The 54,342-nt window shown below is 71.3% G+C and carries 54 protein-coding genes, 1 other RNA gene and 1 pseudogene (2 of these 56 running past the window's edge); 25 read left to right on the top strand and 31 right to left on the bottom strand.

The genetic code is table 11. The features are described 5' to 3' along the window. On the bottom strand, window positions 1-445 hold the beginning of the coding sequence (gene flgE / locus H7965_RS00555) for a flagellar hook protein FlgE (protein WP_186768567.1). 857 nt of this gene lie to the left of the window's left edge; 445 of the gene's 1,302 nt are visible here — the first part of the coding sequence; the start codon lies at window positions 443-445; its stop codon lies off the left edge, out of view. Between the two features lie 240 nt (window positions 446-685). Here flgE and H7965_RS00550 point away from each other — a divergent pair, with 240 nt between their 5' ends. Together H7965_RS00550 and H7965_RS00545 are read left to right on the top strand one after the other, a co-directional pair. Next, entirely contained in the window at window positions 686-2,224 is a 1,539-nt protein-coding gene (locus H7965_RS00550) for a flagellar hook-length control protein FliK (protein ID WP_186768566.1), read from the top strand. A gap of 14 nt (window positions 2,225-2,238) precedes the next feature. Beyond that, window positions 2,239-2,901 (top strand): flagellar hook assembly protein FlgD, encoded by a 663-nt coding sequence (locus H7965_RS00545; RefSeq protein WP_186768565.1) that lies wholly within the window; start codon window positions 2,239-2,241, stop codon window positions 2,899-2,901. Window positions 2,902-3,017: 116 nt separating this feature from the next. Here H7965_RS00545 and H7965_RS00540 read toward each other — a convergent pair whose 3' ends face one another. Genes H7965_RS00540 through rfaD form a run of 5 tightly spaced genes read right to left on the bottom strand, consistent with a single transcriptional unit; the run spans window position 3,018 to window position 7,533 of the window. After that, on the bottom strand, window positions 3,018-3,911 hold the full coding sequence (locus H7965_RS00540) for a hypothetical protein (RefSeq protein ID WP_186768564.1): 894 nt from the start codon (window positions 3,909-3,911) through the stop codon (window positions 3,018-3,020). 59 nt (window positions 3,912-3,970) lie between these two features. Continuing rightward, entirely contained in the window at window positions 3,971-4,756 is a 786-nt protein-coding gene (gene pgeF, locus H7965_RS00535) for a peptidoglycan editing factor PgeF (RefSeq protein WP_186768563.1), read from the bottom strand. Next, window positions 4,753-5,721, bottom strand: coding sequence for a class I SAM-dependent methyltransferase (locus H7965_RS00530; protein WP_186768562.1), 969 nt, complete (start codon window positions 5,719-5,721; stop codon window positions 4,753-4,755). The genes pgeF and H7965_RS00530 overlap by 4 nt, the downstream gene beginning before the upstream one ends. A gap of 25 nt (window positions 5,722-5,746) precedes the next feature. Continuing rightward, the gene (gene lgt, locus H7965_RS00525) at window positions 5,747-6,556 is read right to left on the bottom strand and encodes a prolipoprotein diacylglyceryl transferase (protein WP_186768561.1); all 810 of its coding nucleotides are present in this window, start codon (window positions 6,554-6,556) and stop codon (window positions 5,747-5,749) included. After that, window positions 6,556-7,533 (bottom strand): ADP-glyceromanno-heptose 6-epimerase, encoded by a 978-nt coding sequence (rfaD, locus tag H7965_RS00520; protein ID WP_186768560.1) that lies wholly within the window; start codon window positions 7,531-7,533, stop codon window positions 6,556-6,558. Before rfaD ends, lgt begins: the two co-directional genes overlap by 1 nt. Before the next feature lie 157 nt (window positions 7,534-7,690). Here rfaD and H7965_RS00515 point away from each other — a divergent pair, with 157 nt between their 5' ends. Then, entirely contained in the window at window positions 7,691-8,089 is a 399-nt protein-coding gene (locus H7965_RS00515; RefSeq protein ID WP_186768559.1) for an accessory factor UbiK family protein, read from the top strand. Window positions 8,090-8,238: 149 nt separating this feature from the next. Beyond that, window positions 8,239-8,742: a type III secretion system chaperone family protein gene (locus H7965_RS00510; protein ID WP_186768558.1), complete on the top strand. Its 504-nt coding sequence runs from the start codon at window positions 8,239-8,241 to the stop codon at window positions 8,740-8,742. A gap of 99 nt (window positions 8,743-8,841) precedes the next feature. On the opposite strand, the gene H7965_RS00505 is transcribed toward H7965_RS00510, so the two are convergent. Beyond that, window positions 8,842-9,228, bottom strand: coding sequence for a cupin domain-containing protein (locus H7965_RS00505; protein ID WP_186768557.1), 387 nt, complete (start codon window positions 9,226-9,228; stop codon window positions 8,842-8,844). Between the two features lie 120 nt (window positions 9,229-9,348). Here H7965_RS00505 and proC point away from each other — a divergent pair, with 120 nt between their 5' ends. From proC to H7965_RS00490, 3 genes are all read left to right on the top strand, one after another. After that, the gene (proC, locus tag H7965_RS00500) at window positions 9,349-10,164 is read left to right on the top strand and encodes a pyrroline-5-carboxylate reductase (RefSeq protein ID WP_186768556.1); all 816 of its coding nucleotides are present in this window, start codon (window positions 9,349-9,351) and stop codon (window positions 10,162-10,164) included. A gap of 245 nt (window positions 10,165-10,409) precedes the next feature. After that, window positions 10,410-10,991 (top strand): ubiquinone biosynthesis protein COQ9, encoded by a 582-nt coding sequence (locus H7965_RS00495; protein ID WP_186768555.1) that lies wholly within the window; start codon window positions 10,410-10,412, stop codon window positions 10,989-10,991. A 123-nt stretch (window positions 10,992-11,114) separates the two neighbouring features. Further along, entirely contained in the window at window positions 11,115-11,543 is a 429-nt protein-coding gene (locus tag H7965_RS00490; RefSeq protein ID WP_229682425.1) for a phasin family protein, read from the top strand. A 78-nt stretch (window positions 11,544-11,621) separates the two neighbouring features. Here the strand turns inward: H7965_RS00490 and H7965_RS00485 are convergent, their stop codons facing one another. The 3 genes from H7965_RS00485 to H7965_RS00475 are packed head-to-tail and all read right to left on the bottom strand — an operon-like array spanning window position 11,622 to window position 13,479. After that, window positions 11,622-12,026: a hypothetical protein gene (locus tag H7965_RS00485; protein ID WP_186768554.1), complete on the bottom strand. Its 405-nt coding sequence runs from the start codon at window positions 12,024-12,026 to the stop codon at window positions 11,622-11,624. Then, window positions 12,023-12,388 carry a rod-binding protein gene (locus H7965_RS00480; protein WP_229682424.1) on the bottom strand — a complete coding sequence of 122 codons (366 nt, stop codon included), beginning with the start codon at window positions 12,386-12,388 and terminating at the stop codon, window positions 12,023-12,025. Before H7965_RS00480 ends, H7965_RS00485 begins: the two co-directional genes overlap by 4 nt. Next, window positions 12,388-13,479, bottom strand: a complete 1,092-nt coding sequence (locus H7965_RS00475) for a flagellar basal body P-ring protein FlgI (protein WP_186768783.1) — start codon at window positions 13,477-13,479, stop codon at window positions 12,388-12,390. The genes H7965_RS00480 and H7965_RS00475 overlap by 1 nt, the downstream gene beginning before the upstream one ends. Window positions 13,480-13,683: 204 nt before the next feature. Between H7965_RS00475 and H7965_RS00470 the strand changes: the two genes are divergently transcribed. Together H7965_RS00470 and dksA are read left to right on the top strand one after the other, a co-directional pair. Further along, window positions 13,684-14,127: a flagellar assembly protein FliX gene (locus H7965_RS00470; RefSeq protein ID WP_186768553.1), complete on the top strand. Its 444-nt coding sequence runs from the start codon at window positions 13,684-13,686 to the stop codon at window positions 14,125-14,127. 133 nt (window positions 14,128-14,260) lie between these two features. Further along, window positions 14,261-14,677: an RNA polymerase-binding protein DksA gene (gene dksA, locus H7965_RS00465; protein WP_390624544.1), complete on the top strand. Its 417-nt coding sequence runs from the start codon at window positions 14,261-14,263 to the stop codon at window positions 14,675-14,677. A 123-nt stretch (window positions 14,678-14,800) separates the two neighbouring features. On the opposite strand, the gene grxD is transcribed toward dksA, so the two are convergent. The 10 genes from grxD to purB all read right to left on the bottom strand — a co-directional run bounded on the left by grxD (window position 14,801) and on the right by purB (window position 22,617). Next, complete coding sequence (grxD, locus tag H7965_RS00460; protein ID WP_186768552.1) at window positions 14,801-15,139, bottom strand: Grx4 family monothiol glutaredoxin; 339 nt, start codon at window positions 15,137-15,139, stop codon at window positions 14,801-14,803. A gap of 101 nt (window positions 15,140-15,240) precedes the next feature. Beyond that, complete coding sequence (locus H7965_RS00455; protein WP_186768551.1) at window positions 15,241-15,474, bottom strand: BolA family protein; 234 nt, start codon at window positions 15,472-15,474, stop codon at window positions 15,241-15,243. An 18-nt stretch (window positions 15,475-15,492) separates the two neighbouring features. Next, the gene (gene purL, locus H7965_RS00450) at window positions 15,493-17,706 is read right to left on the bottom strand and encodes a phosphoribosylformylglycinamidine synthase subunit PurL (RefSeq protein WP_186768550.1); all 2,214 of its coding nucleotides are present in this window, start codon (window positions 17,704-17,706) and stop codon (window positions 15,493-15,495) included. Between the two features lie 7 nt (window positions 17,707-17,713). Beyond that, window positions 17,714-18,412, bottom strand: a complete 699-nt coding sequence (gene purQ / locus H7965_RS00445) for a phosphoribosylformylglycinamidine synthase subunit PurQ (protein WP_186768549.1) — start codon at window positions 18,410-18,412, stop codon at window positions 17,714-17,716. A 46-nt stretch (window positions 18,413-18,458) separates the two neighbouring features. Continuing rightward, on the bottom strand, window positions 18,459-18,695 hold the full coding sequence (locus H7965_RS00440) for a hypothetical protein (protein ID WP_186768548.1): 237 nt from the start codon (window positions 18,693-18,695) through the stop codon (window positions 18,459-18,461). A 3-nt stretch (window positions 18,696-18,698) separates the two neighbouring features. Then, on the bottom strand, window positions 18,699-18,938 hold the full coding sequence (purS, locus tag H7965_RS00435; RefSeq protein WP_186768547.1) for a phosphoribosylformylglycinamidine synthase subunit PurS: 240 nt from the start codon (window positions 18,936-18,938) through the stop codon (window positions 18,699-18,701). Window positions 18,939-18,993: 55 nt separating this feature from the next. Continuing rightward, the gene (gene purC / locus H7965_RS00430) at window positions 18,994-19,758 is read right to left on the bottom strand and encodes a phosphoribosylaminoimidazolesuccinocarboxamide synthase (RefSeq protein WP_186768546.1); all 765 of its coding nucleotides are present in this window, start codon (window positions 19,756-19,758) and stop codon (window positions 18,994-18,996) included. A gap of 148 nt (window positions 19,759-19,906) precedes the next feature. After that, window positions 19,907-20,650: an NRDE family protein gene (locus H7965_RS00425; RefSeq protein WP_186768545.1), complete on the bottom strand. Its 744-nt coding sequence runs from the start codon at window positions 20,648-20,650 to the stop codon at window positions 19,907-19,909. Between the two features lie 170 nt (window positions 20,651-20,820). Beyond that, entirely contained in the window at window positions 20,821-21,105 is a 285-nt protein-coding gene (locus tag H7965_RS00420) for a hypothetical protein (protein WP_186768544.1), read from the bottom strand. 174 nt (window positions 21,106-21,279) lie between these two features. After that, entirely contained in the window at window positions 21,280-22,617 is a 1,338-nt protein-coding gene (gene purB, locus H7965_RS00415; RefSeq protein ID WP_186768543.1) for an adenylosuccinate lyase, read from the bottom strand. Window positions 22,618-22,810: 193 nt separating this feature from the next. On the opposite strand from purB, the pseudogene H7965_RS00410 reads away from it, so the two are divergent. The 3 genes and pseudogenes from H7965_RS00410 to H7965_RS00400 form a co-directional block, all read left to right on the top strand. After that, window positions 22,811-23,440, top strand: a pseudogene (locus tag H7965_RS00410) (TerC family protein); the annotation flags it as partial. Between the two features lie 535 nt (window positions 23,441-23,975). After that, a complete protein-coding gene (locus H7965_RS00405; protein ID WP_186768541.1) occupies window positions 23,976-24,554 on the top strand; it encodes a hypothetical protein in 579 nt (192 codons plus the stop codon). 46 nt (window positions 24,555-24,600) lie between these two features. Continuing rightward, window positions 24,601-25,500 carry a methyltransferase domain-containing protein gene (locus tag H7965_RS00400; RefSeq protein WP_186768540.1) on the top strand — a complete coding sequence of 300 codons (900 nt, stop codon included), beginning with the start codon at window positions 24,601-24,603 and terminating at the stop codon, window positions 25,498-25,500. Between the two features lie 36 nt (window positions 25,501-25,536). Here the strand turns inward: H7965_RS00400 and H7965_RS00395 are convergent, their stop codons facing one another. Both H7965_RS00395 and H7965_RS00390 read right to left on the bottom strand, forming a co-directional pair. After that, complete coding sequence (locus tag H7965_RS00395) at window positions 25,537-26,721, bottom strand: DUF2336 domain-containing protein (protein ID WP_186768539.1); 1,185 nt, start codon at window positions 26,719-26,721, stop codon at window positions 25,537-25,539. Further along, entirely contained in the window at window positions 26,718-28,130 is a 1,413-nt protein-coding gene (locus H7965_RS00390) for a sensor domain-containing diguanylate cyclase (RefSeq protein ID WP_186768538.1), read from the bottom strand. The genes H7965_RS00395 and H7965_RS00390 overlap by 4 nt, the downstream gene beginning before the upstream one ends. A 142-nt stretch (window positions 28,131-28,272) precedes the next feature. Here H7965_RS00390 and dapD point away from each other — a divergent pair, with 142 nt between their 5' ends. The 3 genes from dapD to H7965_RS00375 all read left to right on the top strand — a co-directional run bounded on the left by dapD (window position 28,273) and on the right by H7965_RS00375 (window position 30,964). Then, window positions 28,273-29,109 carry a 2,3,4,5-tetrahydropyridine-2,6-dicarboxylate N-succinyltransferase gene (dapD, locus tag H7965_RS00385; protein ID WP_186768537.1) on the top strand — a complete coding sequence of 279 codons (837 nt, stop codon included), beginning with the start codon at window positions 28,273-28,275 and terminating at the stop codon, window positions 29,107-29,109. 104 nt (window positions 29,110-29,213) lie between these two features. After that, complete coding sequence (dapE, locus tag H7965_RS00380) at window positions 29,214-30,359, top strand: succinyl-diaminopimelate desuccinylase (protein WP_186768536.1); 1,146 nt, start codon at window positions 29,214-29,216, stop codon at window positions 30,357-30,359. A gap of 47 nt (window positions 30,360-30,406) precedes the next feature. After that, window positions 30,407-30,964, top strand: coding sequence for a hypothetical protein (locus H7965_RS00375; RefSeq protein WP_186768535.1), 558 nt, complete (start codon window positions 30,407-30,409; stop codon window positions 30,962-30,964). 247 nt (window positions 30,965-31,211) lie between these two features. Here H7965_RS00375 and H7965_RS00370 read toward each other — a convergent pair whose 3' ends face one another. From H7965_RS00370 to ssrA, 5 genes are all read right to left on the bottom strand, one after another. Next, a complete protein-coding gene (locus tag H7965_RS00370) occupies window positions 31,212-31,610 on the bottom strand; it encodes a VOC family protein (RefSeq protein ID WP_186768534.1) in 399 nt (132 codons plus the stop codon). A 5-nt stretch (window positions 31,611-31,615) separates the two neighbouring features. Next, window positions 31,616-32,008 carry a RidA family protein gene (locus tag H7965_RS00365; RefSeq protein WP_186768533.1) on the bottom strand — a complete coding sequence of 131 codons (393 nt, stop codon included), beginning with the start codon at window positions 32,006-32,008 and terminating at the stop codon, window positions 31,616-31,618. A gap of 139 nt (window positions 32,009-32,147) precedes the next feature. Then, window positions 32,148-33,749, bottom strand: a complete 1,602-nt coding sequence (locus H7965_RS00360) for a fumarate hydratase (RefSeq protein ID WP_186768781.1) — start codon at window positions 33,747-33,749, stop codon at window positions 32,148-32,150. A 417-nt stretch (window positions 33,750-34,166) separates the two neighbouring features. Then, window positions 34,167-34,658 (bottom strand): SspB family protein, encoded by a 492-nt coding sequence (locus tag H7965_RS00355; protein ID WP_186768532.1) that lies wholly within the window; start codon window positions 34,656-34,658, stop codon window positions 34,167-34,169. Between the two features lie 88 nt (window positions 34,659-34,746). Then, window positions 34,747-35,058, bottom strand: a transfer-messenger RNA (tmRNA) gene (gene ssrA / locus H7965_RS00350). A gap of 74 nt (window positions 35,059-35,132) precedes the next feature. Here ssrA and H7965_RS00345 point away from each other — a divergent pair. Both H7965_RS00345 and H7965_RS00340 read left to right on the top strand, forming a co-directional pair. Next, a complete protein-coding gene (locus H7965_RS00345) occupies window positions 35,133-35,414 on the top strand; it encodes a hypothetical protein (protein WP_186768797.1) in 282 nt (93 codons plus the stop codon). Between the two features lie 9 nt (window positions 35,415-35,423). Then, complete coding sequence (locus H7965_RS00340) at window positions 35,424-35,648, top strand: toxin-antitoxin system YwqK family antitoxin (RefSeq protein WP_186768531.1); 225 nt, start codon at window positions 35,424-35,426, stop codon at window positions 35,646-35,648. A gap of 117 nt (window positions 35,649-35,765) precedes the next feature. On the opposite strand, the gene H7965_RS00335 is transcribed toward H7965_RS00340, so the two are convergent. Next, window positions 35,766-36,932 (bottom strand): M20 aminoacylase family protein, encoded by a 1,167-nt coding sequence (locus H7965_RS00335; protein ID WP_186768530.1) that lies wholly within the window; start codon window positions 36,930-36,932, stop codon window positions 35,766-35,768. 303 nt (window positions 36,933-37,235) lie between these two features. Continuing rightward, entirely contained in the window at window positions 37,236-38,858 is a 1,623-nt protein-coding gene (locus H7965_RS00330; RefSeq protein WP_186768529.1) for a flavin-containing monooxygenase, read from the bottom strand. 477 nt (window positions 38,859-39,335) lie between these two features. Here H7965_RS00330 and H7965_RS00325 point away from each other — a divergent pair, with 477 nt between their 5' ends. Continuing rightward, entirely contained in the window at window positions 39,336-40,232 is an 897-nt protein-coding gene (locus H7965_RS00325) for a DMT family transporter (RefSeq protein WP_229682423.1), read from the top strand. Window positions 40,233-40,591: 359 nt separating this feature from the next. Further along, entirely contained in the window at window positions 40,592-42,028 is a 1,437-nt protein-coding gene (locus H7965_RS00320; protein ID WP_186768528.1) for an NAD-dependent succinate-semialdehyde dehydrogenase, read from the top strand. A gap of 255 nt (window positions 42,029-42,283) precedes the next feature. Here the strand turns inward: H7965_RS00320 and H7965_RS00315 are convergent, their stop codons facing one another. Both H7965_RS00315 and H7965_RS00310 read right to left on the bottom strand, forming a co-directional pair. Beyond that, window positions 42,284-42,832 (bottom strand): hypothetical protein, encoded by a 549-nt coding sequence (locus H7965_RS00315; RefSeq protein WP_186768527.1) that lies wholly within the window; start codon window positions 42,830-42,832, stop codon window positions 42,284-42,286. Between the two features lie 31 nt (window positions 42,833-42,863). Next, on the bottom strand, window positions 42,864-44,072 hold the full coding sequence (locus tag H7965_RS00310; protein ID WP_186768526.1) for a hypothetical protein: 1,209 nt from the start codon (window positions 44,070-44,072) through the stop codon (window positions 42,864-42,866). A 4-nt stretch (window positions 44,073-44,076) separates the two neighbouring features. Between H7965_RS00310 and tagH the strand changes: the two genes are divergently transcribed. The 6 genes from tagH to H7965_RS00280 form a co-directional block, all read left to right on the top strand. Next, window positions 44,077-45,657 carry a type VI secretion system-associated FHA domain protein TagH gene (gene tagH / locus H7965_RS00305; RefSeq protein ID WP_186768525.1) on the top strand — a complete coding sequence of 527 codons (1,581 nt, stop codon included), beginning with the start codon at window positions 44,077-44,079 and terminating at the stop codon, window positions 45,655-45,657. A 161-nt stretch (window positions 45,658-45,818) separates the two neighbouring features. Further along, a complete protein-coding gene (gene tssJ / locus H7965_RS00300; RefSeq protein WP_186768524.1) occupies window positions 45,819-46,289 on the top strand; it encodes a type VI secretion system lipoprotein TssJ in 471 nt (156 codons plus the stop codon). Between the two features lie 63 nt (window positions 46,290-46,352). Next, window positions 46,353-47,690, top strand: a complete 1,338-nt coding sequence (tssK, locus tag H7965_RS00295; RefSeq protein WP_186768523.1) for a type VI secretion system baseplate subunit TssK — start codon at window positions 46,353-46,355, stop codon at window positions 47,688-47,690. A 6-nt stretch (window positions 47,691-47,696) separates the two neighbouring features. Beyond that, window positions 47,697-49,058, top strand: a complete 1,362-nt coding sequence (gene icmH, locus H7965_RS00290) for a type IVB secretion system protein IcmH/DotU (protein ID WP_186768522.1) — start codon at window positions 47,697-47,699, stop codon at window positions 49,056-49,058. Then, window positions 49,055-52,660, top strand: a complete 3,606-nt coding sequence (tssM, locus tag H7965_RS00285; RefSeq protein ID WP_186768521.1) for a type VI secretion system membrane subunit TssM — start codon at window positions 49,055-49,057, stop codon at window positions 52,658-52,660. Before icmH ends, tssM begins: the two co-directional genes overlap by 4 nt. 131 nt (window positions 52,661-52,791) lie before the next feature. After that, a protein-coding gene (locus H7965_RS00280) for a type VI secretion system Vgr family protein (RefSeq protein ID WP_186768520.1) crosses the window boundary here: on the top strand, window positions 52,792-54,342 show its 5' portion. 408 nt of this gene lie beyond the right edge of the window; only the first 1,551 of its 1,959 coding nucleotides appear in the window; its start codon is at window positions 52,792-52,794; the stop codon falls past the right edge of the window.

Raw genomic sequence — 54,342 nt, 5'->3', positions numbered from 1 at the left:
TCGTGCGGTCAGGGTTGCCGGCGGCGTCGGACGGCCAGCCCTTCAGGTAGTACCCGGAGCCGTTCACCAGATAGCCATCCTGGTCGAGGCGGAAGTCGCCGGCGCGGGTGAAGAATTGCCGGTCGTCGAAGACCGGCTGGTCGTTCACCGTGCCGCGCGCCTGGGCCACGGCGAAGAAGCCCTGGCCGCCGATGGCGAGCGCCAGCGGCACCTCCGATTGCTCGATCGTGCCCTGGGAGGTGTTGGTATAGGCCGGCCGGGCGATCACCGCGCCGGGCAGGTGGACCGAGGCGGTGGATTGCGTGAGGTAGGACACGAAATTCGTATCGACGCGCTTGAAGCCGACGGTCTGGCTGTTCGACACATTGTCGGAGATATGGCCGAGCGCGCGGCTCTGCGCGGTGAGGCCGCTGATGGCGGCGGTGAGCGAGCCGAACAGGGACATGGGCGAGGCTCCGGCTGGGGCGGCTGGCAGGGCAGGGGTGGCCGGGGCGGCACTGCAGGCGGCGTGCCAACGGCCTGGCGCGATTGCCGGGGTGGGATGGGCCGGTGCTGCCGCCTAGGCGGCAGGCTTTGCCGGGCGCTGCGCCGGGCTTGCCGGGTCGGGGACGGAATCCGCTGGCCCGCCGCTCGCACCAACTGGTGACGCCGGCGCCGCCTGCCGGCCACCGAAGATCGGATCCCGATGGACGCCGCCCTGCTGCCGCTGCCCCAGGCCACCGGACGCCCGCCGAATGCCCAGGCGCGCGCCGGAGGCGGGGATTTCGCCGCCACGCTGCGTCAGGCGGGGCAAGGACCGAAGGCGATCGGCGCCGACCCTTCGCCCGGCGCCGGGGCCGCCGAGCCAGCCGATGGCGCGGCCGAAGCCGCGGCGATGGCATTGGCCCGGCCCGCCCCGCCGGCCACGGCCGGGCACGCCGCAACGGCCGTGCCGGCGGCCGGGTTGCCATCCGGTCCTGAAGCCCTGCTTGGGCCGGCCGCCGCTGCCGGGACCGGCAGCCCGCCGGTGGGCGAGCCCAGGCCGGCGGAGGCCGCGCCGACGGAGCCTGACCCGCTGGCCGAGGACGTGCCGGCGGAGACGCCGTCTGACCCCGCCACGCCGCCAGCGCAGTGGGTACCCTCGCCTCAGATCCCGGCCCCGCCGCCGGTCGCGGCAACGGACGAGCCGGCAAGTGGCGACCAGGACGGGGCATCCGGCGCGATGCCGGGCGTGGCTGCACCGGGGGCCGGTCCGCCGCCGCTGACAGCGTCGGCAGCGACGGCGCAGGGACAGCCGGGGCCGCCGGCGCCGGTGTCCCTGCTAGGATCGTCCCCCGTGGTGGCGCCGCGGATGGCGCCCGATGCCAGCCCGGGGTCAGCCGCCCGCACCGTCCTGGTTGCCGGGTTCGATGGCGACACGCCGGGCTTGGCCTCGGCCGCGCCATCGCTCGCCACCGCCGCAGCCGTACCGCCGGGGGGCAATGTGACGCCGCCCATCGCCGGCGTGGGGCCCGGCGACTCCACCACGGCGGCAGCCACCGCCGCGCCGCGGCCAGGCACCGACCGGGACGCCACCTTCGCCGATCCCATCCCTGAAGGAGAGACGGCCACTGCGGTGGCAGCCAGCCTACCCGCCCCGCCGGACGGGACGTCGCCTCAGCCACCGCAGCGGGCGGCGGAGCAGCCGGTCACCATGGCCCCGGCCACCGCGCTCCGCGCCGAGCCCGGACCGATCGCCGGCGCCATCCCTCATCCCACCCCCGACCTTGCTCCACCGCTCGACCCGGTCCTGGCCGAGGCACCCGCTGCCTCCACCCGGCCGCCACCCCCGCCCGCGCGCCAGGCCGCGCCCGTCGCCATCGCCCTGGCCATGACGCCCGGCCGGCCGGCGCGGCTGACCGTGGCGCTGGAGCCGGAGACGCTCGGCCGGGTCGAGGTGCGCATCGAGCGTGACGCCGCCGGCGATATCGCCGCGGTGCGGGTGCTGGCGGAGCGGCCGGAGACCCTCGCGCTGCTGCAGCGCGACGCCCGCGAGTTCGACCGCAGCCTGGCCCAGGCGGGGGTGCAGGTGCCGGCGGGCGGCATGAGCTTCGGCCTGTCCACCGGCGCGGGTGGCGGCCAGGGCCAGGGCGCCGGGCCCGGCGACCGGCGCCCCGGTGGCCAAGGCCCGGCCGGCTCCGCCCCCCTGCCGCCGGAGCCGGCGCCGCGGCGCCCCGGCCGATCGCTTCTCGACATCGCCGTTTGAACGGAGCGTCCCCCATGTCCGGCACCATCGGATCCCCGACCAGCGCCAGCGCCACCGGCAGCAGGGCCGCGGGCGCGACCCTCGGCAAGGATTTCAGCACCTTCCTGACCATGCTGACGGCGCAGCTCAAGAACCAGGACCCGACCAAGGCGATGGACACCACGGAGATGACGAACCAGCTCGTCGCCTTCTCCCAGGTCGAGCAGCAGATCAGCATGAACGCCAATCTGGAGAAGCTGATCGGATTGCAGCAGGCCTCGCAGGTGACCGCCGCGCAAGGGCTACTCGGCAAGACCGTGGAGGTTGCCAGCGAACGGCTCGCGCTGCAGGGCGGCGCGGCCATGCTGGTGCTGCCGCCGGCCGGGGCGGCGCGCACCGCGACGGTGACGGTGCTGGATGGCAGCGGCCGCACCCTGCGCTCGGAGGTGGTCACCCTCGGCACCGGCAGCACGGAATGGAGCTGGGACGGCCGCAATGCCGCCGGCGTGCAGCAGGCCGATGGCGCCTACCGCTTCGCCGTCGCCGGGCGCGATGCGGCGGGCAACCCACAGGCGGTGGAGGCGACCGTCCGCGCCCGCATCACCGCCGCCGAGCGGCAGGGCAGCAGCGGCGACCTGCAATTGGTGATGGGCGGGCTGTCGGTCGGCTTCGATACGGTCCGGCGGATCGTGCCTTAGAGCAGTTCCACGCAGACCGGAAACAGCCCGCGTGGAAAAACCACTGTGCATTCAAATGCTTCTGGAGCACCACCGGTCAACCGGAACCTGGTCCAGGGCCATCCCCCGGCAGGCCGTCACTGGGTCGCCGGCTGGGTGGTCGCCGGTGCCGCCTGGGCGTTCGCCACCACGGTGCGCACGCCGTTGGCGGCTTCCTCGGCCACCACATAGGCGATGTCGCCCCAGAGCCGGGCCAGCCGCCCGTTCGGCACCTCGTTGATCTGCACCACCCGGCCGAGCTCATGCCCGTCGCGGCGGCTGACGATCCACTGGATCTCCACCCGCTGCTGCCCCGGCGTGCCGGTGGCCACGACGACATCGCCCTCGACGGCATATTGCGCGCCATCGGCGGCATCCTGCACCACGAAGCCCTGGCCACCGAGGAAATCCCGCATCCGCGCGGCCAGCGCCGCATTGCCGTCGCCCGGCGCGCCGCGCACCCCGGCCATGCGCAGCCGCGGCGGCCCGGCGGCCAGGGATTGCGGGTCGGTCGCCTTCCGCGCCGCCTCCACCTGCAGCAGCAGCCGGGTCAGCGCCGGGGCGGCCTCGGCGGCGACCCGGGCGAAGGTCTCCGGCGCCGCCTCGGCCCAGTCACGCAGCGTCACCGGCGCGGCATCGGCGCTGGCCTGGGAGGCGCGGTCGGCATCCAGCAGGCGGAAGCGCGGCTGCACCATCGCGCCCTGCCGCTCCGCCGTCACCTCCACCAGCCAGTCGAGCGGCAGCGGGGTGGCGGTGGCGACGGCCGGCAGCTCCTGCGCCTGAAGCGCGGTGGTAACCGCCTCGGCCAGGGCGGTGGCGGCGGTGTCGGGCAACAGCGCCTGCTGCGGCGGCGGCACCGCCAGCCGCACCGCGAGCGGCACCGCCAGCCGCTGCGCCTGTTCGCCCGGCCGGCCGCGGTAGGGCTGTGGCAGGTCGCCGCAGCCAGACAGGGCGACGAGCAGGCCGCCCAGGAGAAGCCTACAATATCGCACAGGCCACCATCATGGTGATCAGCGTCAGGATCATGAACTGCACCATGTAGGGCATGAGGTCAGGCCGGGATGGCAATGGCCGAGAGCTGGTGCCCGATCGGCCCACCCCTCGCCAGGGTCCGCCGCCGATGGCTGAAGAACCTCTCTTCATTCGCCAGGGTGTCGGTGTCGGCCGTCTCTACCACCGCCAGGCCAAGCCGGGCCAGCCGGGCGGCGCAATAGCCGGCCAGATCGAATTGCCAGCGCTCCTCCCGCCGGCCCGGGCCGAAGTGGCGCGCGTCGGTGGCGTCGCGGGCCAGCACCTCCTCCCGCAGGTCGGGGCCGACCTCGTAGCTCGCCTGGCCGATGCAGGGGCCGATGGCGGCATGGATGCGGCCGGGCGCGGCGCCGAGGGCCGCCATGGCGGCGACGGTCGCCTCCAGTACCCCGGCCACCGCGCCGCGCCAGCCGGCATGGGCGGCGCCGATCACCCCGGCTTCGGCATCGGCGAAGAGCACCGGGGCGCAATCGGCGGTGACGATGCCGAGGGCGATGCCGGCGCGCCGGGTCACCAGCGCATCGGCGCGCGGGCCCTGGCCTTCGGCCCAGCCGGCCGCGTCCACCACCGCCACCGCCGGGCCATGCACCTGGGTCAGACCATGCAGCGCCGGGCGGTCCAGCCCGAAGGCGGCCATCGCCCGGCGGCGGTTCTCCCGTACCCGCCCGATGTCGTCCTGGCCGGAGAGCGAGCAATTCAGCGCCGCCCATGGCCCGTCCGAGACCCCGCCGCGGCGGGTGAAGAAGCCATGCGCGAGGCCGGTGAGGCGGGCCAGCGCCGGCGTCGTCAGGTATTCGGCATCACTCATGCAGGCTCGAATCCTTGGGGCACCGGCAGCCCCGGATGGCACAGGCAGAGCGCCTTGAACAGCCGCCCCATCGCCTCCGGCGCCACCAGCCGCTCGGCGCCCGAGAGGATCTGCCGCGCCAGTTGCGGCGCCCGCCGGGCCTGCAGCGCGGCGAGGCTCATGATCCCGAGCCTTTGCAGGAACAGCCCCATCGGCAGCGGCCCGTGCACCGCCGCACCCGCCTCCCGCGCCGCGGCGGCGAGCGGGGCGAAGAGCACATGGGCGGTCAGGTCCACCGTGCCCGCCGGCGCCAGCACCTCCGCCCGTCCATGCACGGCCATGGCCTGGAGGCTTTCGCCGAGCACCGCCTCGGCCGGGCCGTAGTCGAGCAGCAGGGCGGCGCCGCCCTGGTCGCGGCAGCGCCGTGCCAGGGCGCGGACCAGCGTGAGGCCGGCGGCGGAATGCTCCGCCACCGTGCCTTCCGGGGTGTCCGGCGGCAGGGCGGGGGCGTCCTCGGCGGGGCGTTCGACGAAGGCGCCCTCGGCGACGTAGCGCTCGGTCCAGCCGGTGCCGCGCCGGATGAACTGGCGGATCGGCATGGCATCGAGGAATTCATTGGCCAGCACCAGCGCCGGGCCGTCCGGCAGGCTCGCCAGCCCGTCATGCCATTGCGCATCCGGGATGCGCGCCGCCTGGGCCGCCCGCAGCCGGGGCGAGGCTTCGACCAGATGCACCCGGAGGGCGGCGCGGAAGCCGGGTGCCACCTCGGCCACCGCGCGCAGCGCATCGGCCATCAAGGTGCCGCGGCCAGGGCCGAGTTCGACCAGCAGCACCGGATCGGGCCTTCCCATCGCCTCCCAGGTCACCGCCGCCCAGAGGCCGAGGCATTCGCCGAAGGCCTGGGAGATCTCCGGCGCGGTGGTGAAGTCGCCGCCGGCGCCGAAGGGCTCCCGCGCCGCGTAATAGGCGGCGACCGCGCGGGCCATGTAGTGGTCGAGGCGTTCCAGCGGGCTAGGCCCCCAGCCTTTGCGGTGCCGGCCGCGCCCGGAGCATGAGCCACACCCCCGCCAGCAGCATCGGCAGGGAGAGCAGCTGCCCCATGGTGAGCCCGGCCAGCAGGAAGCCGAGATAGGCATCCGGCTGGCGGAAGATCTCGCCGACCGAGCGCGCCACGGCATAGCCCGCCAGGAAGGCGCCGGTGACGAAGCCGCGCCGCGCCCGGATTGCCGGGGTGCGGACCAGAAGCTGGAGCAGCAGGAACAGCAGCAGCCCCTCCATCCCGGCCTGGTAGAGCTGGCTCGGGTGGCGCGGCTCCGGCCCGCCGGTCGGGAAGACCATGGCCCAGGGCACGTCGGTGACCCGGCCCCACAGCTCGCCGTTGACGAAATTCGCCAGCCGCCCGAGGAACAACCCGATCGGCACCACCGAGACCACCCGGTCGGCGAAGGCCAGCGGGTCCAGCTTCTGCTGCCGGCAGAACAGCAGCAGCGCGATGACCACCCCGAGCGCGCCGCCGTGGAAGGACATCCCCCCGGTCCAGACCGCGAGGATTTCCGCCGGATGCGCCAGATAGTGGTCCGGCCGGTAGAACAGCACATAGCCGAGCCTTCCGCCGAGGATGATGCCAAGCGTCACCCAGGTGACCGAATCATCCACCTGCTCGGGCGTCGCCGCCCGCGGCGGCAGCGCCACCAGCCGCTTGGCCAGCCACCAGCCGAGCACGATGCCGAGGATATAGGCCAGCGCGTACCAGCGGATGGCGAGCGGACCGATCTCGACCAGCACCGGATCGATCATCGGGAAGGGAATGGCGAAGAGCATCAGCGAGCGGCGTCCAGGGCTTGGTACTGGGCGATGGTGCGACGCACCCCTTCCTCCAGCGGCGTCATCTGGCCAGCGAAGCCGGCGGTGCGCAGCGTCTCCAGCGGGGCCTCCGTGAAGTACTGGTACTTGCCCTTCAGGTCGTCCGGCATGTCGATGAAGCGGATCTCCTCCGCCCGGCCGAGCGCGGCGAACATCGCCCGCACCAGGTCGAGGAAGCTGCGGGCGCGGCCGGAGCCGAGGTTGAACAGCCCGGAAACCTGCGGGTTGTCCAGCAGCCAGAGCATCACGGCGACGCAATCATCGACATGGACGAAGTCCCGCTGCTGCTCGCCGTCGGCGATGCCGGGACGGTCGGAGCGGAACAGCGTCGCCGCCTCGCCCTGCATCACCTGGCGGTATTTGTGGAACAGCACGCTGGCCATCCGGCCCTTGTGCGCCTCATGCGCGCCATAGACGTTGAAGAAGCGCAGGCCTGCCCATTGCGGCGGCGCCGCCGCGCCGCGTTCGAGCAGCTGTGCGACGCGCCGGTCAAAGGCGAGCTTCGACCAGCCATAGAGGTTCAGCGGCCGGAGCCGCGCCAGGGCCTCCGGCGAGGCATCGTCCGAGAAGCCTTGCGACCCGTCGCCATAGGTGGCGGCGGAGGAGGCGTAGACGAAGGGCACCTCGCGCTCGGCGCAGGCGTTCCATAGCCAGAGCGGCAGGGTGAGATTGGTCGCGGCCACGAGATCGCCATCGGTCTCGGTGGTGGCGCTGATCGCCCCCATATGCAGCACGGCGGTGATCGGCGGGGCGGCGGACCAGAAATCCTCCAGCTCCTCCGGCGGCAGCAGGCCGGCGATGGTGGGGGCAGCGAGGTTGCGCCACTTCTCGCCATGGCCGAGGCGGTCGACGACCATCACCTCGGCGCCACGGGAGGCAAGGGCGGCAACGAGGTGGGAGCCGATGAAACCGGCCCCGCCGGTGACGAGATACATCGGCCTGATCCTTCGCCCGGGCAGCGCGCGGCGTTGCGCCGGGCCGGCGCGGGGTATAGGGCGCCGCGGTGCGGCAGAGAAGGGCGAGGCTTGGCACGCGGTCGGGGACCGGAACGAGGAACCCGAATCGGCAGCGGCTGAATGCAGGAGGCAGCAGATGAATGAGACCGGTGGCGGCCGCAAGCGTGGCGGCTTCTTCGACGATCTGGCTGGGGTGGCCGGCGGCGCCTTTTCCGCCCTCGCCGGCGCACGCACGGAGGTGGAGCAGGCGGTCCGCTCGCAAATCGACGCCGCGGTGCAGCGGCTGGAGCTGGTGAAGCGCGAGGACCTCGACGCCGCCATGGAGCTCGCCCGCCGGGCGCGCGAGGCGGAGGAGGCGCTTGAGGCCCGGGTCGAGGCGCTTGAGGCCCGGCTCCGGTCGCTTGAGGAACGGCTGGCCGGGAGCGTTCCGCAGCCGGTGATGATGGCGGAGGGCGCGCCGATTCCCTCCTCCTCGGCCACCGCGGAGCCGCCGGCGGGGCCCGCGCCACCGCCGCAGGCGCCGCTGGTCGGCTGACTTCCGCCGCCACGGGCCGGGTCCGCAACTGGCACCCTTGCTACTGCGTTTCGCAACTGCGTAATCTATTGGTGGTGGATGATTCGGGCCGGGTCACGCAAGACTCGGTAGCCGGTCAGCCACTGCATACGGGAAGAGGAGGTGCCGCGATGTCAGGCTTGATGGCCCTTGACCGCGAGAAGGCGACCAACCCCCTCGATGTCCTCGAACAGATCGTCGCCGCCAATGAGTGGGCCTTCGAGCGCCGCTCCGATGGTGAGATGGCGGCCGAGGCACCGGGCAAATGGTGCGATTACGGACTGTATTTCTCCTGGTCGCCGGAGATCAGCGCCATGCATTTCTCCTGCGCCTTCGACCTGAAGGTGCCGCCGGAAGGCCGGACCAAGCTGTTCGAGCTGCTGGCGATGGCGAATGAGAGGCTCTGGCTTGGGCATTTCGGCCTGGAGTCGGAGGATGGGGTGCCGGTGTTCCGCCACTCCGTCCTGCTGCGGGGCGCCCCTGGCGCCAGCGCCGAGAGCCTGGAGGACATGGTCGATATCGCGATCACCGAATGCGAGCGCTTCTTCCCGGCCTTCCAATTCGTCCTCTGGGGCGGCAAGGGGCCGGCGGATGCCTTGCAGGCAGCGATGCTGGATTGCGTGGGCGAAGCCTGAACGGCCGCACCCGTGAAACCACGAATGGCCGGGTCAGGCCCGGCCATGACATGAGTGGGGCAAGGTGCCCTGAACCTGCCAGGGTTCAGGCCGCGGATCCTATCGCAGCGCTCCACCTGCGGGCGGCTCGCCTTCCAGGAAGACGGTGCTGGCGAAGGCGCCGGTACGGGCGAAGAAGGTGAAGGTGCGGGCCGGCTCCGACCCCACCGCGACGAATCCATGCGGCGTGCCGGCGGGGATGGCGATGGTGTGGTCCGGCCCCACCATCTGCCGCGCCTCGCCGATCCGCAGCTCCAGCATTCCGGCGGTGACGATCAGCACCTCATCGAGGTCGGTGTGGATATGCAGCGGCGCGCCGGCGCCGGGCTGGATCTCCGCCCGGCTGGTCGCCGTCGCCACCCCCTGCGCCGGCCCCGCCAGGGGAAAGACGCGGTAGCCGGGGCGCCAGGGAATCTCCGGCGCCGCGGCATTGTCGATGACGGGCATGCGTTTCCTCTCCGAACGGCGCCGATGCAGCCTGCCGCATCGGCGGCGCCGCGCCAACCGCTGGACGTGGCGCCCACGGCCTGACAGCTTCGCTCCCCTGATTCGCCGAGGAGGGATACCATGGCCACCGATACGCTGCCGCCGCTGCTGCTGGTCGGCTGCGGCAAGATGGGCGGGGCGATGCTGTCCGGCTGGCTGGAACGCGGCCTGACCGAGGCCGTGGTGGTCGAGCCCAACGCCGCCGCCGCCGCGGGCTTCGCCGGCCGGGTGAAGGTGGTGCCGGACGCTGCCGCCATCCCCGCCGGCTTCCGCCCCTCCGCCGTGGTGCTGGCGATCAAGCCGCAGGAGGCCGCCGTCGCCCTGCCGGGCTTCGCCCGCTTCGCCACGCCGGAGACCGTCTTCGTCTCGATCATGGCCGGGCGGAACGTCGCCGGCATGCGGGCGGCGCTGGGCGAGGGGGCGGCGATCATCCGCGCCATGCCCAACACCCCGGCGGCTGTGCGGCAGGGCTTCACCGTGGGCTTCCCCGGCCCTGGCGTGACCGCGGCGCAGCAGGCGCTGGCCGACCGGCTGCTCTCGGCCATCGGCGAGACCGCCTGGGTCGAGGATGAGTCGCTGATCGACCCGGTCACCGCCGTCTCCGGCGGCGGCCCCGCCTATGTCTTCCTGCTGGCCGAGGTGATGGAGGTGGCGGCCATCGCCGAAGGCGTTCCGACCGAGCTGGCGCGCCGCATGGCGCGGGCCACGGTGGCGGGCTCCGGCGCGCTGCTCGCCGCCAGCAGCGAGGATGCGGCGACGCTGCGCAAGGCCGTGACCTCGCCGAAGGGCACCACCGAACGGGCCCTGGCCGTGCTGATGGCACCCGAGGCCTGGCCGCGGCTGATGAACCAGGCCATCGCCGCGGCAACGGCGCGGTCGCGGGAATTGGCGGGGTGAGGGCGGGGGGCGCTGGCCCTTCCGTCATGCACGGGCTCGATCCGCGCATCCGGTTTCGATGCGGAAAATGCCTGCTTGGTTAGGTCAGGCTCCGCCCTGAGCCCCCAGGTCGGCCACCCGCCTTTTGGACTCACGCCGGGGTCTGGGGGGACGCCGGTCTCCCCAGCGGGGGGCTGGCCCCCAATCCACACTTTCCCGCCGTTCACCCTTCCCGCCCGCGTGTCCCGGCGGCACACTCGACGCCCATGAGCGAGCCCCAGGATATCGACACCCGCCTCGTCGCCGCCCTCTGGCAGGTCGTGGCAACCCATGGATGGCCGGGCGTGACCATGGCGCGGATCGTCGCCGCCTCCGGCGTTCCGGCGGCGGAACTGCGCCGGCGCTGCCCTGGCCCGCTTGCGCTGCTGCGGCTGCACACCCGGGTGACCGACCAGCTGGTGCTGGCCGGCACCATCCCCGGCCAGCCGGGCAGCCCGCGCGACCGCGTCTTCGACGCCATCATGCGCCGCGTCGATGTCCTGCAGCCGCACCGCGCCGGCATCACCCGCCTGCTGGAGGATCTGCGGCGCGACCCGCTGCTGGCGCTGCTGCTGCTGGCCGAGATGCCACGCGCCATGGCCTGGATGCTGGAGGCAGCCGAGATCAGCACCGCCGGCCTGCCCGGCCTGGCCCGGGCGAAGGGGCTGACCGCGGTCTGGCTGGCCACCCTTCGCGCCTGGGCGCGGGATGAGTCACCCGACCTCGGCGCCACCATGGCGGCGCTCGACCGCGCGCTGGACCAGGCGGAGCGGGTGGCACGCGGCCTGCGTCTCGATGCCGGCGCCTGACCAGGGCAGGGACGCCGTTATAAGCTCTTGTTAAAAGAACGGCTTCGCCCCCTCGGGCGTTTCCGTCACAGGGCGATCCGCGCTACGCGAGGAGAAGCCTGACCAACAGGCGGAGGGACACCGATGGCAGACAACATGAACCGGCCGGCGAATGACCTCATGCGGATGCTGGCGGACTTCCGTCTGCCCGCGATGCCGGACATGGATGCGCTGGCGGCGGCGCAGCGCCGCAACCTGGAGGCGCTCTCGGCCGCCAACCGGGTGGCGTTGGAGGGCGCCCAGGCAGTCGCCCGCCGGCACATGGAGATCCTCCAATCGGCGATGTCCGAGATGACCGAGGCGATGAGCAGCCTCGCCACCCAGGAATCTCCGCAGGCCAAGGCCGCCCGCCAGGCGGAGCTGCTGAAGGCGACCTATGAGAAGGCGGTGAACAACATGCGCGAGGTCGCCGACCTCATCCAGAAATCGAACACCGAGGCGCTGTCCCTGCTGAACGCGCGCTTCACCGAGGCGATGGGCGAGGTCAAGCAGCTGATGAACAAGCAGGGCTGACCTCAGGCCGCGTAGCTGTCGCATCTGTTGGGCGCGCGTGGCCGTCGCGCCCTTCAGGCGCGCGGAGCCGTCGCGCCCTCAGGCGCGCGTAGCCACCGCAATGGCAGGCGCGCTGCGCGGCGCCGTTGGCCGGCCCATGGCGCCGTAGCCCGGCGCCACGGCCTTCGGCAGCGCCGCCCCGGCGATGGTCTCTATCACCCGCGCCTGGATCGCGATGGCGCGTTCCAGCAGCGCCCGGTTCTCGGCCCCCAGGCGTTGCAGCCGCGCCGCCATCTCCTCGGCGCTCCGCCGCGACGGGCCATCGGCCTGACCGCCGAGCCGCGTCGCCGCCGCGCAGGCCGCGGCAAAGGCATCCGAGGCCTGCAGCTTGGCCGAGGCCAGCCCGGCGGCGCGCGGCATGTCGAGCGCGGCCAGCGCCTCGTTCTCGGCGCGCAGCGCCTCGGCCAGGCGTTGGCCGGCATGGATCAGGGCATCGATCATCATGGCCTCGGGGTCTCCTCGGGGGTGGGGGTCTCGCCCTGCCGGCGCAGCATCTCGCGCAGGATCGCGTCGCCAAGGCCGAGCCCCTGGCCGCCGCGGGTCGCGGCCCGGGCGATGGCGTCCACCAGCATCGGCTGCCAGCTCGCCTCCGCCGCGCCGCCGCCAAGCGGGCCACGGCTGGGGTCGGCGGTGGCGAAGGCGGGTTTCAGCAGGGCGGCGAAGGCCTGGGCCTCGAAGGCGCGGGCCGCCTCGCGCAGCCGGGGCGGTGCCGCGGCGCGGCGGGCCATGGCCACCGTGTCATCCATCAGCGCGGCTCCACCTCGGCCTGCCGCGAAGCCCGGCGCATCGCGCTGCAGGCCGTCCATCACCGCAACTCCATCTCGGCCTGCAGCGCCCCGGCCGCCTTGATGGCCTGCAGGATGCTGATCAGGTCGCGCGGGCCGACGCCGAGCGAGTTCAGCCCGCGCACCAGCTCCTGCAGGCTGACCCCGCCGTTCAGCACGCCGACGCGGCGCTCCGCCTGGTCGTCCACCTCGATGCCGGTGCGCGGCACCACCACCGTCTCGCCGGCCGCGAGCGGGTTGGGCTGGCTCACCTGCGGTGTCTCGGTGACGCGGATGGTCAGGTTTCCCTGGGCGATCGCCACGGTGGAGACCCGCACGTTCGCGCCCATGACGATGGTGCCGGAGGCTTCCTCGATCACCACCCGGGCCATCATGTCCGGCTCCACCCGCAGCTGCTCGATCCCTGCGAGGAAGGAGATCGCATCCCGCCCCACCAGGTTCAGCGCCACGGTGCGCGGATCGGTGGCGGTGGCGGTGCCGGCGGCGCCGCGGTTGATGGCGACGGCGATCCGCCGGGCGGTGGTCAGGTCCGGATTGCGCAACGCCAGCCGCAGCGTATTGCGACCGGAGAAGGCGAAGGGCACCTCGCGCTCGACGATGCCGCCATTGGCGATGCGGGCGCTGGTCGGCACGCCGCGCTGGATGCTGGCGGCGGCGCCACGGGCCGCGATCGCGCCAGTGGCGACGGCGCCCTGGGCCACCGCATAGACCTCGCCATCGGCGCCGAGCAGCGGGGTGACCAGCAGGGTGCCGCCCTGCAGGTTGGTGGCGTCGCCCAGCGCCGAGACCGCGATGTCGATCCGGCTGCCCGGCCGGGCAAAGGCCGGCAGGTTGGCGGTGACCATCACCGCGGCGATGTTGCGGGTGTCCAGCCGCACCTCATTGTCGCGGGTGTTGACGCCGAGGCGTTCCAGCATGCCGACCAGCGATTGCCGGGTGAAGATCGCGGTCCGCAGCCGGTCACCGGTGCCGGCCAGTCCGACCACCAGCCCGTAGCCGACCAGCTGGTTGTCGCGGACCCCCTCGATGTCGGCGATATCCTTGATCCGGACCGATTGCGCCGCCGCCCCGGGGCCACCGAACAAGGCGAGCAGCCCGGCAAGGGCGGCCATCGCCAGGGAGCTCTTCGCGCTTGCGAAAGCATTTTCGGCCAAGCTCGTCTCCGATCCGCTGACGGCGGTCCCGGCGCGTGTCGCCCTGCCGCCCGGTAGGCCGGGACAGCAACGGCCGTGCCAGGGTTTGGGCGGGGCCAGGGCGGCAGGGTCTGCCGGGCGGCGGCGCGGATTGCCGGGCCGGCGGGGCAGAGGAGGCAGGAAATGCGTGGTGTCGGCAGGGCGGGCGGCGGTGCGCCAGCGGGCGGGGCAGTGGGCGGGGCAGTGGGCGGGGTGCGAGGGGGGCGGACCGGCGGGGGCTTCAGCCTGCCGGCCGCGGGCAGCGGCGCAGGCGCCGGGGTAGCCGCGGTGGCGCCGGCCGGCCCGCTCGGGCTCGGCCTGCTCGCCCTGCAGGAGGGTGGGGAGGCAGCCCGACGGGATGCCGCGGCACGGCAACGGGCCGAGTCGCTGCTGGAGGAACTGGCCGGGCTGCAGCTCGATCTGCTCGCCGGTGGCGTCGACCCGGCGCGGCTGGAGCGGCTGGCGGCGCTCACGCCGGGGGATGCGGGGGCCGACCCCGAGCTACAGGTAGTGGTGCAGGGGGTGGTTCTGCGCGCTCACGTAGAAATCGCCCGCCGCGGCGGGAACCTTTTCGTGTCGGCTGAATGAAAACCACGATCTATCAGGAATTTGCGAGGTCGCAACCCCTTGGCGTAGGGGAGGGCACACCTGTATGGTCCGGCCCGCCTCGGGAGCCGGAGCGACGGGCCCGGACCTTCGGAGGCTTGGGGCCGTCCAGAACATGCTGATAACGCTGCCGCCAGACTACCGACCCACTGACGACGAAGAGTTCATGAACGCGCAGCAGCTGGCATATTTCCGCCAGAAGCTGCTGCGTTGGCGCCAGGACCTGCTGCGCGAGGCAGGAGATACCCTGGCAAGCCTTTCGGCCGGCGGAATCACCGAGGCCGATCTGACCGACCGGGCCAGTGTCGAGACCGACCGCGCGCTGGAGCTTCGCACCCGGGATCGGGCACGCAAGCTGATCTCCAAGATCGATCAGGCGATCGAGCGGATCGAGAACGGGACCTACGGCTATTGCGAGGAAACCGGGGAGCCCATCGGCCTGCGCCGCCTGGAAGCCCGCCCGATCGCCACCCTGTCCATCGAGGCGCAGGAGCGGCACGAGCGGATGGAGCGCGTCCACCGCGACGACTGAGGCCCTGGCGCCCCCGCCAGGGCAGGCTGACCGTTCAAGGTCAGCCCGCTACCGCAGGCCCGGACGCATCCGCCTCCGGAGCCATCGTCCCGCGCAGGCGCTGCCGGCCTGCGTGGCGCCGCATCAGGCCTCGGCGGCGACCGGGACGCCCTTGTCCTTCAGCATGCTCTGCAGCTCACCGGCCTGGAACATCTCCATCACGATGTCGCAGCCGCCGACGAACTCGCCACCGACATAGAGCTGCGGGATGGTCGGCCAGTTGGTGTAGGCCTTGATCCCTTCGCGGATTTCCATGTCCTCGAGCACGTTGACGCCCTTGAAGGGCACCTGGAGGTGGCTGAGGATCTGCACCACCCGGGCGGAGAAGCCGCACTGCGGGAACACCGGGGTGCCCTTCATGAACAGCACCACGGGGGTCGCCTTGATCTCGGCCTCGATGCGCTCGAATGCGGGGTTGGTCATGCTCTCTTCCTCACTTCGCTCGGAAGCGCGGCCGATTCACGCTTCGCTGCTGGCTGACGCAGTGCTGCTCCGCGATCGGGCGCGCGGGGCTTGGTCCAGGTTCAGGCAGGGGCCGAGGTCTGCAACGCCAGGGCGTGCAACTCGGCACCCATGCGGCCACGCAGGGCGGCGTAGATGAGCTGGTGCTGCTGCACCCGGCTCTTGCCGCGGAAACTCTCGGAGACGACCGTGGCGGCGTAATGGTCGCCATCCCCGGCCAGATCCTCGATGGTCACCTGCGCGTCGGGCAGCGCCGCCTTGATCAGCGCCTCGATCTCTCCCGGCTGCATCGCCATCCGTCCGCGCTCCTCGAATCAACCATCGGCCATCAGTGCTGGCAGGGTGCGCTCATGCGCCTCCTGCAGCCTGGCCACCGATATGGATGGGCCGCCGGCCAGAACCAAGGCCTCCCCGCCGCTGCGGCCGATACGTGTGGCCGGCACCCCCGCGGCGGCGGCCTCGGCCAGCAGCGCCGCGCCATCCGTCACCGCCAGAAGGTAGCGCGCCTGATCCTCGCCGAACCAGTGGGCATGGGCGGGCAGGGCGGCGGGGGGCGGCAGCAGGGTGGCGCCGGTATCGCCGGCCATCGCCATCTCGGCCAGCGCCACCAGCAGCCCGCCGTCCGAAAGGTCGTGGCAGGCCTTCACCGTCCCGGCCAGGATCCGGCCGCGGACGAAATCGCCGTTGCGGCGCTCGGCGGCGAGGTCGACCGGCGGCGGTGCCCCGGCTTCCTGCCCGGCGATCTCGCGCAGCCAGAGCGACTGGCCGAGCCAGCCCCGCGTCTCGCCAATCAGGACGAGATCGAGCCCCGGTGCCAGCGCCAGCCCGACCGCCTGGGCCACATCCTCCAGCACCCCGACGCCGCCGATGGCGGGGGTGGGCAGGATCGCCCGGCCCTCGGTCTCGTTGTAGAGCGAGACATTGCCGCTCACGACCGGGAAGTCGAGCGCGGTGCAGGCCGCCGCCATGCCGCGCACGGCGCTGGCGAACTGCCCCATGATCTCCGGCTTCTCGGGGTTGCCGAAATTCATATTGTCGGTGATCGCCAGCGGCTTCGCGCCGACCGCGGTCAGGTTGCGCCAGGCCTCCGCCACCGCCTGGGCGCCGCCCGCCTCGGGGTCGGCCAGGCAGTAGCGCGGGGTGCAGTCGGTGGTCATCGCCAGGGCGCGGCTATGGTCCTCGATGCGGACCACCGCGGCGTCGGCGGCGCCGGGGCGCTTCGCCGTCTGGCCCCCGACCATGCTGTCGTACTGGTCCCAGATCCAGCGGCGGGAGCAGAGGTCGAGGCTGCCGACCAGCTTCAGCAGCGCCGCTTCCGGCCCCAGCGGATCGGCGACCGAGGCGGCATCCAGCACCGGCAGCTTCGGTGTCTCGGCGGTCGGCCGGCGATACAGCGGTGCCTCGCTCTCCAGCGGGGCGAGGGGGATGTCGGCTTCCAGCGCGCCCTTGTGGCGGATGGTGATGCGGCCGGTGTCGGTGATGTGGCCGATGACCGCGAAATCCAGCTCCCACTTGGTGAAGATCGCCTCGGCCACCGCCTCGCGGCCGGGCTTCAGCACCATCAGCATGCGTTCCTGGGATTCCGACAGCATCATCTCATAGGCGCTCATGCCGGTCTCGCGCTGCGGGACGTCGTCCAGCACCAGCTCGATCCCGACGCCACCCTTGCCGGCCATCTCCACGCTGCTGCTGGTCAGGCCGGCGGCACCCATGTCCTGGATGGCGACGATGGCGTCGGTCGCCATCAGCTCCAGGCAGGCCTCGATCAGCAGCTTCTCGGCGAAGGGGTCGCCGATCTGCACGGTGGGGCGCTTCTCCTCGCTGTCGGCGGAGAATTCGGCCGAGGCCATGGTCGCGCCATGGATGCCGTCGCGGCCGGTCTTGGAGCCGACATAGACCACCGGATTGCCGACGCCGGCGGCGGCGGAGAGGAAGATGCGGTCGGCCGGGGCGATGCCGACGGTCATGGCATTGACCAGCGGGTTGCCATTGTAGGCCGGGTGGAAATTCACCTCGCCGCCCACGGTCGGGACGCCGACGCAATTGCCATAGCCGCCGATGCCGCGCACCACGCCATCGATCACCCGCTTCATCCGCGGCGCATCCGGCGTGCCGAACCTCAGGGCATTGAGGTTCGCAATGGGCCGGGCGCCCATGGTGAAGACATCCCGGAGAATGCCGCCGACGCCGGTCGCGGCACCCTGGTAGGGCTCGATGAAGGAGGGGTGGTTGTGGCTCTCCATCTTGAAGATGGCGGCCAGCCCCTCGCCGATGTCGATGACCCCGGCATTCTCGCCCGGCCCCTGGATCACCCAGGGCGCCTTGGTCGGCAGCTCGCGCAGCCAGACCCGGCTCGATTTGTAGGAGCAATGCTCCGACCACATGACGCTGAAGACGCCGAGCTCGGTGAGCGAGGGCGTCCGGCCGAGGATCGCCAGCACGCGGTCGTACTCATCCGGCTTCAGGCCGAATTCGGCGGCGAGCTGCTTGGCCCGGGCGGGGTCGAGGAGGGCAGGGGTGTCGGTCATGGAATCCTCAGGCCGCGGCGAAATTCTCGGCCAGGCTCTCGAACAGCGGCAGGCCGTCGGTGCCGTCGATCAGCGGGTCAACCTGGTTCTCCGGGTGGGGCATCAGCCCCAGCACCCGCAGGTTCGGCGACAGCACGCCGGCGATGCTGCGGGCGCTGCCGTTGCGGTTGGCCGCGGCGGTCACCTCGCCCTGCGGCGTGGCGTAGCGCAGCGCGACCAGCCCCTCGCCCTCCAGCCGGTCGAGGGTTGCGTCATCGGCGAAGTAATTGCCGTCACCATGGGCCATGGTCGCGCGGAACACCTGGCCGCGCTGGAAGCGGTTGGTGAAGGCGGTGTCGGCGCGCTCCACCTTCATCTGGCAATCCATCGACAGGAAGCGCAGCGAGGCGTTGCGCAGCAGCGCCCCCGGCAGCAGCCCGGCCTCGGTCAGCATCTGGAAGCCGTTGCAGACGCCGAGCACATGGCCGCCGCGCGCCGCATGCGCCTTCACCGCCTGCATGATCGGGCTCTGCGCCGCCATGGCGCCGCAGCGCAGGTAGTCGCCGTAGGAAAAGCCGCCCGGCAGCACCACCAGGTCGAGCCCCGCCGGCAGCGCGGTGTCGCGGTGCCACAGCATCTGCGGCTTGCGGCCGGTGACGCGCGCCAGCGCCAGCGCCATGTCGCGTTCCCGGTTGATGCCGGGGAAGAGGATGATCGCAGCCTTCATCGCGGGTTACTCCCTGAACCCAACATCATCAGCCGGCGCGCGCCGCTCATTCGCTCTGCCAGACCCGGAGCCAGTGCAGCCCGCCGAGCACCAGCAAGGTCACCACCACCGCGAGCGTCGCCGCGGTCAGCCAGCGGTTCAGCTTGTGCTTCTGCGCCGCCACCCAGCCACGCCGCGGCGCGGGCACCGGCTTCAGCGCCCCGACCCGCTCCTCCCGCCAACGCAGCCCGATGCTGATCAGCACCGTCAGCACCGCCATGATGAGGAGCGAGGTCTTGACCATCGCTCAGGCCAGGCTGACCGAGAAGCTCTCGATCACCGTATTGGCCAGCAGCTTGCGCGCCATCTCCTCGGCCGCGGCGCGGGCCTTGGCCGGGTCGGTCTCGGCCAGCTCCAGCTCGATCACCTTGCCGGCCCGCACCTCGCCGACGCCGGCGAAGCCGAGCCCCGCCAATGCGTGGCCGATCGCCTTGCCCTGCGGGTCCAGCACGCCGGTCTTCGGCATCACGGTCACCAGCGCCTTCATCCAACCCTCCGATAATCGGCCGCGGCGCCCGGCGCCCGGCGGCAGGTGGCGACGATCACTGGATCGTCTCCGGCCCCTTCATGTCCCGCACCCCCGCCTCCGGCAGGATGCCGAGGCGGCGGGCGACTTCCTGATAGCCTTCCTCGACCTTGCCGAGGTCGCGGCGGAAGCGATCCTTGTCCATCTTCTCGCCAGTCTTGGCATCCCAGAGGCGGCAATTATCCGGGCTGATCTCATCGGCCAGGACAATGCGCATCTCGTCATTCTCGTACAGCCGGCCGAATTCGACCTTGAAGTCGACCAGGGTGATGCCAACGCCGAGCAGCAGGCCGGAGAGGAAGTCGTTCACCCGAAGCGCCAGCTGGACCATGTCGTCGAGGTCCTGGGTCGCTGCCCAGCCGAAGGCGGTGATGTGCTCCTCGCACACCATCGGGTCGTTCAGCGCGGCGTTCTTGTAGTAGTACTCCAGGATGGAACGTGGCAGCCGCGTGCCCTCGGCGATGCCGAGCCGGCTGCTCAGGCTGCCGGCCGCGACGTTGCGCACCACCACCGCCAGCGGGATGATCTCCACCTCGCGGATCAGTTGCTCGCGCATGTTGAGCCGGCGGATGAAATGGGTCGGGACGCCGATCTCCATCAGCCGGGTCATCAGGTATTCGCTGATGCGGTTGTTCAGCACGCCCTTGCCGGTGATGGTGCCCTTCTTCTGCGCGTTGAAGGCGGAGGCGTCATCCTTGAAATACTGCACCAGCGTGCCGGGCTCGGGGCCTTCGAACAGGATCTTGGCCTTGCCCTCGTAGAGCTGACGGCGTCGCGCCATGGTGGGAAACTTCCTTCTCTCGGCCGGGGGGGAGCCTTGGCCCGGAGCCAGGGCAGGGCACCGGAGGCGGCCGGCTCGCTGGCGAGGGCGGTATAGCAAGCGGCCGGCCATACCGCCACGGGCGGGGAGCCTTGGCCTGAGCGGCCGCTCAGACCGCCACCGGCACGAAGGGCGCCGCCCCGGGCGGGCCATCGGCGAAGCGCCAGATCACCCTGCCATCGGCGCCGAGCGCCAGCAGGCTGGCCGAGACCGTGCCGAAGCCGCCAAGCGGCGGCACCCGCAGCGCCGCCCCGCGTGGCACGGTCTCGTCGCCGCTGGTGTCGCCATCGGCCAGCAGCTCCTCCCATCCCGCCCAGTCACCGCGCAACGGGTCGGGTGGCGGGGCGGCCTGGAAGCGGGGCAGGTGGCGGGCGGTGCGCGGGCTTGAGAGGTCGTTCGGGTCATGCGCGGTGACCATGCTGACCCCCTCCGGCAGCGGCGCCGCCGTCACCTGGCCCAGGCCGAGGCCGCGCAGGAAGAAGGCCTCGTTGCGGTCCGCGACCACCATGTTGAAGGAGCGCCATTGCTCGGCCGGCAGGGCGGTTATGGCGGCGGCGGCGGCGGCGGCGCTGCTTTCCTCCAGCGCCCGCAGCGGCAGCTCGCCACGGGAGCGCTTGCCCGGCGCCGGCCCCAGGCTGGCCGGCCGGTTCAGCACCGTGGCGACCACTCCGGCGCGGTTCACCGCCATCCAGGTGCCGCCGCCGGTGCGGTCGCGGCCGCCGACCACACCGGGCCGGTCCGGCCACCAGGGGCCGGGCCGGTCGGCCGGGCGGTCCAGAAGCTCGTCCCGGTTGGCGGCGATCAGCACCGGCCAGGCATGGCCCGGCCGGCGGAGCAGGATGACGGTGCACATCCCCACCGGGATAGAACAGCACGGGCGAGGAGGAAACGGCTAGCGAACGGATGCCGTCGGCCGGAAATCCTGGAGCCTGACGGCTTCAAGCCGAAGCCATCAGGCCCCCGGCCCTGTTGGTGACCGCGTGATTCACGCCGTCGGTTGTTTCAACCTCGAGCGACCACGCTCTAGCGGATGTAGATGCCGAGGCCCGGGGGGGGCGGCGCGTAATACACCGGAGGCGGTGGCCGGTAGTAGTAGGGTGGTGGCGGCCGGTAATAAGCCGGCGGTGGGCGGTGGTAGTAGCGGGGCGGCGGCGGCCGGTAGTAGTAGCTCGGCGGCGGCCGGTGGTGGCGGTGGTGCCGGTAATGGCCGTAGCCCCGACCCTCGCCATGCGCCTCGGCGGCCATGGGCATTGCCAGCGCGGCCATCACTGTGAAACCGGCGACTAGTCCTGTGCGGAGGGCCCGCATCACACTGATCTCCTTGTTGGCCCCACAGATAGGTACGGCCTGCGGCGGAATCGCGGCAGCGTCGCGGCAGGCTCGCGGCAGCACGGCCGGCCGGGCCGGCGCCACCTGCCTAAGCCCCTGAATTGGCCAACAAATTCAAAAACGACGCCGCGGCTGGCGTGGCCGGCCAGCGAATCATACCGTCGTGAACACCCGGGCGAAGACGGTGTCGACATGGCTGAAGTCGCGCGCCGGATCCATCGCCGCCGCCAGACTTGCGGCATCCAGCCGGGCCGCGACCGCGGGGTTGTCCAGCAGGTGCTCGGCGAAGCTGCGGGCGCCCGGCTTGCCGAGCCCGGTCCAGGTCGCCATCGCCGCCGCCTGCACCGCGGCATAGGCCTCCTCCCGGCTCAGCCCGGCCTGGGTCAGCGCCAGCAGCACCTTCTGCGAATGCACGACGCCGCCCAGGCTTTCCAGATTGGCCGCCATCCGCTCCGGGTAGACGGTCAGCTTCTCCATCATCCCGGCCACCCGCACCAGGGCGAAGTCGAGTGCGATGCAGGCATCGGGGGCGATCACCCGCTCGACGCTGGAATGGCTGATGTCGCGCTCATGCCACAGTGTGACGTTCTCCAGCGCCGGGGTGACGTAGCCGCGCACCAGCCGGGCGAGGCCGGTGAGGTTCTCGCTCAGTACTGGGTTGCGCTTGTGCGGCATGGCGGAGGACCCCTTCTGGCCGGGGTGGAAGAACTCCTCCGCCTCCCGCACCTCGCTCCGCTGCAGGTGGCGCACCTCGGTCGCCAGCCGCTCGACCCCGGCCGCCACGACGGCGAGCGCCGCGAAGAAGGCGGCGTGCCGGTCGCGCGGGATGACCTGGGTGGAGACCGGCTCGACCGCCAGGCCGAGCTTTCCGGCGACATGCTCCTCCACCCGCGGGTCGACGCTCGCGAAGGTGCCGACCGGCCCGCTGATGGCGCAGGTGGCGATCTCCGCCCGTGCGGCGACCAGCCGGGCCCGGTTGCGGGCGAACTCCGCGTAATGCCCGGCGAGCTTCAGGCCGAAGGTGCTCGGCTCGGCATGGATGCCGTGGCTGCGGCCGATGGTGGGGGTGTAGCGGAACTCCTCCGCCCGCTGCCGCAGCGCCGCCAGCACGGCATCCACATCGGCGATCAGCAGATCGGCGGCGCGGGTGAGCTGCACCGCGAGGCAGGTGTCGAGCACGTCGGAACTGGTCAGCCCCTGGTGCATGAACCGCGCCTCCGGCCCGATGCCCTCCTGCATCCAGGTCAGGAAGGCGATGACGTCATGGCGGGTGACCCGCTCGATGGCGTCGATCGCCTCGACCGCCCCGGGGCCGATGCTGGCGGCGCGCGGGGTGCCCTTCTCGCGGATCACCCGCGCCGCCTCGGCCGGAATGGTGCCGAGCTGGGCCATGGCCTCGGCGGCCAGCGCCTCGATCTCGAACCAGATCCGGTAGCGCTCCTCGGGGGACCAGATCGCGGCCATCTGCGGGCGGGTGTAGCGGGGGACCATGGCAGGCGGGCTCCGGAACCTCGGGGCGCGGCAGGCGATGCCGCAGTGTCTCCTCTCGCTCAGCAGGGCCAGGGATGCAAGCGCACCCCGGTCCGCCGCACGGCGCCGATGGGGTTGCAGAAAAATGTGTGACCCTTTATTTCACCGCGCCTTACTTTTTACCCATTCCTCCAGCGGTCAGGACGGCTGAGACATGTTGGAAATGCTGCCCATATGGCTGCAGCCACTCGCGATGGTGCTGTTCATCGACGTGGTCCTGGCAGGCGACAATGCCGTGGTGGTGGGAATGGCCGCGGCCGGCCTGCCGCCTGACCAGCGCCGGAAGGCCATCTTCTGGGGAATCATCGCCGCGACGGTGATGCGCATCGCCTTCGCCTCCATCACAGTCCAGCTCCTCTCCATCGTCGGCATCGTGCTGGCGGGCGGCGTGCTGCTGCTCTGGGTGTGCTGGAAGATGTACCGCGAACTGCGGGAGGGTGGGAACGACCACGCCGACGAGGTTCACGACGCCGCGGCGCTGGAGGGAGCGCCGGCAGGCCCGCCGCGCAAGACATTGCGCCAGGCCATCCTGCAAATCCTCGTCGCCGATGTCTCGATGAGCCTCGACAACGTGCTGGCGGTGGCCGGCGCCGCGAAGGATCATCCCTACATTCTCATCGTCGGCCTCGCGGTTTCGGTCGTGCTGATGGGCGTCGCCGCAACGCTGATCGCCAACCTGCTGCACAAGCACCGCTGGATCGCCTGGGTCGGCCTGCTGGTCATCCTCTACGTGGCGATCGACATGATCTGGGAGGGCACGCATCAGGTCGCCGGCCAGGTGCCGGGTGCCTATGCCTTCCTCATGCTGCCGCTCGGCTACCTCGCCCTGCCGGGGGTCTTCCCGGCATGGATGTGGGCGGCGGCGACAGCGGGCCAGGTTGTGGTCATAGCGATACTGGCGACGCTGGCCTCCGGGCTGGTCCGCCGCGACGGTAATCACCCGGTCGCCGCACACGTGCCGGCCGCGCCTGCGCCCACCGTGCACGCGCCGTCCGCGCACTCGCCGTCGGCGCAAACGGCCGCCGCGCACCCGGCTTCCCCGCACTAGGGCGGTTTCGCGCTGGATGGAAACACCCTGCGCGAAACGACCCCAGGGGACCGGAAGCAACCTCCGCGGTGAGGCCGCGGGGGGGCATCTCCCCGCTGCTGGATCATTCATGTCGGCGCCGCGCTGATCAGCTACATTGGTCTCACGATGATCCAAGAGGATGCGCACCGGCTGTACGGCCAGGGTCCTGCCACGCTGCAGCAGCGTGCCGCGCCCGCGATGCACGCCGCGGCCGCCGTGCCGATCCGCCTGGGCTGAGGCGCGGAGGTTGATGCGCTGGCTGGCGTCACTGCCACTCCTGCTCGGGCTTGTCGCCTGCCAGGCTCCGACCCAAAGCGGCCCTGACGAGGTGGCGGCACAGCCGAGTCTCGCCACCCTCGCCGACCGCCTGCCGGAGGAGGCCGCCGACTTCCGTCGTGGCGCGGTGGTGCCGCGCCCCGATGGCGGCCTTGAGATCGGCTACCGCACCACGGGCCGCACTGCCGCCGGCGCCATGGTGGCGCTCTACCGCCCGGCCGGCCCGGCGGATGCGGCGGCGGTGGAAGCGGCTCTCGAGGATCTGCTGCGGGATGCGTTGCTGCCGCGACCGACCCGCAACCTGCGGGAGATCGGCCGGCTGACCCTGCCGGATCCGCGGCCTGAAGCCGGGCCGGGCGCCGCCCCGCCGGGGTTGCGCTGCGCCGAGACCGCCGGCCGCTACGGCCGCGAAAGGGTGGCCGGGCTGCTCTGCGCCGGGGCGGCGGGCGGCAGCCTGCTGCGCCTGCGGATCGGGATGCCGGACCGGGATCCGCCGCCCGGCGATGCTCGGGCCTTCGCCGCCGCGATCCTCGCGGCGCTGCGCGGCTCGTGACCTTGACCCCGGTGCAAATGCAGCCGCGCCCTCCCACCTGCGGCGAATGAGCACCGCCGCCGACCCGATGCGGGTCTTCGACCGCCGCCTGCACCGCCGCCGGCGCGATCGCGCCGCCGCCACCGTGGGGCAGGTGGCGCCGATCCTTGACGCCGCCGCCGAGCTGCTGCTGGACCGGCTGGACGACACCACCCGCCGCTTCACCCGCGCCCTCGACATCGGCGGGCGCGGCGTGGTCGCGCCGAAGCTGCGCGACCGTGGCATTCCCTTCGTCGTTTCGATGGATCTCTCCGCCCGCATGGCGGCGGGTGCCGGCGGCCTGCCGCTGGCCGGTGACGAGGAATGGCTGCCCTTTGCGCCGGAGAGCTTCGACCTGGTGGTGGCCAGCCTGTCGCTGCATTGGGTCAACGACCTGCCCGGCGCGCTGGTGCAGCTTCGCCGGGCGCTGCGGCCGGACGGGCTGTTCCTGGCCAGCCTGCCCGGGCTCGGCACGCTGCAGCCGCTGCGCGAGGCGCTGGCGGCGGCCGAGAGCGAGCTGCGCGGCGGCCTCTCCCCCCGGATCTCGCCCTTCCCGGAGCTGCGCGACCTGGCCGGGCTGCTGCAACGCGCCGGCTTCGCCCTGCCGGTCGCCGATGCCGGGACGCTGCCGCTGGCCTATCGCTCCGCCATGGCGCTGTTCCACGACCTGCGGGCGGCGGGCGAGACCAATGCGGTGCTGGCGCGCGATCCGCGCTGCCCGCCGCGGGCGCTGCTGCCGCTGGCGGCGAGCCGATTGCCGGAGCGCGACGGGGTGATCCCGGCCGAGCTGCGGCTGCTGGCGATGACCGGCTGGGCCCCGCATGAGAGCCAGAGCCGCCCGGCCCGCCCCGGCAGCGCGAACGCAAGGCTGGCGGAGGCGCTGGGGGTGGAGGAGCGCAGCGCCGGCGAGAAGCCGGGCCTTCACTGAAGGCGGCCAGCCGCGAGTGTCGCTTGCAGGGCAGCGTCACGCCTCCGGCTCCTCCAGCAATTCCAGTTGCCACCGCATCTCGGATTCGCTGAGCGGCCAGCCGCCGCCGGGGCTCGGGGCCAGGGCGGTGGTCGGGCTGACCTGGCCGAGCACGGTCTGCGCCAGGGTCGCCGCCCGCGGTGCGAAGCCGGCCTTCCAGCAGAGGCTCACCAGCCCCTTGGCGCTGCGCAGCCGTACCGCCCGGCCCACCATGGCCGCCGGCACCCCGGCCGCCTCGGCCAGTGCTTCGGCCATGACCGAGAGCGCGCCCTGGAGCCCGGCATTCTCGAACACCGCCTCCGGTGTCTGCCCGCCTGCGGGCGGCGGCGCCTCCAGCCGCCGCTCCACCCGCTCGCGCAGCGCCCGGGTCACCGCGGTGTCGAGGTCGGGGCGCGCCGCCAGCGCTTCCAGCAGATGCTCGGCGACGAAGCCGGCCAGCCTGCGGGCGGCGCCCGGCGGCAGCACCGGCCGGCGCACCAGCGGCGCCTGCCAGGCGAGATGCTGCGCCGCGCCGAGGATGACTTGGTCGAGCGCCGCCTCCCGGATCGCGGCGGAGCGGTTCTCCAGCAGCGCCGCCACCGGGGCGACGGCGCCGGTGCTGACGATGGCATCCGAGAGCCGCTCGCTCAGCGCCGGGCGGCGGGCGATGGCGGTCAAGGTCGCCGGCGCCGGAGGATCGGCGATCAGCGCCAGCAGGTCGGCCTCGGTGAGCTGGGGCGAATGGCGGATGACCGGCTCCGCCACCTCCATCGCCGCATCGCGGGCGAGGCGCAGGATCAGCGCCCGCGGCGCATCCGGCAGCGCCTTCAGCTCCTCGGCGATGACCCGGCGGACGGTGACGGCGGCATCCGCCACCAGCGCGTTCAGCGTCTCCCACCCCAGCCGCTGGCGGCGGTCCGCTGCCCCGGCGAGCTGCGGCGCCCGGGGGGCGAGCTTGCGGCCCAGCTCGGCCCGCACCCCCGCATCGCCATCCCCGGCCAGGATCCGGTCGGCCGGCTGCGGCGTCGCGGCATTGGCGGCGACCGCGGCGCGCACCCGGGCGGCGCGGTCGGTGGCGAGGAAATAGAGGATCTCCGGCGCCGCATCCCGCCCCCCGGCCAGCGCCACCCGGGCGGCCTCGCTACCCTCGGCGGCAATGCGCTTGGCCGAGTCGCTCACCTCCGGGGCGGCGGTCGCGCTCATCCGGCGGGCTCCGTGGCGCCCGCCAGCCGCCAGCCGCCGCGTCCGCCGCGCTTCACCGCGTACATCGCCGCATCGGCTTCCGCGAGCAGCTTGTCCGGCGCCGGGCGGGTGTCCGGCGGGCGCACCGCGCAGCCGATGCTGAAGCCGAGCGCCGGCCCGGTGCGGCCCGCCGGCCAGGGCCGGATTCGCGCCGCCGCCGCGCCGATCGCCGCGGCGCGCCGCGCCGTCGCCGCCGCATCGGCATCCTGCAGCCAGAGGGCGAACTCATCGCCGCCGAGCCGCGCCGCCAGATCCACCGGCCGCACCATCTCCCGTAGCACCCCGGCGACGGCGACCAGCGCCGCATCCCCTGCCTCATGCCCGAGCGCATCATTGATCGGCTTGAAATGGTCGAGGTCGATGAACAGCAGCGCCCCGGTGCCGCCCGCCTCCCCCGGGCGGTCAAGCCGGCGGCGCAGCTCCTCCATGAAGGCGCGGCGGTTGAGCAGCCCGGTCAGCGCATCGGTCCGCGCCTGCAGCTCCAGCTCCCGCTGCAGCACCTGGTTGCCGAGCGTGACGAAGAGCAGGTCGGATATGGAATGCAGCAGGTGCCGGTCGTCGGCATCGAAGGCGCGCGCCCCGGCCGCCCGCCAGGCGAGCAGCCCGTGGCAGGGTGGGACCCGGTGCGGGCTCGGCAGCAGCGCCAGCGGCTCGTTGCCCGGGCCGGTCCGGAAGCTCGGCTGGGCGCCACCGAGCAGCGGCGCCAGCGCCGGCAGCAGCGGCGCGGGGTCGGCGCCATGCTGCTGGGTCACCTGCACCCTGCCTTCCGGGCCGAGTTCCAGCATCGCCGCGCCGATGCAGCCGAGCACCGCGGGCAGGGCCTCCAGCGCGGTGGCCAGCATGCGCGGCGCCAGCACCTGGCGGCGGACCCGGCGCACCAGGGTCTCCAGCGCCTCGGCCCGGCGCAGGGCGGCAGCCTGCGCCTCGGCCTCCTGCACCTCGGCGGTGATCTCGCGGCCGCAGCCGCGCAGCCCGGCGAAGCCGCCGCCCACATCGGCCAGCGGGGCGACGGCGAAGCTGAAGCAGCCCGGCGCGTCGCCGGCATGGCGCAGCCAGGCGCGCAGGCCGCGCAGCGGGCGCCGCAGCCCGAAGGGATCGGGTTCCGGCTGCTGCAGCAGCAGCTTCCCCGGCCGGCCGAGCAGCGCCGTCACCGGCCAGCCGCGGCAGGGGTCCGGCGCGAGGAAGGTAAGGCGGCCGGCGGCATCGGTCTCGAAGGCGATATCGGTGGCGAGGCTGGCGAAATCCCGCCAGCGCTGGCGGGATTCGAGCAGCGCGGCGTGCAGCCCGGGCGCGGTCCCGGCGGCATCGGCGGGCGGTAAGGGCGGGCCGTCGGTGCGCCGCTTCGGGCCGGTCGGGTCGGCTTGGTGCATGCGCGGCAGTTTCAGCCGGGCGGGTGAAGATGCGGTTATCGATATTCCGCACCCGTTACTGCCGGCGCCTACGCCCCGCTCCGTTGACATGCGCCGCCGGGCGTCGGCATGGTCCGCGGCCTTTCGCTCGGGATCTCGCCTCATGGACCACGCCACGCTGCAACCGCGCATCGAAGCCCTCTGGGCCCGCCGCGAGACGATCTCCGCCGCCACCGGCGGCGAGGAACGCGCCGCGGTGGAAGCGGCGCTGGAGGCGCTCGACACCGGCGCCGCCCGGGTCGCCGCGCCGGACGGGAAGGGCGGCTGGACCGTCAACCAATGGCTGAAGCAGGCGGTGCTGCTGTCCTTCCGCCTGACCGATTCGGCGCCGATGGACACCGCCGCGGGCGCCTATGACAAGGTGCCGCTGAAATTCGCCGACTGGGGGCCGAACCGCTTCCGCGAGGCCGGATTCCGCGCCGTCCCGGGCGCCGTCGTGCGGAAATCCGCCTACATCGCCCCGGGCGCGGTGCTGATGCCGAGCTTCGTCAACGTCGGCGCCTGGGTCGGCCGCAATACCATGGTCGACACCTGGGCGACCGTCGGCTCCTGCGCGCAGATCGGCGCCAACGTCCACCTCTCGGGCGGTGTCGGCATCGGTGGCGTGCTGGAGCCGCTGCAGGCCAATCCGGTGATCATCGAGGATGACTGCTTCATCGGCGCCCGCTCCGAGGTGGCCGAGGGCGTCGTCGTCGAGCGCGGCGCGGTACTTTCCATGGGCGTCTTCCTCGGCGCCAGCACCAAGATCATCGACCGCGCCACCGGCCAGGTGCACATCGGCCGGGTGCCGGCCTATTCGGTCGTTGTCCCAGGCAGCCTGCCGGGCAAGCCGCTGCCGGATGGCTCGCCGGGGCCGAGCCTCTACTGCGCCGTCATCGTCAAGACGGTGGATGCGCAGACCAGGGCGAAGACCTCGATCAACGAGCTGCTGCGCGACTGAGCCGGCGGCGGCCGTGCCTCGCGGCGCGGCCAGGGAAAGGCGCAAGGCCGGCGCGGCGGCGCCCGCCCGCCGTGCCGCCGCGCCATGACAATGAGGAGCCTTGCGTGAAGCCCACCCCCGGCAACCAGCCGACCGACCCGCTGCCGCTCGCCCAGGCGTTGATCCGCTGCCCGAGCGTGACGCCGGCCGACGCCGGGGCGCTCGGCGTGCTGGAGGCGGCGCTGGCGCCGCTCGGCTTCGCCTGCCACCGGCTGCGCTTCGGGGAGATCGAGAATCTCTACGCCCGGCGCGGTACCGAGGGCCCGCATTTCTGCTACGCCGGCCACACCGATGTGGTGCCGCCGGGCGAGCAGGGCTGGGACGGCAGCCCCTTCTCCGGCGAGGTGCGGGGCGACGTGCTTTATGGCCGCGGCGCCTGCGACATGAAGGGTGGCATCGCCGCCTTCGTCGCCGGGCTGACCGACTACCTGGCGGTGCATGGCGACCGCCCCGGCAGCATCAGCCTGCTGATCACCGGCGACGAGGAAGGCCCGGCCCGGGATGGCACCGTCAAGGTGCTGGAATGGATGGCGGAGCGCGGCGAGATCCCGGACATGGCGCTGGTCGGCGAGCCGACCTCGCGCCTTGCCCTCGGCGACATCGTCAAGGTTGGCCGGCGCGGCAGCATGACCGCCTGGATCACCCTGTTCGGCACTCAGGGGCACAGCGCCTATCCGCAGCGGGCGGACAACCCGATCCATCGCCTGATCCGCGTGCTGCACCGGCTGACCGCGCAGCCGATCGACGGCGGCAGCGAGTTCTTCGAGGCGACCACCTTGCAGGTGACCGGCTTCGATGTCGGCAACACCGCCAACAACGTCATTCCCGCCGAGGCGCGGGCGATGCTCAACATCCGCTTCAACGACCTGCACAGCAGCGCCAGCCTGACCGAGCACCTCCACGCCGCGCTGCGGACCGAGGAGGCGCGCTACGAGATGCGCGTCGAATGCTCCGGCGAGAGCTTCCTGACCTCGCCCGGACCCTTCGTCGATGCGCTGAAGCGCGCGGTCGAGCGCAGCACCGGCGCCACCCCGGCGCTCGATACCGGCGGCGGCACCTCGGACGCCCGCTTCATCGCCCGCTACTGCCCGGTGGCCGAGCTCGGCGGGGTCGGCGCCACCATGCACAAGGTGAATGAATGCGTGCCGGTCGAGGAGCTGCGCGCGCTGGCGGCGCTCTACCGCACCGTGCTCGAGGAGGCCTTCGCCTGAGCGGGGCAGGGGGTACACCGCCGGCCGGGCAGCCGCCGCCGCTGCGGATGGTGATCGAGGCCGGGCTGCGCGGCGCCTTCATGCTGGCGCGCGGCCGGCCCGACGGGCTGATGCTGATCGAGGACACGCCGGCGGGCGCGCTCCGCAGCTTCTGGGCGGCGGCGATCTGCCTGCCGGCCTTCCTCGCGCTGCGCCTGCACGCCTGGTCCGCCACCGGCGGGCCGGCCGGGCCGTTCGGCACGGTGCTGGTGGTGGAGCTGATCGGCTATGCCGTCGCCTGGGCCGGCTTCGCCCTGGCCTCCCGGCCCCTGGCGGAGGCGGCGGGGCGGCAGGCGGAATGGCCGCATTTCCTCGCCGCCTGGAATTGGGCGAATGCGGTGCAGTACCTGGTGCTGATCGGGCTGACGGTGCCTGGCCGGCTCTTGCCCGACCCGATCGGCTCCGGCCTTGGCCTGGCGGCGCTTGGCTACGCGCTGTGGCTGGAGTGGTTCATCACCCGGACGGCACTCGGGGTCAGCGGGTCACGGGCGGCGGGATTCGTGGCACTGGATCTGGCGGTCGGGCTGATGGTGAATGTCGTCGTCGTACGGCTGAGCGGCGGATAGCCGAACAGGGCAGTTCCGACACCTCCACCGTCGTGGCGACCAGCCCGCAGGCAGACATGGACAGCACGCGGTTCAGCGGGAGTAGGGCGGGTCGGGAAAGCCGCACCATCAATCCGGCTGAAGGCGGAGACGCCGATCGCCCTGCCGGCCCCGGCCGAGGCGGTGCTGCCGGACCGCGAGCGGCTGGAGGCTTGGCCGCGGCTTCGGGGCCGACCGCGGCTGCCCCCGGACCGGTGCCGCGCCCAGCTCAGGAGGAGTAGGTCGAGACCTCGATGAGATTGCCCTCCGGGTCGCGGCAATAGACCGAGCCCATGGCCCCGAGCGCGCCCTGCCGGGTGACCGGGCCCAGCTCGATCCGCACTCCGCAGCCGTGGAAATGGCCCACGATATCGGCCGCCGGCACCGCGACGATGAAGCAGAGGTCCTGGGTGCCGGCGGCGCAAACCTCGGCGGCGAGCCATTCCGACTGCGGCGCGTCATGCGGCCGGAGGTTCAGCTTCTGCCCGCCGAATTTCAGCGCGACCCGCGAGGGGTGGCCGAAATCCTCCCGCTCCATGCCCAGCACGCGCTGGTACCAGGACGCCATGACCTCGACGTCACGGCAGTTGATGACGAGGTGGTCGAGGCGGTCCACGGCGAAGCGCATGGGGTTCAGCCCTTCTTCGGCAGGCGGGCCGTGACCTCGATCTCGATCAGCATCGCCTCGCTCTGCAGCCCGGCGTGGATCAGCGTCGAGGCGGGGCGGGCGCGGCCGAGGTAGCGCTTCACCACCGGCCAGCAGGGCTCCCAATCGGCCCGGTGCGGCACGATGAACAGCACCCGCACCACGTCATCCAGGCTGGCGCCGGCCTCGGCCAGGGCGGCGGCGATGTTCTCGAAGCATTGGGTGGCCTGCGCCACCACGCCGTCCCGCAGGGTCATGGTCTTGTAGTCGAAGCCAGTGGTGCCGGAGACCCAGACGTGGTCGCCATCGACCACGGCGCGGCTGTAGCCGATCTGCTCCTCGAAGCGGCTGCCGGAAGAAATGAGGCGGCGTTCGGTCATCGGCACTCTCTCGGCGATGCGGGCCTGTCCGGCATAGGGGGGTGCGTCGGGCGAGGCAAGCCATTCCGCGGGTCCGGGGCGGCGGTGGCGCCATGCGCAGCGCCTGGCGCCATCCGCCCACCCGGTTCGCGGCGTGCCGCTATTCCAGCCCGTCGTAGAAGTCGTTGCCCTTGTCGTCGACCACGATGAAGGCGGGGAAATCCTCCACCTCGATCCGCCACACCGCCTCCATGCCGAGTTCCGGATATTCCAGCACCTCGACCTTCCTGATGCAGTCCTGTGCCAGCCGCGCCGCCGGGCCGCCGACGCTGCCCAGGTAGAAGCCGCCGTAGGCCTTGCAGGCGTTCAGCACGGCCTTGCTGCGGTTGCCCTTGGCCAGCATCACCAGGCTGCCGCCGGCCTTCTGGAAGGCCTCGACATAGCTGTCCATCCGCCCCGCCGTGGTCGGGCCGAAGCTGCCGGTGGCGAAGCCTTCCGGGGTCTTGGCCGGGCCCGCGTAATAGACCGGGTGGTTCTTGATGTAGTCTGGCAGCCCCTGGCCGGCGTCCAGCCGCTCCTGCAGCTTGGCATGGGCGATGTCGCGCGCCACCACCATGGTGCCGGTCAGCGAGACCCGCGTCTTCACCGGGTAATTCGCAAGCGTCGCGCGGATTTCGTCCATCGGCCGGTTCAGGTCGATCTTCACGACATCGCCGCCGAGGATGCTGTCGGTTGCCTCCGGCAGGTATTTCGCCGGCTCGTGCTCGAGCTCCTCGATGAAGATGCCCTCCGGCGTGATCTTCGCCTTCACCTGGCGGTCGGCCGAGCAGCTGACGCCGATGCCGATCGGCAGGCTGGCGCCATGCCGCGGCAGCCGCACCACGCGGACGTCGTGGCAGAAGTACTTGCCGCCGAACTGCGCGCCGATGCCGAGGTTCTGCGTCAGCCTGTGCACCTCGGCTTCCAGCGCATGGTCGCGGAAGGCATGGCCGGAGCGGTCGCCCTCGGCTGGCAGCTCGTCCAGCCACTTGGTGCTGGCGAGCTTCACCGTCTTCAGCGTGGTCTCCGCCGCGGTGCCGCCGATGACGATGGCGAGGTGGTAGGGCGGGCAGGCGCTGGTGCCGAGAGTCTTGATCTTCTCCTCCAGGAAGGCCAGCAGCTTCGGCTTGTTCAGCACCGCGCGGGTCTGCTGGTAGAGGAAGGTCTTGTTGGCCGAGCCGCCGCCCTTGAGGATGAACATCAGGTGGAACTCATCCGCGTGATGCTCGCCGGGCGCCGCCATGATGGAGAAGTCGACCGGCAGGTTGTTGCCGGTGTTCACCTCCTCGAACATGGTCAGCGGCGCCATCTGCGAATAGCGCAGGTTGGTCTCGGTATAGGTGCGGTGGATGCCGTAGCTGATCGCCTCCTCCTCATCGCCCTCGACCCAGACGCGCTGGCCCTTCTTGCCGAAGACGATGGCGGTGCCGGTGTCCTGGCACATCGGCAGCACGCCGCCGGCGGCGATGTTGGCGTTCTTCAGCAGGTCGAGCGCGACGAAGCGGTCGTTCGCGCTGGCCTCGGGGTCGGCCAGGATATTGGCCAGCTGCTGCAGATGCGCCGGGCGCAGCAGGTGGGAGACGTCGCGGCAGGCCTGGAAGGCCAGCGCCTCCAGCGCCTCCGGCTTCACCCGCAGCACGGTGCGGCCATCGACCTCCACGGTGGAGACGCCCTCGATGTCGAGCTTCCGCCAGCGCGTCGCGTCCTCGGCCAGCGGGAACATCGGGCTGTAGCGGAAGCCGGCGGGGCGGGCGGGCGCGGCCACAGGGCCGGCGTCGTGGTCAAGCGGTGGGGTCACGGGCGGTCTCCGCGCTGAGGCGCCGCGGCAAGGGGCCGGCGGCGCATCGGGTCAGGCGGGGATTACCGCAGCGGGGCGGCCAAGCCAACCAGCGTCTGGCGTTCCGCCTGCCGCGGCCGCTTGGCGGGTCGCGGAAAAGGCCGACCGCCCTGCTTCCCCCACCATGCGCGGGCTGATCCGTGCCTCCGGGGGGCAGGCGGCCAAGCGACGGGTCGAGTCCGGCCATGACAGGGAGAGGTGCGCTCCCGCACCCCGCCCGCGGTCTTCCGCAGCCTGTGAAGCGCCAGCCGGGAGGCATCATCAGGCGGCCGCGAAACCGCGCAGCGGTTCCGTGGGGCGTTGCTACTCCCGGCTGGGCCGGCGGCGGAAGGCGTCGAGGCTGACCACCTGGGGCGGCGGGGCATCGGCATCCACCGCCGCCGGCGGCTCGGCCTCCGCCTTGGCCGGGGGCGCATCCGGCGGCTGGAAGCGCAGGCCGAAGCGCACATGCGGGTCGGCGAAGGCGGTCAGCGCGGCGAAGGGCACCGTCAGCATCGCCGGCACGCCGCCGAAGGACAGCCCGACCGAGAAGGTGCCGGCCGTGGCATCCACCGACAGGTCCCAGAATTTGTGCTGCAGGACGATGGTCATCTCCTGCGGGTAGCGGGCGCGCAGATGCGCCGGGATCGAGACGCCGGGGGCATCGGTGCGGAAGGTCAGGTAGAAATGGTGCTCACCCGGCAGCCCGTGCTTCGCCGCATGCGCCAGCGCATCCCGCGGCACGGCGCGCAGCGCTTCCTCGGTCCATCGCGCGTAAGGCAACAGGCTTTCAGGGGGGGAGGCGGTCTCATTCATTCATACGGCCCTCTACCCTATGCATTAAGGATGCATAGGGCATGCGCAGGAGCCACGAAAGTGTGAGCAAAAAGTGAAGCCGGAGGAAAGTGGGGGGCTTCTGTTGCCCGGTGCCCCCCGAACCGCGCTTACCTATTCCTAGGCAGCGAGTGCGACAGCCTCGCGGCTGTTATCGTTCGCACTTAGAATCGGCCCGATGACGGCGGAACCATGCCGGGCAAAAGCGACCCCATTACCACGCGCGTCGAGCCTGTTTCGCCCCCTTGGCCCCCCGAAGGGGATGGTGGAGGCGCCGGGCACTGCCCCCGGGTCCGCAACGCTTATCCCGAGCCGTGTTTATCGCCATAGTCACCGAGGTGACGGACCCCATATAGCGCGTCCCTCGACGGAATTCGAGGGGCGGGCTATTTTGACTAGGTGTTTGATCCCAGGGTTTGATGGTGCAGTCTTCTCCCAGGCATGGAAGGACGCGCTATGGGCCAGGTTCTCCACGGCAGCGCCACCACGACAGAGGCGGTCCGTCGCGCGATCCGCACCATCGAGTATTCCATGGGCGCGCATGTCGTGGTGCAGCTGCTGACCCGGCAGCCCGAACGCTTCCTCACTGCGATCCTCGGCGGCGTCTCCGGCCGGTGCGACTGGAGCGCCGAGGACCAGCGGCGGGTCGATGTCGAAGCCGCTGAGACGGATGAGGGGGTGCTGTGCTCGCAATTCCTCCGCCTGCGACCGAGTGGCAGCCCACCGCCGGGCGGATAAGGCAACCTAATGGCGATCCTTCCCTTTGAAAAGCACCACAAGGACGGTAGCGTCTGGGCCAGGGGCCAGACCATCGATGGCGTCCCCACCGGCTATTGGGAATGGTTCCGCACCAACGGGACAAGACTGCGGTCCGGCCATTTCAAGGATGGCGAGCAGGTTGGCGAGTGGACCACCTACGACCGGGATGGCCGGCCCTACAAGGTGACGATCATGACGCCGAAGCGGGTTTGACAATGGGTTGCCGAGGAGTGGCCTTGGCCCTTTCGAGAGGGGCTCCGCCCATCTCGATCTCACCCCGCCAAAGGCCCTTCGGCCCTTGGCGGGGGTGTTTGAGAGGCAAAGCCCCCCTCATCCTTCAGCGTGCTGTTGCCCGCGCAGCCCCCGCTCCACCACCCTTGCGTAGAGCGCGGCGCCATAGGGGATGGCGGCGTCGTTGAACTGGTAGCGCGGGTTGTGCGGCATCGCGCCCTCGCCATTGCCGATGTGGATATAGGCGCCGGGCACCTTCTCCATCATGAAGGAGAAATCCTCCGACCCCATGCCGGGCGGCTTGTCCCGCGCCACCGGCCCGAGCTCAGCCGCCGCCGCCGCATAGGCCTCCGCCTGCGCGGCGTCGTTCACCGTCGGCGCGAAGATCAGCCGCCAGTCGAGGCTGGCCGTCGCGCCGAAGCCGGCGGCGACGCCCTCCGCCACCCGCTTCAGCCCATCCTTGATCTGCGCCGCGACGGCGCGGCTGAAGAAGCGGGCGGTGCCGGAGATGGTCGCGGTCTCAGGGATGACGTTGTAGGCCTCGCCGCCCACCACCCTGGTCACGCTGATCACCGCCGGCTCGCGCGGGCTGAGGTTGCGGGAGACGATGGATTGCAGCGCCGTGGTGATGTGGCAGGCCGCCAGCACCGGGTCGATGCTTGCCTCCGGCCGCGCCCCATGCGCGCCGCGGCCGCCGACCAGGATGTCGAAGAAGGCGCCGCCGGCCGCGGTCGGGCCGCTGCGGATCGCGTATTCGCCGATCGCCATGCCGGGCCGGTTGTGCATGCCGTAGATGGCGTCGCAGGGGAAGCGCTCGAACAGCCCGTCCTCCAGCATCGCCAGGGCGCCGCCGCAGCCTTCCTCGCCGGGCTGGAAGATGAAATGGACGATGCCGTCGAAGTTCCGCGTCTCCGCCAGGTAGCGGGCGGCGCCGAGCAGCATGGTGGTGTGGCCGTCATGGCCGCAGGCATGCATCACCCCGGGCGAGGTGCTGCGGTAGGCGACGTCGTTCAGTTCCTCGATCGGCAGCGCATCCATGTCGGCGCGGAGGCCGATGGCGCGGTTCCCCGTGCCGTTGCGCAGCACGCCGACGACCCCGGTGCCGCCGATGCCCCGGTGCACCTCGATCCCCCAGCCTTCGAGCTGGCGGGCGACGATCTCCGCGGTGCGGTGCTCCGCCATGCCGAGCTCAGGATGCGCGTGCAGATCCTGGCGGATGGCGGTGAGTTCGGCGTGATGGCGGCGGATGGCGTCGAGGGCGGACATCGCGGCTCCTGCAGGCGGGAAGGCGCCCATCATGCCGCGTGGCGCCGGGGGGCGCCACATCCGCGAGGCTGGCAGGGGCGGAGCCCCATATGCACTCGGCAGATGCTCCAGCACCTCGGCCAGGAAATCCCCGGCGTCGCACAGCCGGTCGGCAGCGCGACTTCACCGGGATCGGCTATTCCGCCCGTCAACCACTGGGCTGCGGCGGATTGGCATTCGGATGGGACCGCAATCCGCTGTGGTCGTCGGGCCGTGCGGGGACCACTATCGTCGGGCCCCCGCCGCGCAACGCCGTGGCCGGCCTCAGCCCAGCGCGACTTCCCGATACCCCTTCGCCGCCACCTCGTCGCACCAGGCGCGATAGGCCGGGGCGCTGCCGCTGTAGCGGGCGATGATGCGGGTCTGCTTGCCCTCGACGTTGCTGTTCACGCCGGTGAACCAGGAGCTGATCTCGTTCGAGAGCAGCCCGGCGCCCACCGCCTTCACATGCTCGGTCCAGGCCGCCACCGCCTCCGGCCGCGCATCCGCCACGCTCAGCCCCTTGGCCTGCATGTGGCCGATCAGCCCGGTCACCCAGTCCACGTTGTACTCGATGCTGCGCGGGATGTTGCCGAGCGCGGTATGCGGCCCCATCAGCATCAGCATGTTGGGGAAGCCCTCCACCATCACCCCCATGAAGGTCTGCGGGCCATGCGCCCACGCCTCCTTCAGCCGGCGCCCCGCCACGCCGCGGATGTCGATGCGGTCGAAGCTGCCGGTGATGGCGTCGAAGCCGGTGGCGTAGACGATGATGTCGAATTCGAATTCGCGCTCACTGGTGCGGAGTCCGGTCTCGGTGATGCGCTCGATCGGCGTCGCCTTGATGTCCACCAGCTCGACATTCGGCTGGTTGTAGACCTCGTAGTATTTCGTCTCCAGCGGCACCCGGCGGGTGCCGAAGCCGTGGTCCTTCGGGATCAGCATCTCCGCCACCTTCGGGTCCTTCACCCGCTGGCGGATCTTCTTCGCGACGAAGGCGCTGAGCTCCTCATTCGCAGCGCGATTGGTCTGGATATCGCTGAAATTCCCCTGCCACAGCCCGAAACCCCGATTGTTGTAGCGCTGCTCCCAGAACGCCTCCCGCTCCTCCGGCGAGACCTCGAAGGTCTTGCGCGGGTCGGGGGTGTGGAGGAAGCAGGCGAAGGTCTCCTGGCAGCGCCGGAACATCTCCGGGTAATTGGCCTTGATCGCCGGCTGCTCCGCATCCGTGATCGGCGCATTGTGCAGCGGCACGCACCAGTTCGGCGTGCGCTGGAAGACGGTGAGCTGCGCCGCGGTCTTCGCCACCTCCTGGATCGTCTGCACGCCGGTGGAGCCGGTGCCGATCACCGCCACGCGCTTGCCGGCGAAATCCACGCCTTCATGCGGCCAGCGCGCGGTGTGGCAGGACTGGCCACGGAAATCCTCCACCCCCGGGATGCGCGGCAGGGTCGGCGCCGAGAGCGGGCCGATGGCGGTGATCAGGAAGCGCCCACGCAGCCGGCTGCCATCCTCCAGCGCGATCTCCCAACTCCGCGCCGCGTCATCCCAATGCGCCGCGGTGACGCGGCTGCGGAACTGGATGTCCCGCCGCAGATCGAACCTGTCGGCCACATGGTTGAGGTAGCGTAGCGTCTCCGGCTGGGCGGCGAAATGCTCCGACCAGTTCCATTCCTGCAGCAGCTCCTGGGAGAAGGAATAGCCGTAGGAATAGCTCTCGGAATCGAAGCGCGCGCCGGGGTAGCGATTCCAGTACCAGGTGCCGCCGACGCCGGTCCCCGCCTCCACCACCCGGACCCGGAGGCCGAGCTGGCGCAGGCGGTAAAGCTGGTAGAGGCCGGAAATGCCGGCGCCGATGATGAGGGCGTCGTAGTCGGTGGTGGTGGCTGTCTGGCTGGTCGCTGACATGTCCTGTGGTTCCTCCTTGCGGCTCCGGGCCTTGCTGGTGGCGCGCCGCGTTCAGGGGAGGTTAGGCGAGGGGGAGGGGACTGGGCAAAGGGCGGAAGGTCAGGGCTGGGCGGGCGGTTCCTTGCGGCCCTTCTCGGCCGTTGAGGCCAGGCGGCCGGATATCCGGTGCTGGCCGGAAGCGGTAGGGTCCGCTTGTGGCCGAAAGCTGCCGGCCCGCTTATGAAGGAAGCGGAGGCCGGAGCGGAGGTGCGTCGTACCGCCCCTGTCGGCTGCTGCTGACCATAGGTGGACCCGAATTGGCCAGAGCGCCGGGTACGGCTTGCCTATCGTGGCCAGGATGCCGCAGCGGTTCGCAAGACAGCCGCACGCCTCCCGCGCCGCCGTCACGGGCTTTGCAGCAGGATGCCGTCTCGCTAGTGCTGAGGGGTGGCCTCCCCCATCGTCGGTGAGAAGGGCCGCGAAGGGTGGAATATCGCCGTGTCCGCATTCCTGCGCCTGAGTGCCCTGCCCACGGGCACCACTGGCGGCGTCGCCATGATGCTGCTCGGCGTGCTGCTCTTCGCCGTGAACGACACGCTCGGCAAATGGCTGGTGGGCGCCTACGCGGTCGGGCAGCTGATGCTGGTGCGCAGCATTGCCGGGCTCTGCGCCATGGCGCCCTTCATCCGCAGGGCCGGTCCCCACGCCTTCCTCCAGGCGCCACGCCCGGGATTGCAGCTGCTGCGCGTGGTCTTCTCCACGCTGGAGGGATCGCTCTTCTACTGGGCCCTCACCGAGCTGCCGCTGGCGGAGGTCATGACCTATTACATGGCTGGCCCGATCTATGTGACCGCCCTCTCCCCCTTCCTGCTGGGCGAGCGGGTGGGCTGGCGCCGCTGGACGGCCGTGGCGGTGGGCTTCGGTGGCGTGGTGCTGGCGCTGCATCCGTCGCCTGGATCCCTCTCCTTCGGCGCGGTCTGCGCCCTGGTGGGCAGCTTCAGCTATGCTCTCTTCCTGATCGCCACCCGCAGGCTGGCGGGCACGCCGGGGACGGTGCTGATGACGGCGCAGCTCCTGGCGGCCCTCCTCTTCGGCGGCGCGCTGGTGCTGGCCCAAGGCTGGACGCCCACCGGGGGCCTGGATCTCGTGTTGATGCTCTTCCTCGGCATCGGCTCTCTCGGCGGCAATCTCTGCGTGAACCACTCGCTGCGGATGGCGCCGGCCTCCGTGGTCGTGCCCTACCAGTACACGCTGATCCTCTGGGGCATGCTCTTCGGCTATCTCTTCTTCGGCGAGGTGATCGGGCCACTGACCATGGCCGGGGCCGCCATCATCATCGGCGCCGGTCTCTTCATCTTCCTGCGTGAGCAACGCCTGCGCAGGCAGCCACGCTGATCCGCCCGTGGGGCCGGGGCGACTTGGTACGACGAAATGCCAATCTGATGACCAACACGGGCGCTAACCAGCCGTGGCGGCACCACGGACGGCCCCGCCACGGCGCAGCGTCAGCGCAACGACAAGCTCGGGCAGCCTCCGCGATTTCTTGTTGCCCAATTAAAAAGTTCCCAATATGTTCCTTTTACCCTTCCTTCGGCCCCACCCCATGCGCCCCACTGCCTTCCGCTTCACTCGCTGCGGCCTGCGACTGGCCTGGACGTGAGCGCGCCAAGGACCCCCGATTGCGCCGCGGCCGCCGCGCTGGCACGGTGCGGCGCCCAAGAATGCCGGCCCGGAGCCGGCCCGAGGAGAGCCCCATGGCCTATCCCAATGTCCAGCTGCACATCAATGGCGAGTGGCGCGGCGCCCGTTCCGGCAAGACCCTGCCGGTCATCAACCCGGCGACGGAGGAGGTGATCGGCGAGGTCGCCCACGCCGGCCGCGACGACCTCGACGAGGCGCTGGCCGCCGCCGAGAAGGGCTTCGCCACCTGGCGGAAGGTCTCCGCCTTCGACCGCGCGAAGCTCATGCGCAAGGCCGCCGATCTGCTGCGCTCCCGCGCCGACGAGATCGCGAGGCTGATGACCCAGGAACAGGGCAAGCCGCTGATCGAGGCGAAGATGGAGACGCTGGCCGGCGCCGACATCATCGACTGGTTTGCCGAGGAAGCCCGCCGCGCCTATGGCCGCGTCATCCCCGCCCGTGCCGAGGGCGTCTATCAGTTGGTGGTGAAGGAGCCGGTCGGCCCGGTCGCCGCCTTCACCCCTTGGAACTTCCCGATCAACCAGGTGGTGCGCAAGCTCTCGGCCGCCGTCGCCACCGGCTGCTCCATCATCGTCAAGGCGCCGGAGGAGACGCCGGCCTCGCCGGCCGAGCTGGTCCGCTGCTTCCTCGACGCTGGCCTGCCGGTGGGCGTCGCCCAGCTGGTCTACGGCATCCCGGCCGAGATCAGCGAATACCTCATCCCGCATCCGGTGATCCGCAAGGTGACCTTCACCGGCTCGACGCCGGTGGGCAAGCAGCTTGCGGCGCTGGCCGGGCTGCACATGAAGCGGGTGACGATGGAACTCGGCGGCCACGCCCCGGCCATCGTCTTCGACGACGCCGACCTCGACCTCGCGGTGCGCACCCTGGCCGGGGCGAAATTCCGCAATGCCGGCCAGGTCTGCGTCTCGCCGACCCGCTTCCTGGTGCAGGAGAAGCACTATGAGCCCTTCGTCGAGAAATTCGTCGCCGCCGCGAAATCGGTGAAGGTCGGCAACGGCCTGGAGGAGGGGGTCCAGATGGGTCCGCTGGTGCATGACCGCCGCATCCCCTGGGTGGACGGGCTGATGGCCGACGCCCGCCAGCGCGGCGCCGAGGTTCACACCGGCGGCGAGCGCATCGGCAACAAGGGCTATTTCTACCAGCCCACCGTCCTCACCGGCGTCGGCAAGGACGCCCGGATGATGAATGAGGAGCCCTTCGGCCCGGTGGCGATGATCGCTCCCTTCAAGGACTTCGACGAGGTGGTGGAGGAAGCCAACCGCCTGCCCTACGGCCTCGCCAGCTACGCCTTCACCCGCAGCGCCAAGACCGCCAACGCCATCGCCGCCAAGGTCGAGAGCGGGATGATGACAATCAACCATCTGGGTCTCGCCCTGCCGGAGGTGCCCTTTGGCGGCATGAAGGACAGCGGCTACGGCTCGGAAGGCGGGTCGGAGGCGATCGAGGCCTATCTGAACACGAAGTTCATCAGCCAGGCCGGGCTGTAGGATGCGGGCGGTGCGCACCGGCCGGGTGATCCTGCCGGTGGGCACCGTCCCGCGGTCTGGAAGGGGGGCGCAGGACAACTAGGGCGCCGCGCTCCCTGGCTCCGCCGCGCCGGCGCTCAACACGCGCAGCTCGGCTGCGGCGGGGCGGGGCCGCAGCGGCGTCAGGCCGGGCTGCAGGAACGGCAGGCGGCGATGCATGGCCGGTGCTCCGGCGGCTGGCCGGCAAGCCGTCCTACCGGGCCGCCGCAGCGGCGCTCAGCCCTCGCCGATATGGATGTCGATGACGTCGGCGAGTTCCTCGCGGTAGCCCGCCGTCTCCGGGTTGCGGATGACGCGCCGCAGCCGGGCGCGGTCGATCCCGGCGGCGGCCAGCGCGTCCTCCACCATCTGCAGCCGCATCTGCAGCATCGCCGCCGGCATCGGGCCGGCCGCGGGGTCGACCTGGCCGATCAGCCGCAGCGCCGCATCGGGCTGCGCCTTCGCCGCCTCCGCCGCGCGGCCGAGGCTGCGCTGCGCCTCGGCGTTCAGCAGCGCCGACCAGGCGGTGAAGGCCACGGCGGTGCCGGTGCCGAGGCCCTGCATCCGGCGGACGATGTTCGGATGGATTGCCCAGGGCTGGCTGTGCTCCGCCTGGGCGCCGGCATGGTAGCGCCACAGCGCATCCACCTCCGACGGCTCGCGGCAGGCGACGATCTCGAAGCTGACCTCCGGAGGCAGGCTGTTTTCCAGCAGCGCGTCGAGGTGGTCGACGCCCGCCACCAGCCAGGCGCTGCCGTCATACTGGGCCAGGATGATGTCGGGCATGGCGCGGCTCCTCGGGCAGGGGGAAGGCGGGTCAGGACGCCAGCTTCTCGACGGCCTTGATCTGCTTGTTGATCGTCTTGATCAAGGTTTCGAGCTTGGTCCAGCTCGGCGAAATATCAGGGACCGACGGCCATTGCGAAAGGCGGAAATCGGCGCGGCCGGCACGCAGCGCGCCGAGCAGCGAGCCGCAGGCGGTGGTCGCGTCGGCGATGATGCCGGCGATCTCGTCCAGCCGCTTCGGGATCTTCCCCAGCAGCTCGACCAGTTCGTTCATCGCCTCCCGCCGTTCCTTCTGCTCACGGCTCTCCTTCGACGCCGCCTTCTGCGCCTGCAGGTTCGGCGGCTTCGCCTTCATCGATCGCTGGACATCCTTGATGCCGTCGCCGAACGCCTTCTGCGCCTTCTCCACCTCCTCGATCAGGGCGATCCAGGGCGGATCCTTCGCCCCCTTCGCGGGCAGCGGCGGCGCCTTCGGCCCGGTGAGCGTCCTGGCCTGGTCGAGGCCAGCGGCCAGCGCCGTGCCGAGATCGCGGAACACCGCGTTCACCTCGCCGATCTTCGTCAGCGTGCCAAGGAATTTCGGAGTGGCCTTGTCGTCCTTGGGGTTATAGGCCTCCTCGGCCGCCTCATTGCCGGCAAGCTCGTCAATGGTGCCTTCGAGCAGCTTGGTCAGGCTCTTGCGGTAGGGGATGAGTTCCTTGGTGATCTGCGCCTGCACCGGCTTCAGCGCCGAGGGCGTCACCGTGCCCTTCGAGCTGATCTTGTTCTCCTTCAGGATGGCATCCACCACGTAGCTGATGGTGGCAAAGATGCCGTGGGCCGAGTGCAGGAACTCCCTTTCGATGTCCTTCGCCTTGACGTCGGCGTCCTGGATCTTGACCGTCTTGTCGTATTCGAAGGTCGGCAGCTCGATGAGGCTCTTGATCAGCTGGGGATGCTTGCCGTCGTAGACATCCTTGTACTTTATATTGAGCTTGATCTTCAGCTCCGCCATGGCCGCCCCCATCCGGTGAACCGGCATCACCCTAGCCGCATCCCTGGCGACTGCGTAGCGGGTGTGGGGGCGAAGTCGCAACAGTTCCCTTGGCCCATCGTCGCCGCTTGCATTCATGCGTGAGCCGCCCGATCCTGCAACGGCGTTGCCGCCCGGGCCCGGGGCCTCCCGTCGCTCCAACCGGGACCAGTGAAAGGGTACCTGCCATGCACGTGATCCGGAGCCCCGCCAGCCGAGGCGCCGCATCCCGATGCCGCTGACCCTCAGCCTCACCGGGCAGGGCGCCAACGGCCCGCTCCAGGAAATCCGCTCGCTCGACCGCGGGACACTGTCGCTCGGGCGGGGGCCGCAGAACGATTGGGTGCTGCACGATCCCGCCGCGCAGCTCTCCAAGCTGCACTGCACCATCGCCTGCATGGGCGGGCGGTATATCCTCACCGACCTCAGCACCAACGGCGTGTTCCTGAACGGCGCCATGGAGCGCATGCCGCGCGACAGCCAGGTGGTGCTGGCCGATGGCGACGAGTTCCGCCTCGGCGACTATGTGGTGCGGGTCTCGGAGGCCGGCCCGGCGGCGGTGGCCTTCGCGGCACCGCCGGCCGGCCTGCCGGCGGCCGACCCGCTGGCGCTCGATCCCTTCGGCGACCCCTCGGAAATGCCGGCGGCGGGCGGCTTCAGCCACCCGATGCGGATCGAGACGCCGCTGCCGCGCGGCCTCGACCCCTTCGACACCGCCGATGAGCAGCGCCCGGTGGCGCCTGAGTTCGACCGCTTCCAGGGCCAGGCCGCCGACCCGTCCTGGAGCGGGGCCTCGCAGCGCGACAACGTCGATGCCGCCAACCAATTCTACGCGCCGCCGCGGGTGGTGGTGCAGCCGATGCTGAGCGACGCAGATCTCGACGACCTGCTCGGCGACCTGCCGCCCGGTCCCGGCGCGGCGCCGCCCTCGCAACCGCCGGTGACTGCCCTCGGCATGTCGCCACCCAGCCTGCCAGCGGATATCGATTTCGACGATCTGCTCGGCGATCTTGCGCCCGGCGCCTCGGCACCTGTCCCGATCGCCCCGCCGCTCCCGGCCGTGGGGCCGGTGGCCAGCCTCCCGCAACCGGCCGCGCCCGCCGCCCCTGTCCCGGCGCCGCCAGAGGTGGAGGCGAACCCCTTCGACGAGCCCGGCCGGCCCGGTCGCGCCCTGCCGGTCGCGGCGCCGGTGGTCCCCGCCGCGCCGCCCATCGCCGACGCGCCGGAGACGGCGGCGCGGCTGCTCGCCGCCTTCCTCGAAGGCGCCGGCAACCCCAAGGTCGATGTCTCGGCACAGGATGCCGAAGCCTATTTCCGGCTGGTCGGCGAGCTGATGAAGACGATGGTCGAGAGCCTGCGAGACGTGTTGATGTCTCGCGCAGAAGTGAAGCGGGGCTTCGGCATCGAGCAGACCATGCTGCAGGCGCGGAACAACAACGCGCTGAAATTCTCGGTGACGCCGGAGGATGCCGTCGCCGCGATCCTGCAGCCGAGCCGGCCAGGCTATCTGCCGCCGCTGAAGGCGACGGATGAGGCCTTTCGCGACCTCCGGTCGCACCAGATGGCGGTGATGGCCGGTGTCCAGGCGGCGCTGGTCGCGCTGCTGCGGCGCTTCGACCCGGCGGCCATCGAGGCCCGGATCACCGGCGCCGGGCTGCTCGGCAGCCTGCTGCCCGGCAGCCGGAAATCCCGCACCTGGGAGATGTTCTGCGCCACCTACGAGGACATCGCCCGCGAGGCCGAGGAGGATTTCCAGGCGGTATTCGGCCGGGAGTTCGCCAAGGCGTACCAGGAGCAGGAGCGCAAGCTCTGAGCGGCACCCGGGGGCACGGGATGCCGGCGGGGGCGGTGGGCGGAGAGTCTTCCACCCCTGGGCGAACTACACCGAAATAGGATAAACTATCGGTACCGAAGGAGCGCGGGCCGGCGGCATGCTGGCGGCCATGCGCTTCGGCCGGTTATGGGGGGGTATGCATGCTGCATAGGGTGATGCGCTTCGCCGGGCTGCTTGGGCTGCTGGCGGGAGTTTCGGCCTGCGCGCCCCCGCCGCCCCCGCCGCCCACCGTGGTGAACCTGACCCTGAAGGGCGCCGCCGACGTCAACCCGACCGAAGCCGGGGTCGCCGCCCCGGTGCAGCTGCGGGTCTATCAGCTCACCTCCACCGCCGCCTTCAACGGCGCCGAGTTCTTCGCCCTGCTCGACCGCGATGCGGCGACGCTCGGCGACCAGCTGGTGCGGCGGGAGGATTTCCTGCTGGCGCCGAACGAGACCAAGGCCAGCACACTGAACCCGGAAGCGCGGGTGACAGCGCTCGGCGTCTTCATCGGCGCCCGCAGCATCGATGGCGTGACCTGGCGCGGCACCTGGGCGGTGCCGCCGAACAAGACCAGCGCCCTGACCATCACCGCCGCCCGCGCCGGCGTCACCCTGGCGCCGGCGCCGTGAACCCAGGCCCGGTGGACCCCGCCTGCCTGACCGTGGCGCACCCCCTGGCGCGGATGGCCTGAGATGGGCTGGGAAAACAAGGTCGTCTGGACCGAGGGGCTGTTCCTGCAGCCGCAGCACCTGCAGCAGCAGGATCGCTACGTGGAACGCCTGGTGCGGGCCAGCACCGCCGGACTGCGGCCCTTCGCCTGGGGCCTCACCGCGCTCGACATCGACCGCGACCTGCTCACCCTGGGAAAATTCGCGACCAGGGCGATGTCGGGCATCCTGCCGGATGGCACGCCTTTCTCCGCACCCGGCGACCTCGATAGCCCGAAGCCGATCGATCTGCCGGAGAGTGCCCGCAACAGCGTGGTCTATCTGGTGCTGCCAGCCCGTCAGCCCGGGGTGACGGAAACCGCCCCGGCGCATGTCGCCGAAACCGTCGCCCGCTACGCCAGCGCCGAACATGAGGCGGTGGACACCAACGCGGGCTACCAGTCCAATGCCACCATCCCGGTCGCCAAGCTGCGGCTGCGCTTCGCCCTGGAGCACGAGGCGCGGCAGGGCATGGCGGAGATCGGCCTCGCCCGGATCGTCGAGGTGCGCTCCGACAAATCGGTGGTGCTGGACGAGAATTACATCCCGCCGGTGCTGCTGAGCAGCGCCTCCTCCGTGCTCAGCGGCTTCGTCACCCAGGTGCAGGGGCTGGTGCACCATCGCGGCGAGGCGCTGGCCGGGCGGGTTTCCGAAACCGCGACGCGGGGCGCGGCGGAGTTCGCCGATTTCCTGCTGCTGCAGCTCTGCAACCGCACCGAGCCGGTGCTGACCCATATGGCGGCGACCCTGGGCCAGCTGCACCCGGAGACCTTCTACCGCTACGCCGTCGGCCTGGCCGGCGAGCTGGCGACCTTCACCGAGGCGCGCAAGCGCCCGGCGGTCTACCCGCCCTATCGGCACGAGGATCTGACCGCGACCTTCCGCCCGGTGATGGCGGCGATCCGCCAGTCGCTCAGCGCGGTGCTGGAGCAGACCGCGGTGCCGATCCCGCTGCAGGAGCGGAAATTCGGCATCCGCGTGGCGCCCATCGCCGACCATTCGCTGGTCACCAACGCCACCTGGGTGCTGGTGGTGACGGCGCAGATGCCGGCCGAGACGCTGCGGCGCAACCTGCCGAACCAGATCAAGATCGGCCCGGTCGAGCAGATCCGCGAGCTGATCAACGTCGCGCTGCCCGGCATCGCGGTGCGGGCCCTGCCGGTCGCGCCGCGCCAGCTGCCCTACTACTCCGGCGCCTCCTACTTCGAGCTGGATCGCAGCGGCCCCTACTGGGCGGCGCTGGCGCGCTCCGGCGGCGCGGCGCTGCATCTCTCGGGCGAGTTCCCCGGGCTGAACATGGAATGCTGGGCCATCAGGGGATGATGCGCGATGTCCGATGACCCCTTCGCCGAACCGCAGGACAATGACCGCACGGTGATCCGGCCGCGGCCCGGCGGCCGCGCCCCTGCCGCACCGCAGCCGATGCCGATGATGACAGCCGCGGCGATGCCGGCCGGGCCGGTGGTGCCGCTGCCGGTCATCGGCGTGAACCCGCTGGCCGCCGCCGCCGCGCCGGTGATGGCGGCGGCGATCCGCCTGCTTGGCCGGTTCCAGCACCCGCAGCCGGACCAGCTCCGCCGCAGCATGATCGAGGCGGTGCGGGAGTTCGAGCGGCGGGCGCTCGCCACCGGGCTCGACACCCAGTCGCTGCGGGCGGCGCGCTACGCGCTCTGCGCCACCATCGACGACATGGTGCTGAGCACGCCCTGGGGCGCCAACAGCCCGTGGTCGCAGCAGAGCCTGACCAGCGTCTTCCACAATGAGGTCGCCGGCGGCGAACGCTTCTTCGACATCCTCAAGCAAATGGAGGAGGACCCGGCCCGCCACGGTCAGGTGGTGGAGCTGATGTACCTCTGCCTCTCGCTCGGCTTCGTCGGCCGCTACCGGGTGCAGCAGCGCGGCCTCGCCTCGCTCACCGAATTCCGCGATGCGCTCTACCGCGTCATCCGCCAGCGCCGCGGCGAGTTCGAGCGCGAGCTTTCGGTGCGCTGGCAGGGCATTCCGGCAGGGCAGCGGCCGCTCTCGCAGCGCGTGCCGCTGTGGCTGATCGGCACCGTCACCGCGCTGTTGCTGGGCTTCATCTACCTCGGCTTCAACTTCTCCCTCGCTGGCGATGCCGATGCGGTCGCCGCCCGCTATGCGCAGCTGCCGCCGAGCGGACCGCTGCTGGCGCCACGGCCGGCCCCTGCGCCGAGCGTCCCGCCGGCGGCGCAGCCCCAGCCGCCACCACCGCCGCCACCGAGCGCGGCGCTGCCGCGCCTGCGCGCCTTCCTCGCACCCGAGATCCGCCAGGGGCTGGTGGAGGTGCTGGAGGATGCCCAGGCCACCACCATCCGCCTTGCCGGCCGCAACATGTTCGGGCTTGGCAATGCGACGGTGAATGCCGCCTCTGTCCCGCTGCTGGAGCGGGTGGCGCTGGCGCTGAATGATGAAACCGGCGCAGTGCTGGTGACTGGCCACAGCGACAGCTCGCCGATCCGTACTGCCCGCTTCCCTTCCAACTGGCATCTGAGCCAGGAGCGCGCGGAAACCGTGGCGCGGCTGATTGCCGGCAAGCTGACCGACCGCAGCCGGATCCGGTCCGAGGGCAAGGCGGATTCCCAGCCGATCGCGTCGAATGACACGGCCGAGGGCAGGCAGGCCAACCGGCGGACCGATGTCATTCTGGTGAAGGCGGGGGATTCCCAGTGAGAGCCATCAAATCCTTCCTCCGCTCGCCCTGGGTCCGCACCTTCATCGGCGCGGTGATGGTCTGCGTGCTGGTATGGATGTTCGGCGATCTCGTCGCGATCGGCGAGATCCGGCCGCTGGGCGCGGAATGGGCACGGGCCGTCGCCATCGCCGTGATCATGGTGGCCTGGCTGGTGTCCAACCTGGTGCGGATGCTGCGCCAGCAGCGAAAGGACAAGCAGCTCGTCGAGGCGGTGGCGGCACCGCCGACCCAGGGCGAGCTGGATGCCGCGGCATCCGCTGATGAGGTGGCGCTGCTCGCCACCCGGCTGAAGGAGGCGCAGCAGGCGCTGAAGAAATCCGGCATGGCCGGGCGCTTCGGCACCGCGCTGTACCAGCAGCCCTGGTACATGTTCATCGGCCCGCCGGGCTCGGGCAAGACCACGGCGCTGGTGAACTCCGGGCTGAATTTCCCGCTGGCCGACAAGGGCGCGGTGGCCGGCGTCGGCGGCACCCGGAATTGCGACTGGTGGTTCACCGACCAGGCGGTGCTGATCGACACCGCCGGCCGCTACACCACCCAGGACAGCCAGGCCGCGGTGGACAGCGCAAGCTGGCTCGGCTTCCTCGGCCTGCTGAAGAAGCACCGGCCGCGCCAGCCGATCAACGGCGTGCTGCTGGCGATCAGCCTCTCCGACCTTTCCGCCATGAAGGAGAGCGAGCAGGCCGAGCATGCCCGGACCATCCGCAACCGCCTGCGCGAGCTGCATGAGCAGCTGGGCGTGCGGATGCCGGTCTATGTCATGTTCACCAAGGCCGACCTGATCGCCGGCTTCATCGAATTCTACGACAGCCTCGGCAAGGAGGAGCGCGAGCAGGTCTGGGGCATGACCTTCCCGCTCGACGACGGCAAGGACCCCGGCGCCGCCGCCGTCACCCGCTTCGGCACCGAGTATGATGCGCTGCTGCAGCGGCTGACCGACCGCATGCTGGAGCGGGTGCACCAGGAACCCGATATCCAGCGCCGGGCGCTGATCTACGGCTTCCCGCAGCAGATGGCCTCGCTGCGGGAGACCGCGCAGGACTTCCTCACCGCCATCTTCCAGCCCAGCCGGCTGGAGACGCCGGCGCTGCTGCGCGGTGTCTACTTCTCCTCCGGCACCCAGAACGGCATGCCGATGGACCGGCTGCTGGGTGCGATGGCGAGCAATTTCGGCCTGCAGCGCCAGGCCGTCACCGCCTTCAGCGGCCAGGGGCGCAGCTACTTCCTGACCCGATTGATGAAGGAGGTGGTGTTCCTCGAAAGCGGCCTGGTCGGGCTCGACCCGCGGCTGGAGAAGCGCAACCGCTGGATCTGGGGCGGCGCCTATGCGGCGGCCGCACTGCTGCTGGTGGCAATGACCGGCGCCTGGTTCAACAGCTGGCTCGGCAACCGCGACATGATCGCCGCGGCCCAACTCGGCGTGAATAACTACGAGGCGCAGCTGGCGATCCTGCGGCAAAACCCGGCACCGGCGACCGAACTGCCGCCGGTGCTGCCGGCGCTCGCCACCCTGCGCGGCCTGCCAGGCGGCTATGAGCAGCGCGAAGCCGGCGCACCGCTCGGCCTCACCTTCGGCTTGTGGCAGGGCAGCCGGCTCGGCTCCGGGGCGCAGTCCGGCTACCGGCACGGCCTCAACATGCTGCTGCTGCCGCGGCTGCTGGCCCGGGTCGAGACGCAGTTGCGCAACAACATCGGCAATGCCGACTACCTGTACAATGCGCTGAAGGTCTACCTCATCCTCGGTCGGCGTGGACCGCTGGATGCCGCCCTGGTCACCGACTGGATCGCCGCCGATGTCGACCAGGCGCTGGCGGAGGACGAGCCGGCACGCGCCGCCGTGCTGGCGCATGTCACGGCACTGCTGGAGGAGCCGGTGGCCGAGGTCCCGCTGGACGGGCTGCTGATCGAGCAGGTGCGCAGCGTGCTGCGGCAGGTGCCGCTGGCGCAGCGCAGCTACCAGCGCATCCTGACCAGCCAGCCGGTGCGGCGACTGCGCGAATGGCGCATCGGCGACGCCGCCGGCCCGGCGGCGAACCGGGTCTTCGTATTGCGCTCCGGCCGGCCGCTCAGCACCGGCATCCCGGGCATCTACACCTACAACGGCTATCGCACCGTCTTCCTGCCGGTGCTGCCGGAGATCCTGCAGGATGTCGCCGAGGCGACCTGGGTGCTCGGCAGCGGTGACGAGATCTCGGTTACCGATTTGCGCCGGATCTCGCAGCTGCGGCGCGACGTGCAGGCGCTGTATTTCGAGGATTACATCCGGCGCTGGGATGCGGTGCTGGCGGATGTGCAGATGCGCCCGTTCCAGACGATGTCGGACGGGCTGGACGTGCTGAACACCCTCTCGGGCCCGGTCTCGCCCTTCCGCAACCTGCTGAAGGCGATCGCCGCAGAGACCCATCTGGTCCGGGCCGAGGAAGGTGCCGGCCCCGGTGGCGCCGCCGGTCGTGCGGCCCGGAACCTTCAGGCCACGACCCGGCTGGAGGTGCTGTACGGCCTGTCCTACCGGCAACGGCAGGCGGCCGAGGCACTGCGGGCCGCCTTCGTCACCGAGGATACCCGCACCCCCGATCCGGCGATCCGGGTGGATGAGCATTTCAAGCGGCTGCGCGACTTCGTCGGCACCACGGAGCAGCCGGGCGAGCTGGAGCAGGTCGTTGCCAAGCTGCTGCAGCTCTACCAGGGCTTCAGCCAGGCGGCGGCCGGCGGTGGCGCCGGCCTGCTCAGCGCCGCGGCGGGCGGTGGTGGCGGCGCGGCGGCCGGCGGCAGCCTGCCGTCGCAGCTGCAGACCCTGGCGCGTACCCTGCCGGCGCCGATCGATAACATGGTGGCCGCCACGGCGCGCAGCAGCGCCAGCGTCACCGCCTCCGGCGCGAGGGCGCAGATCGCCGAGAATTGGCGGTCCAACATCGCCCCCTTCTGCGCGACGGCGCTGAACAACCGCTACCCCTTCAGCTCCGGCAGCCCGATCGACGTGCCGATCGATGATTTCACCAGGCTGCTGGGGCCGGGCGGCATGGTGGACAGTTTCTTCACCCAGAACCTGCGGCCCTTCGTCGACACCGTCTCCCGGCCCTGGCGCTGGCAGTCGGTCGACAATGCCCAGCTTGGCTTCTCCGCCGACAGCCTGGTGCAGTTCCAGCGGGCCGCCGACATCCGCGACGGGCTGTTCGCTGGCGGCCCGGCGATGGTGGTGCGGTTCGAGCTGCTGCCGGTCTCGCTCGACCCGGCGATCGCCCAGGTCAGCCTCGACATGGATGGCCAGCAGCTCAGCTACGCGCATGGGCCGCAGCAGCCGGTGCGGATGCAGTGGCCGGGGCCGGGCGGCCGCAACCAGGTGCGGCTGACCATGACGCCGACCGCCGGCGCGCCGACCATCGTCGAGCGCACCGGGCCCTGGGCGCTCTACCGCCTGCTGGATACCGCCCGCGTCGCCTCCGACGGGCAGCCGGATCGCTTCACCGTCACCTTCAACGCCGGCGGCCGGAGCGCGGTCTTCCGGCTGACCGCCAGCAGCGTGATGAATCCCTTCACCATGACGGCGATGCGCCAGTTCCGCTGCCCGGCGGGGCTCTGATGCTTCGGCCCCGACACCCGGCTTCCGGGCGCCGGGGAGCCGGACGCGCAGGGGTGCGGCGGCTGGCCGGTGCCGGCCGCCGCCTGCCTTGTGCCCTGCTGGCCGCAACGCCGCACCCAGGATAACCCACGATGGTCGACCTGCTGAACCGCCACGTCGAGATCAAGGTCACGCCTGACCCGGGTTTCAAGCTCTTCTTCGACCGCATGGTCGGCACCGAGGAACTGGGCCGGCCGTTCCGCTACGAAGTGGACCTGGTCAGCACCTCCGCCACCAAGGCCGGGCTGCTGTCGATCCTCGGCTCCAAGATGACGGTGAGGATCAAGCTGGCGGACGAGACCAGCTATCGCCATTTCAACGGGGTCATCACCCGCGCCGCCTATCTCGGTCAGGCCCAGGGCTACGAGCGCTACCGCTTCGAGCTGCGGCCGATGCTGTGGCTGCTGTCGCAGCAGGTGAAGAGCCGGATCTTCCAGCAGAAGACCCTGATCGACGTCGTCGAGCAATCCCTGCGCGACGCCGGCTTCGGCAGCGACTTCAGGCTGGACACGATCAACGCCAGCTCGCTGCCGGTGCAGGAGTTCTGCGTCCAGTACCGTGAGAGCACCTTCGACTTCGTCAGCCGGCTGATGGAGGAGATCGGCGTCTACTACTACCATGAGCATGCGGAGGGCACGCATAGGCTGGTGCTGGTCGATGACCCGGCCAAGCACAAGCTGCTGCCCGGGGCCGCCACGATCGAGTATTTCGAGGCGGACCACACCTATCGGCGGCAGGAGGATCACGTCTGGGACTGGCAGACCACCGCCAATTTCAGCCCGGCCGCCTTCACCCAGCGCGACTTCAACTTCGAGACCTCGGCCGCCGACCAGACCACGCGGTCACGGCTGCCGCCGTCGCACAGCTTCAACAGCTTCGAGGTCTATGACTACCCCGGCGGCTATGCCACGCCGGCCGAAGGCTCGAAGCTCGCCGCCATTCGCATGCAGGAACTCGCCACCGCGCGGCAGGTGGCGCAGGGCGAGGGGAATGTGCGGACGCTGACGACCGGCGGCACCTTCAAGCTGAAGGCATTCGGCGATGCGTCGCAGAACCGCGAGCACCTGGTCACCGGCGCCAGCTATTTCCTGACGGTGGAGGAAACCTCCGGCGGCGAGGCGCGGGACACCTTCCGCGTGGTGTTCCAGACCGTGCCGTCGGACGTCATCTACCGGCCGCGGCGGCTGACCCGGCGGCCGGTGATCCAGGGGCCGCAGACCGCGATGGTGGTCGGCCCGGCGGGCGAGGAGATCTACTGCGACAAATACGGCCGGGTGAAGGTGCTGTTCCCCTGGGACCGGGAGAACACCGGCGACGAGAACGCCTCCTGCTGGATCCGCGTCTCCCAGCCCTGGGCCGGCGTCGGCTTCGGCGGGATGATGATCCCGCGGATCAAGCAGGAGGTGATCGTTGAGTTCCTGGAAGGCGATCCCGACCGGCCGATCATCACCGGGCGGGTCTACAACGACGCCGCTACCGTGCCCTATGCGCTGCCGGCCAACCAGACGCGCTCGACCTTGAAGACCAACAGCAGCCCCGGCGGCGGCGGCTTCAACGAGATCCGGCTGGAGGACAAGAAGGACGCGGAGGAGGTCTTCGTCCACGCCCAGAAGGACATGAACATCATCGTCCTCAACGACCAG

The sequence above is a fragment of the Siccirubricoccus deserti genome, assembly GCF_014283215.1.
Lineage (GTDB): Bacteria > Pseudomonadota > Alphaproteobacteria > Acetobacterales > Acetobacteraceae > Siccirubricoccus > Siccirubricoccus deserti.
The sequence above is the reverse complement of the archived record's forward strand: the minus strand, read 5'-3'. Positions and strand labels throughout refer to the sequence as shown.

What these genes read in the sequence shown, in the direction of transcription:
- H7965_RS00550 (WP_186768566.1), top strand. Translation starts at nt 686, where the DNA reads ATGGACGCCGCCCTGCTGCCGCTGCCCCAGGCCACCGGACGCCCGCCG.
- H7965_RS00545 (WP_186768565.1), top strand. Translation starts at nt 2,239, where the DNA reads ATGTCCGGCACCATCGGATCCCCGACCAGCGCCAGCGCCACCGGCAGC.
- pgeF (WP_186768563.1), bottom strand. Translation starts at nt 4,756, where the DNA reads ATGAGTGATGCCGAATACCTGACGACGCCGGCGCTGGCCCGCCTCACC.
- H7965_RS00530 (WP_186768562.1), bottom strand. Translation starts at nt 5,721, where the DNA reads ATGGCCCGCGCGGTCGCCGCCTATTACGCGGCGCGGGAGCCCTTCGGC.
- lgt (WP_186768561.1), bottom strand. Translation starts at nt 6,556, where the DNA reads ATGCTCTTCGCCATTCCCTTCCCGATGATCGATCCGGTGCTGGTCGAG.
- rfaD (WP_186768560.1), bottom strand. Translation starts at nt 7,533, where the DNA reads ATGTATCTCGTCACCGGCGGGGCCGGTTTCATCGGCTCCCACCTCGTT.
- H7965_RS00515 (WP_186768559.1), top strand. Translation starts at nt 7,691, where the DNA reads ATGAATGAGACCGGTGGCGGCCGCAAGCGTGGCGGCTTCTTCGACGAT.
- H7965_RS00510 (WP_186768558.1), top strand. Translation starts at nt 8,239, where the DNA reads ATGTCAGGCTTGATGGCCCTTGACCGCGAGAAGGCGACCAACCCCCTC.
- H7965_RS00505 (WP_186768557.1), bottom strand. Translation starts at nt 9,228, where the DNA reads ATGCCCGTCATCGACAATGCCGCGGCGCCGGAGATTCCCTGGCGCCCC.
- proC (WP_186768556.1), top strand. Translation starts at nt 9,349, where the DNA reads ATGGCCACCGATACGCTGCCGCCGCTGCTGCTGGTCGGCTGCGGCAAG.
- H7965_RS00495 (WP_186768555.1), top strand. Translation starts at nt 10,410, where the DNA reads ATGAGCGAGCCCCAGGATATCGACACCCGCCTCGTCGCCGCCCTCTGG.
- H7965_RS00490 (WP_229682425.1), top strand. Translation starts at nt 11,115, where the DNA reads ATGGCAGACAACATGAACCGGCCGGCGAATGACCTCATGCGGATGCTG.
- H7965_RS00485 (WP_186768554.1), bottom strand. Translation starts at nt 12,026, where the DNA reads ATGATGATCGATGCCCTGATCCATGCCGGCCAACGCCTGGCCGAGGCG.
- H7965_RS00480 (WP_229682424.1), bottom strand. Translation starts at nt 12,388, where the DNA reads ATGGACGGCCTGCAGCGCGATGCGCCGGGCTTCGCGGCAGGCCGAGGT.
- H7965_RS00475 (WP_186768783.1), bottom strand. Translation starts at nt 13,479, where the DNA reads ATGGCCGCCCTTGCCGGGCTGCTCGCCTTGTTCGGTGGCCCCGGGGCG.
- H7965_RS00470 (WP_186768553.1), top strand. Translation starts at nt 13,684, where the DNA reads ATGCGTGGTGTCGGCAGGGCGGGCGGCGGTGCGCCAGCGGGCGGGGCA.
- dksA (WP_390624544.1), top strand. Translation starts at nt 14,261, where the DNA reads ATGCTGATAACGCTGCCGCCAGACTACCGACCCACTGACGACGAAGAG.
- grxD (WP_186768552.1), bottom strand. Translation starts at nt 15,139, where the DNA reads ATGACCAACCCCGCATTCGAGCGCATCGAGGCCGAGATCAAGGCGACC.
- H7965_RS00455 (WP_186768551.1), bottom strand. Translation starts at nt 15,474, where the DNA reads ATGGCGATGCAGCCGGGAGAGATCGAGGCGCTGATCAAGGCGGCGCTG.
- purL (WP_186768550.1), bottom strand. Translation starts at nt 17,706, where the DNA reads ATGACCGACACCCCTGCCCTCCTCGACCCCGCCCGGGCCAAGCAGCTC.
- purQ (WP_186768549.1), bottom strand. Translation starts at nt 18,412, where the DNA reads ATGAAGGCTGCGATCATCCTCTTCCCCGGCATCAACCGGGAACGCGAC.
- H7965_RS00440 (WP_186768548.1), bottom strand. Translation starts at nt 18,695, where the DNA reads ATGGTCAAGACCTCGCTCCTCATCATGGCGGTGCTGACGGTGCTGATC.
- purS (WP_186768547.1), bottom strand. Translation starts at nt 18,938, where the DNA reads ATGAAGGCGCTGGTGACCGTGATGCCGAAGACCGGCGTGCTGGACCCG.
- purC (WP_186768546.1), bottom strand. Translation starts at nt 19,758, where the DNA reads ATGGCGCGACGCCGTCAGCTCTACGAGGGCAAGGCCAAGATCCTGTTC.
- H7965_RS00425 (WP_186768545.1), bottom strand. Translation starts at nt 20,650, where the DNA reads ATGTGCACCGTCATCCTGCTCCGCCGGCCGGGCCATGCCTGGCCGGTG.
- H7965_RS00420 (WP_186768544.1), bottom strand. Translation starts at nt 21,105, where the DNA reads ATGCGGGCCCTCCGCACAGGACTAGTCGCCGGTTTCACAGTGATGGCC.
- purB (WP_186768543.1), bottom strand. Translation starts at nt 22,617, where the DNA reads ATGGTCCCCCGCTACACCCGCCCGCAGATGGCCGCGATCTGGTCCCCC.
- H7965_RS00405 (WP_186768541.1), top strand. Translation starts at nt 23,976, where the DNA reads ATGCGCTGGCTGGCGTCACTGCCACTCCTGCTCGGGCTTGTCGCCTGC.
- H7965_RS00400 (WP_186768540.1), top strand. Translation starts at nt 24,601, where the DNA reads ATGAGCACCGCCGCCGACCCGATGCGGGTCTTCGACCGCCGCCTGCAC.
- H7965_RS00395 (WP_186768539.1), bottom strand. Translation starts at nt 26,721, where the DNA reads ATGAGCGCGACCGCCGCCCCGGAGGTGAGCGACTCGGCCAAGCGCATT.
- H7965_RS00390 (WP_186768538.1), bottom strand. Translation starts at nt 28,130, where the DNA reads ATGCACCAAGCCGACCCGACCGGCCCGAAGCGGCGCACCGACGGCCCG.
- dapD (WP_186768537.1), top strand. Translation starts at nt 28,273, where the DNA reads ATGGACCACGCCACGCTGCAACCGCGCATCGAAGCCCTCTGGGCCCGC.
- H7965_RS00375 (WP_186768535.1), top strand. Translation starts at nt 30,407, where the DNA reads ATGGTGATCGAGGCCGGGCTGCGCGGCGCCTTCATGCTGGCGCGCGGC.
- H7965_RS00370 (WP_186768534.1), bottom strand. Translation starts at nt 31,610, where the DNA reads ATGCGCTTCGCCGTGGACCGCCTCGACCACCTCGTCATCAACTGCCGT.
- H7965_RS00365 (WP_186768533.1), bottom strand. Translation starts at nt 32,008, where the DNA reads ATGACCGAACGCCGCCTCATTTCTTCCGGCAGCCGCTTCGAGGAGCAG.
- H7965_RS00360 (WP_186768781.1), bottom strand. Translation starts at nt 33,749, where the DNA reads ATGTTCCCGCTGGCCGAGGACGCGACGCGCTGGCGGAAGCTCGACATC.
- H7965_RS00355 (WP_186768532.1), bottom strand. Translation starts at nt 34,658, where the DNA reads ATGAATGAGACCGCCTCCCCCCCTGAAAGCCTGTTGCCTTACGCGCGA.
- H7965_RS00345 (WP_186768797.1), top strand. Translation starts at nt 35,133, where the DNA reads ATGGGCCAGGTTCTCCACGGCAGCGCCACCACGACAGAGGCGGTCCGT.
- H7965_RS00340 (WP_186768531.1), top strand. Translation starts at nt 35,424, where the DNA reads ATGGCGATCCTTCCCTTTGAAAAGCACCACAAGGACGGTAGCGTCTGG.
- H7965_RS00335 (WP_186768530.1), bottom strand. Translation starts at nt 36,932, where the DNA reads ATGTCCGCCCTCGACGCCATCCGCCGCCATCACGCCGAACTCACCGCC.
- H7965_RS00330 (WP_186768529.1), bottom strand. Translation starts at nt 38,858, where the DNA reads ATGTCAGCGACCAGCCAGACAGCCACCACCACCGACTACGACGCCCTC.
- H7965_RS00320 (WP_186768528.1), top strand. Translation starts at nt 40,592, where the DNA reads ATGGCCTATCCCAATGTCCAGCTGCACATCAATGGCGAGTGGCGCGGC.
- H7965_RS00315 (WP_186768527.1), bottom strand. Translation starts at nt 42,832, where the DNA reads ATGCCCGACATCATCCTGGCCCAGTATGACGGCAGCGCCTGGCTGGTG.
- H7965_RS00310 (WP_186768526.1), bottom strand. Translation starts at nt 44,072, where the DNA reads ATGCGGCGCCTCGGCTGGCGGGGCTCCGGATCACGTGCATGGCAGGTA.
- tagH (WP_186768525.1), top strand. Translation starts at nt 44,077, where the DNA reads ATGCCGCTGACCCTCAGCCTCACCGGGCAGGGCGCCAACGGCCCGCTC.
- tssJ (WP_186768524.1), top strand. Translation starts at nt 45,819, where the DNA reads ATGCTGCATAGGGTGATGCGCTTCGCCGGGCTGCTTGGGCTGCTGGCG.
- tssK (WP_186768523.1), top strand. Translation starts at nt 46,353, where the DNA reads ATGGGCTGGGAAAACAAGGTCGTCTGGACCGAGGGGCTGTTCCTGCAG.
- icmH (WP_186768522.1), top strand. Translation starts at nt 47,697, where the DNA reads ATGTCCGATGACCCCTTCGCCGAACCGCAGGACAATGACCGCACGGTG.